General features: G+C 62.1%; 51 protein-coding genes, 1 tRNA gene, 1 pseudogene and 1 other annotated feature (1 of these 54 only partly in view). Of the genes and pseudogenes, 32 read left to right on the top strand and 21 right to left on the bottom strand.

All coding sequences use genetic code 11. The features are described from left to right. Nucleotides 1-87: pseudogene (locus H7U37_RS03935) on the top strand (IS5/IS1182 family transposase); the annotation flags it as partial. 119 nt (nt 88-206) lie between these two features. Here H7U37_RS03935 and rpmB read toward each other — a convergent pair. Continuing rightward, nucleotides 207-395: a 50S ribosomal protein L28 gene (gene rpmB / locus H7U37_RS03940; protein ID WP_033116638.1), complete on the bottom strand. Its 189-nt coding sequence runs from the start codon at nt 393-395 to the stop codon at nt 207-209. Between the two features lie 395 nt (nt 396-790). Between rpmB and rpmG the strand changes: the two genes are divergently transcribed. From rpmG to rplL, 7 genes are all read left to right on the top strand, one after another. After that, nucleotides 791-955 (top strand): 50S ribosomal protein L33, encoded by a 165-nt coding sequence (gene rpmG / locus H7U37_RS03945; protein ID WP_204873797.1) that lies wholly within the window; start codon nt 791-793, stop codon nt 953-955. A gap of 38 nt (nt 956-993) precedes the next feature. Further along, nucleotides 994-1,284, top strand: coding sequence for a preprotein translocase subunit SecE (secE, locus tag H7U37_RS03950; protein WP_204873799.1), 291 nt, complete (start codon nt 994-996; stop codon nt 1,282-1,284). A 12-nt stretch (nt 1,285-1,296) separates the two neighbouring features. Then, entirely contained in the window at nt 1,297-1,821 is a 525-nt protein-coding gene (nusG, locus tag H7U37_RS03955) for a transcription termination/antitermination protein NusG (RefSeq protein WP_204873801.1), read from the top strand. 140 nt (nt 1,822-1,961) lie between these two features. After that, complete coding sequence (gene rplK / locus H7U37_RS03960) at nt 1,962-2,387, top strand: 50S ribosomal protein L11 (RefSeq protein ID WP_204873803.1); 426 nt, start codon at nt 1,962-1,964, stop codon at nt 2,385-2,387. A gap of 20 nt (nt 2,388-2,407) precedes the next feature. Beyond that, on the top strand, nt 2,408-3,100 hold the full coding sequence (gene rplA / locus H7U37_RS03965) for a 50S ribosomal protein L1 (RefSeq protein ID WP_204873805.1): 693 nt from the start codon (nt 2,408-2,410) through the stop codon (nt 3,098-3,100). Between the two features lie 61 nt (nt 3,101-3,161). Next, nucleotides 3,162-3,293: a sequence feature (ribosomal protein L10 leader region), on the top strand. A 14-nt stretch (nt 3,294-3,307) separates the two neighbouring features. Continuing rightward, a complete protein-coding gene (gene rplJ / locus H7U37_RS03970) occupies nt 3,308-3,847 on the top strand; it encodes a 50S ribosomal protein L10 (RefSeq protein ID WP_204873806.1) in 540 nt (179 codons plus the stop codon). A gap of 71 nt (nt 3,848-3,918) precedes the next feature. Beyond that, complete coding sequence (rplL, locus tag H7U37_RS03975; protein WP_204873807.1) at nt 3,919-4,296, top strand: 50S ribosomal protein L7/L12; 378 nt, start codon at nt 3,919-3,921, stop codon at nt 4,294-4,296. Between the two features lie 148 nt (nt 4,297-4,444). Here rplL and H7U37_RS03980 read toward each other — a convergent pair whose 3' ends face one another. The 3 genes from H7U37_RS03980 to H7U37_RS03990 are packed head-to-tail and all read right to left on the bottom strand — an operon-like array spanning nt 4,445 to nt 8,319. Next, nucleotides 4,445-5,497, bottom strand: coding sequence for an aldose epimerase family protein (locus H7U37_RS03980; protein ID WP_204873808.1), 1,053 nt, complete (start codon nt 5,495-5,497; stop codon nt 4,445-4,447). After that, nucleotides 5,494-6,996, bottom strand: a complete 1,503-nt coding sequence (gene galT / locus H7U37_RS03985; RefSeq protein ID WP_204873809.1) for a UDP-glucose--hexose-1-phosphate uridylyltransferase — start codon at nt 6,994-6,996, stop codon at nt 5,494-5,496. The genes H7U37_RS03980 and galT overlap by 4 nt, the downstream gene beginning before the upstream one ends. A 30-nt stretch (nt 6,997-7,026) precedes the next feature. Continuing rightward, nucleotides 7,027-8,319, bottom strand: a complete 1,293-nt coding sequence (locus H7U37_RS03990) for a galactokinase (RefSeq protein ID WP_204873810.1) — start codon at nt 8,317-8,319, stop codon at nt 7,027-7,029. A gap of 422 nt (nt 8,320-8,741) precedes the next feature. Here H7U37_RS03990 and H7U37_RS03995 point away from each other — a divergent pair, with 422 nt between their 5' ends. The 9 genes from H7U37_RS03995 (at nt 8,742) to H7U37_RS04035 (ending at nt 20,816) form a co-directional block, all read left to right on the top strand. Continuing rightward, nucleotides 8,742-9,890: a galactose ABC transporter substrate-binding protein gene (locus tag H7U37_RS03995; protein WP_204873812.1), complete on the top strand. Its 1,149-nt coding sequence runs from the start codon at nt 8,742-8,744 to the stop codon at nt 9,888-9,890. 174 nt (nt 9,891-10,064) lie between these two features. Continuing rightward, nucleotides 10,065-11,564 carry a sugar ABC transporter ATP-binding protein gene (locus tag H7U37_RS04000; protein ID WP_204873813.1) on the top strand — a complete coding sequence of 500 codons (1,500 nt, stop codon included), beginning with the start codon at nt 10,065-10,067 and terminating at the stop codon, nt 11,562-11,564. A gap of 15 nt (nt 11,565-11,579) precedes the next feature. Beyond that, complete coding sequence (locus H7U37_RS04005; RefSeq protein WP_204873814.1) at nt 11,580-12,650, top strand: galactose/methyl galactoside ABC transporter permease MglC; 1,071 nt, start codon at nt 11,580-11,582, stop codon at nt 12,648-12,650. A 115-nt stretch (nt 12,651-12,765) separates the two neighbouring features. Beyond that, the gene (locus H7U37_RS04010; RefSeq protein ID WP_204873815.1) at nt 12,766-14,364 is read left to right on the top strand and encodes a response regulator; all 1,599 of its coding nucleotides are present in this window, start codon (nt 12,766-12,768) and stop codon (nt 14,362-14,364) included. 47 nt (nt 14,365-14,411) lie between these two features. After that, complete coding sequence (locus tag H7U37_RS04015; RefSeq protein ID WP_204873816.1) at nt 14,412-16,214, top strand: sensor histidine kinase; 1,803 nt, start codon at nt 14,412-14,414, stop codon at nt 16,212-16,214. Further along, nucleotides 16,211-17,176, top strand: a complete 966-nt coding sequence (locus H7U37_RS04020; RefSeq protein WP_204873817.1) for a sugar ABC transporter substrate-binding protein — start codon at nt 16,211-16,213, stop codon at nt 17,174-17,176. Before H7U37_RS04015 ends, H7U37_RS04020 begins: the two co-directional genes overlap by 4 nt. After that, complete coding sequence (locus tag H7U37_RS04025) at nt 17,133-18,179, top strand: galactose ABC transporter substrate-binding protein (protein ID WP_204873818.1); 1,047 nt, start codon at nt 17,133-17,135, stop codon at nt 18,177-18,179. The genes H7U37_RS04020 and H7U37_RS04025 overlap by 44 nt, the downstream gene beginning before the upstream one ends. A gap of 16 nt (nt 18,180-18,195) precedes the next feature. Beyond that, nucleotides 18,196-19,557: an MATE family efflux transporter gene (locus H7U37_RS04030; RefSeq protein ID WP_204873820.1), complete on the top strand. Its 1,362-nt coding sequence runs from the start codon at nt 18,196-18,198 to the stop codon at nt 19,555-19,557. Nucleotides 19,558-19,634: 77 nt separating this feature from the next. Then, a complete protein-coding gene (locus H7U37_RS04035; protein WP_204873822.1) occupies nt 19,635-20,816 on the top strand; it encodes an NAD(P)-dependent malic enzyme in 1,182 nt (393 codons plus the stop codon). A gap of 210 nt (nt 20,817-21,026) precedes the next feature. Here H7U37_RS04035 and H7U37_RS04040 read toward each other — a convergent pair whose 3' ends face one another. The 8 genes from H7U37_RS04040 to H7U37_RS04075 all read right to left on the bottom strand — a co-directional run bounded on the left by H7U37_RS04040 (nt 21,027) and on the right by H7U37_RS04075 (nt 29,690). After that, on the bottom strand, nt 21,027-22,616 hold the full coding sequence (locus tag H7U37_RS04040) for a CTP synthase (RefSeq protein WP_204873824.1): 1,590 nt from the start codon (nt 22,614-22,616) through the stop codon (nt 21,027-21,029). Between the two features lie 81 nt (nt 22,617-22,697). Further along, on the bottom strand, nt 22,698-23,264 hold the full coding sequence (locus tag H7U37_RS04045; RefSeq protein WP_204873826.1) for an ANTAR domain-containing response regulator: 567 nt from the start codon (nt 23,262-23,264) through the stop codon (nt 22,698-22,700). 25 nt (nt 23,265-23,289) lie between these two features. Next, the gene (locus tag H7U37_RS04050) at nt 23,290-24,606 is read right to left on the bottom strand and encodes a glutamine synthetase family protein (protein ID WP_204873828.1); all 1,317 of its coding nucleotides are present in this window, start codon (nt 24,604-24,606) and stop codon (nt 23,290-23,292) included. A 60-nt stretch (nt 24,607-24,666) separates the two neighbouring features. Beyond that, a complete protein-coding gene (locus H7U37_RS04055) occupies nt 24,667-25,389 on the bottom strand; it encodes a GltB/FmdC/FwdC-like GXGXG domain-containing protein (RefSeq protein ID WP_204873830.1) in 723 nt (240 codons plus the stop codon). Beyond that, nucleotides 25,386-26,630: an NAD(P)/FAD-dependent oxidoreductase gene (locus tag H7U37_RS04060; RefSeq protein ID WP_204873832.1), complete on the bottom strand. Its 1,245-nt coding sequence runs from the start codon at nt 26,628-26,630 to the stop codon at nt 25,386-25,388. The genes H7U37_RS04055 and H7U37_RS04060 overlap by 4 nt, the downstream gene beginning before the upstream one ends. Before the next feature lie 8 nt (nt 26,631-26,638). Then, nucleotides 26,639-27,067 carry a 4Fe-4S dicluster domain-containing protein gene (locus tag H7U37_RS04065; RefSeq protein ID WP_204873834.1) on the bottom strand — a complete coding sequence of 143 codons (429 nt, stop codon included), beginning with the start codon at nt 27,065-27,067 and terminating at the stop codon, nt 26,639-26,641. A 16-nt stretch (nt 27,068-27,083) separates the two neighbouring features. Beyond that, complete coding sequence (locus tag H7U37_RS04070; protein ID WP_204873836.1) at nt 27,084-28,589, bottom strand: glutamate synthase-related protein; 1,506 nt, start codon at nt 28,587-28,589, stop codon at nt 27,084-27,086. Beyond that, complete coding sequence (locus tag H7U37_RS04075; RefSeq protein WP_204873838.1) at nt 28,590-29,690, bottom strand: class II glutamine amidotransferase; 1,101 nt, start codon at nt 29,688-29,690, stop codon at nt 28,590-28,592. 396 nt (nt 29,691-30,086) lie between these two features. Here H7U37_RS04075 and H7U37_RS04080 point away from each other — a divergent pair, with 396 nt between their 5' ends. The 3 genes from H7U37_RS04080 to H7U37_RS04090 all read left to right on the top strand — a co-directional run bounded on the left by H7U37_RS04080 (nt 30,087) and on the right by H7U37_RS04090 (nt 35,863). Then, a complete protein-coding gene (locus tag H7U37_RS04080) occupies nt 30,087-32,165 on the top strand; it encodes a glutamine synthetase III family protein (protein ID WP_204873840.1) in 2,079 nt (692 codons plus the stop codon). A gap of 191 nt (nt 32,166-32,356) precedes the next feature. Next, nucleotides 32,357-33,847 (top strand): glutamate--tRNA ligase, encoded by a 1,491-nt coding sequence (gene gltX, locus H7U37_RS04085; RefSeq protein ID WP_204873842.1) that lies wholly within the window; start codon nt 32,357-32,359, stop codon nt 33,845-33,847. A 33-nt stretch (nt 33,848-33,880) separates the two neighbouring features. Beyond that, nucleotides 33,881-35,863, top strand: a complete 1,983-nt coding sequence (locus tag H7U37_RS04090; protein ID WP_204873843.1) for a YgiQ family radical SAM protein — start codon at nt 33,881-33,883, stop codon at nt 35,861-35,863. A 153-nt stretch (nt 35,864-36,016) separates the two neighbouring features. On the opposite strand, the gene H7U37_RS04095 is transcribed toward H7U37_RS04090, so the two are convergent. Together H7U37_RS04095 and H7U37_RS04100 are read right to left on the bottom strand one after the other, a co-directional pair. Further along, nucleotides 36,017-36,226, bottom strand: coding sequence for a DUF378 domain-containing protein (locus H7U37_RS04095; RefSeq protein ID WP_204873845.1), 210 nt, complete (start codon nt 36,224-36,226; stop codon nt 36,017-36,019). Nucleotides 36,227-36,313: 87 nt separating this feature from the next. Then, the gene (locus H7U37_RS04100) at nt 36,314-37,255 is read right to left on the bottom strand and encodes an alpha/beta hydrolase (protein WP_204873847.1); all 942 of its coding nucleotides are present in this window, start codon (nt 37,253-37,255) and stop codon (nt 36,314-36,316) included. A gap of 171 nt (nt 37,256-37,426) precedes the next feature. Between H7U37_RS04100 and pepT the strand changes: the two genes are divergently transcribed. From pepT to trxA, 4 genes are all read left to right on the top strand, one after another. Further along, nucleotides 37,427-38,650, top strand: coding sequence for a peptidase T (pepT, locus tag H7U37_RS04105; protein ID WP_204873849.1), 1,224 nt, complete (start codon nt 37,427-37,429; stop codon nt 38,648-38,650). Nucleotides 38,651-38,794: 144 nt separating this feature from the next. Continuing rightward, entirely contained in the window at nt 38,795-39,076 is a 282-nt protein-coding gene (locus H7U37_RS04110) for an ArsR/SmtB family transcription factor (protein ID WP_243413571.1), read from the top strand. Continuing rightward, nucleotides 39,076-39,936 (top strand): NAD(P)/FAD-dependent oxidoreductase, encoded by an 861-nt coding sequence (locus H7U37_RS04115; protein ID WP_204873851.1) that lies wholly within the window; start codon nt 39,076-39,078, stop codon nt 39,934-39,936. The genes H7U37_RS04110 and H7U37_RS04115 overlap by 1 nt, the downstream gene beginning before the upstream one ends. A 39-nt stretch (nt 39,937-39,975) precedes the next feature. Continuing rightward, nucleotides 39,976-40,293: a thioredoxin gene (gene trxA / locus H7U37_RS04120; protein WP_204873853.1), complete on the top strand. Its 318-nt coding sequence runs from the start codon at nt 39,976-39,978 to the stop codon at nt 40,291-40,293. 55 nt (nt 40,294-40,348) lie between these two features. Here the strand turns inward: trxA and H7U37_RS04125 are convergent, their stop codons facing one another. The 4 genes from H7U37_RS04125 to H7U37_RS04140 form a co-directional block, all read right to left on the bottom strand. Then, nucleotides 40,349-40,966: a hypothetical protein gene (locus H7U37_RS04125; RefSeq protein WP_204873855.1), complete on the bottom strand. Its 618-nt coding sequence runs from the start codon at nt 40,964-40,966 to the stop codon at nt 40,349-40,351. Between the two features lie 90 nt (nt 40,967-41,056). Next, on the bottom strand, nt 41,057-41,533 hold the full coding sequence (locus H7U37_RS04130; RefSeq protein WP_204873857.1) for a hypothetical protein: 477 nt from the start codon (nt 41,531-41,533) through the stop codon (nt 41,057-41,059). Beyond that, nucleotides 41,523-42,074, bottom strand: coding sequence for an RNA polymerase sigma factor (locus H7U37_RS04135; RefSeq protein ID WP_204873859.1), 552 nt, complete (start codon nt 42,072-42,074; stop codon nt 41,523-41,525). Before H7U37_RS04135 ends, H7U37_RS04130 begins: the two co-directional genes overlap by 11 nt. 125 nt (nt 42,075-42,199) lie before the next feature. Then, nucleotides 42,200-43,378, bottom strand: a complete 1,179-nt coding sequence (locus H7U37_RS04140) for a tRNA(Met) cytidine acetate ligase (protein WP_204873861.1) — start codon at nt 43,376-43,378, stop codon at nt 42,200-42,202. Nucleotides 43,379-43,552: 174 nt separating this feature from the next. Here H7U37_RS04140 and H7U37_RS04145 point away from each other — a divergent pair, with 174 nt between their 5' ends. From H7U37_RS04145 to H7U37_RS04175, 7 genes are all read left to right on the top strand, one after another. Next, nucleotides 43,553-44,749 (top strand): acetate/propionate family kinase, encoded by a 1,197-nt coding sequence (locus tag H7U37_RS04145; protein ID WP_204873863.1) that lies wholly within the window; start codon nt 43,553-43,555, stop codon nt 44,747-44,749. 327 nt (nt 44,750-45,076) lie between these two features. After that, a complete protein-coding gene (gene gdhA / locus H7U37_RS04150) occupies nt 45,077-46,423 on the top strand; it encodes an NADP-specific glutamate dehydrogenase (protein ID WP_204873864.1) in 1,347 nt (448 codons plus the stop codon). Nucleotides 46,424-46,523: 100 nt separating this feature from the next. After that, a complete protein-coding gene (locus H7U37_RS04155; protein WP_204873865.1) occupies nt 46,524-47,153 on the top strand; it encodes a formate/nitrite transporter family protein in 630 nt (209 codons plus the stop codon). A gap of 72 nt (nt 47,154-47,225) precedes the next feature. After that, nucleotides 47,226-47,313 (top strand) — tRNA-Leu (locus H7U37_RS04160). 85 nt (nt 47,314-47,398) lie between these two features. Next, entirely contained in the window at nt 47,399-49,105 is a 1,707-nt protein-coding gene (locus H7U37_RS04165) for an ABC-ATPase domain-containing protein (RefSeq protein WP_204873866.1), read from the top strand. Between the two features lie 16 nt (nt 49,106-49,121). Then, the gene (locus H7U37_RS04170) at nt 49,122-49,958 is read left to right on the top strand and encodes an alpha/beta fold hydrolase (protein WP_204873867.1); all 837 of its coding nucleotides are present in this window, start codon (nt 49,122-49,124) and stop codon (nt 49,956-49,958) included. A gap of 227 nt (nt 49,959-50,185) precedes the next feature. Beyond that, complete coding sequence (locus H7U37_RS04175; RefSeq protein WP_204873868.1) at nt 50,186-51,850, top strand: formate--tetrahydrofolate ligase; 1,665 nt, start codon at nt 50,186-50,188, stop codon at nt 51,848-51,850. Nucleotides 51,851-51,914: 64 nt separating this feature from the next. Here the strand turns inward: H7U37_RS04175 and H7U37_RS04180 are convergent, their stop codons facing one another. Further along, the gene (locus H7U37_RS04180; protein ID WP_204873869.1) at nt 51,915-52,442 is read right to left on the bottom strand and encodes a GNAT family N-acetyltransferase; all 528 of its coding nucleotides are present in this window, start codon (nt 52,440-52,442) and stop codon (nt 51,915-51,917) included. A 146-nt stretch (nt 52,443-52,588) separates the two neighbouring features. Here H7U37_RS04180 and H7U37_RS04185 point away from each other — a divergent pair, with 146 nt between their 5' ends. Next, on the top strand, nt 52,589-53,506 hold the full coding sequence (locus tag H7U37_RS04185) for a DMT family transporter (RefSeq protein WP_338049772.1): 918 nt from the start codon (nt 52,589-52,591) through the stop codon (nt 53,504-53,506). A 73-nt stretch (nt 53,507-53,579) separates the two neighbouring features. Here the strand turns inward: H7U37_RS04185 and H7U37_RS04190 are convergent, their stop codons facing one another. Both H7U37_RS04190 and H7U37_RS04195 read right to left on the bottom strand, forming a co-directional pair. Continuing rightward, nucleotides 53,580-56,606 carry an S-layer homology domain-containing protein gene (locus tag H7U37_RS04190; RefSeq protein ID WP_204873870.1) on the bottom strand — a complete coding sequence of 1,009 codons (3,027 nt, stop codon included), beginning with the start codon at nt 56,604-56,606 and terminating at the stop codon, nt 53,580-53,582. A gap of 162 nt (nt 56,607-56,768) precedes the next feature. Continuing rightward, a protein-coding gene (locus H7U37_RS04195; RefSeq protein WP_204873871.1) for a hypothetical protein crosses the window boundary here: on the bottom strand, nt 56,769-57,030 show its 3' portion. 128 nt of this gene lie beyond the right edge of the window; only the last 262 of its 390 coding nucleotides appear in the window; the start codon falls outside the window, past its right edge; the stop codon is at nt 56,769-56,771.

The raw sequence follows: 57,030 nt of genomic DNA on the forward strand, positions 1-57,030 counted from the left end.
GCCACGCGATATGCTAAAAATACAGCATCTTTTCTCGCCGCAGTGCAAATTCGTTGCATTGCTATTTGGTGCGCCGTTTTAGCCTGAACTTGTGTACACACTATTTAATTCCTCCATACAAGGCATTAAGCCCCATAGGTTCACATTGTGAACCTATGGGGCTTAACCTGTGTGGTGCGGACCTTTTTTCTGTGGCAATCTAAAAATTACACAGCGCGGGTGACCTTACCCGAACGGAGGCATCTGGTGCACACATAGACGTGCTTGGGCGTACCGTTGACAATCGCCTTGACGCGCTTCACGTTGGGCTTCCAGGGCCGATTGGAGCGGCGGTGAGAGTGGGACACCTGGATGCCGAACACAACGCCCTTGTCGCAGAATTCACATTTGGCCATTCGCTTGAACCTCCTCGCTCGTCAGTATCACGCTTATAAAAGCATCGTATGATATGATAGCAGAAGAAAGGAGAAAATGCAAGCCCTTTTTTTCAAAAAATAACCGTGCAAAACAGGGGCGATTTGTTGGAAAAATACCCTTGACAGGAGGGAAGCGGCGTGTTAGACTAAACACACCTATGCAAGAGGGCTTTTTTTCATGCGCGTTTTTACGGTGTAACGATGTGTGAAACCCTCCGCTCCGCCCCCGGAGACATAGGGAGGCAGATGTGCCGGGTCCGCACCGTGATGGGAAGGGGCGTATTGCGTCTCTCCCGCGCTGGATTCGGCCATGGACCGCATCCGGCTTTTTTTATGTCCGGATGACGGCCAAAATTGAAGGAGGTGCCGAACACATGGCAAAGGCTGGTTCCCGGGTGAAGATCACCCTCCGCTGCTCCGAGTGCAAGCAGAGGAACTACAACACCAACAAGAACAAGAAGAATACTCCCGACCGTCTGGAGCTGAAAAAGTACTGCCCCTTCTGCAGGAAGCACACGGTTCACAATGAGACCAAGTAATGAACGTGCAGAGCTGGCAAGAAAGAAGGGTGTAAGGAATGTCTGAAAACGAGAAGCTCGAGCAGACCGCCGCTGGTAAGAGCAAGGCGGAGAAGGCCGCCAAGAAGGACGGCAAGTCCAAGCCCGGTGTCTTCGCGCGCATGGGCAAGTGGTTCCGGGAGATGAAGTCGGAACTCAAAAAGGTCCAGTGGCCCACCTGGAAGCAGACGTTTAACAACACCATGATTGTCATTGTCTGCTGCGTCGTGGTGGGTATCTGCATCGGCGTGTTTGACACGCTGGCAGAGCGGATCATCACTGCTCTCGTCCATTTCTTCCAGAGCATTTAAGGAAGGGTCGATATGGCAGAGAGTGCGAAATGGTATGTCGCGCATACCTACTCCGGCTATGAAAACACCGTAGCGGCCTCCATTGAGAAAGCGGTGGAGAACCGCGGCATGCGCGATCTCATCCATGAGGTCAATATCCCCATGGAGACTGTGACTGAGATCACCGATAACGGCCCCAAGACCGTGGAGCGCAAGACCTTCCCCGGCTATGTGCTGGTGAAGATGATCATGACCGACGAGACCTGGCACCTGGTGCGCAACGTCCGCGGCGTGACGGGCTTCGTGGGCTCGGGCAATAAGGCCATCCCGTTGACCGACGATGAAGTCGCGTCCATGGGTGTGGAGAAGAAGGAAGTCGTGGTCAACTACGGGGTGGGCGACACCGTGCGCATCACCGACGGGGCCATGGAGTCCTTCATGGGCACGGTGGAGGAGATCGATCTGGATCACAAGAAAGTGCGTATGACGGTCTCCATGTGCGGCCGCGATACGCCGGTGGAGCTGGATCTGGACGCGGTCGAGCCCGTCGAGCAGTAAATGAAGAGGCCGCGCCCATTGGCCGGCCGAACCGTTCCCTCCACGGGACGGCAGCGGGACGCCGCCAGAAGAGGCGTCCCAGTGGGAGGGACCTGACGGTCCCGTCTCAACCACATTTTTCGTAGGAGGTGCTGTTTCAAATGGCACAGAAAGTTACAGGTTACGTCAAGCTTCAGATCCCCGCCGGCAAGGCGACTCCCGCCCCCCCTGTTGGTCCCGCTCTGGGCCAGCACGGCGTGAACATCGCCGCCTTTACCAAGGAGTTCAACGAGCGGACCAAGAACGAAGTGGGCATGATCATCCCCGTCATCATCACTGTCTACGCCGACCGCTCCTTTACCTTTGTGACCAAGACCCCTCCCGCCGCCGTGCTCATCAAGAAGGCGTGCAACATCGAGTCCGGCTCCGGTGTGCCCAACAAGACCAAGGTGGCCACCATCAGCAAGGAAGACGTGCGCAAGATCGCCGAGACCAAGATGCCCGACCTGAACGCGGCCAGCGTTGAGGCGGCCATGAGCATGATCGCCGGTACCGCCCGCTCCATGGGCGTCGTGGTGGGCGACTAAGGGCGAAGGAGGTAGAAGGAATGTTTAGAGGTAAGAAGTATACCGAGAGCGCCAAGCAGATCGACAAGGGCACTCTCTATGATGCCGCCGAGGCCATGGGCCTGGTGGTAAAGACCGCCACTGCCAAGTTTGACGAGACCGTCGAGCTGCACGTGAAGCTGGGCGTGGACTCCCGTCACGCTGACCAGCAGGTCCGCGGCGCCATCGTTCTGCCCCACGGCACCGGCAAGACCCAGCGGGTGCTGGTGTTCGCCAAGGGCGACAAGGCCGAGGCTGCCCGTGAGGCCGGCGCCGATTTCGTCGGCGAGATGGATCTGGTGCAGAAGATCCAGCAGGAGAACTGGTTCGACTACGACGTGGTGGTCGCCTCTCCCGACATGATGGGCGTTGTGGGCCGTCTGGGTAAGCTGCTGGGCCCCAAGGGCCTGATGCCCTCCCCCAAGGCCGGCACCGTCACCCCCGACGTGGCCAAGGCCGTCAAGGAGATCAAGGCCGGTAAGGTGGAGTACCGTCTGGACAAGACCAACATCATCCACTGCCCCATCGGCAAGGTGTCCTTCGGCGCGGAGAAGCTCACCGAGAACTTCACCGCTCTGATGACCGCCATCATCAAGGCCAAGCCCGCCGCCGCCAAGGGCCAGTACATTCGCTCCTGCGTGTGTGCTGCCACCATGGGCCCCGGCGTGAAGATCAACGCCGCCAAGCTGGTGTAATCTTCCCCCAAAAAGCTGTCATTCCCGGGCAGGTTTTGCTTGACAAAGCCTGTCCGGGGTGATATACTGTAATGCGTGTTCAAAGACAGCAGGTGGCCGAAAGGCGGAAATCCTGCCGAGAATGCAGGAACAGAAGTGTTTTATGTGCTGTTTTTGCGTCTTTGGATGCGAAAACAGCATTTTCATTTCATGGAGGTGAATCCCACAATGCCTAACGCGAAAGTTCTGAGTGAGAAGCAGGCCATCGTGGCCGAGCTGACCGAGAAGCTCAAGGGCGCCGCCAGCGGCGTTCTGGTGGACTACAAGGGCATCACTGTGGCCGAGGATACCGCGCTGCGCGCCGAGTGCCGCAAGAACGAGCTGGACTACGCTGTCGTGAAGAACACCCTGGTGCGCTTCGCTATCAACAACGTGGGTCTGGAAGAGATGGACTCCGTGCTCAACGGCACCACTTCTCTGGCCCTGAGCCATGGCGATCCCATCGCGCCCATGCGCGTCATCAACAAGTTCGCCAAGCAGTTCAACGGCGCCAAGTTCACCATCAAGGCCGGTTTTATGGACGGCAAGGTCCTCTCTCTGGAGGAGATCAACGCCCTGGCTGAGCTGCCCTCCAAGGAGGTCCTGCAGGCGCAGGTCCTGGGCACCATGCTGGCCCCTATCACCAGCCTGGCCATCGTCATCAAGGCCATCTGCGAGCAGAAGGGCGGCTCCGTCGAGAGCGCCGAAGAGGCTCCCGCCGCCGAATAAATTCGGCGTTTCATCCGTCCCGAAGGGACAACCAATTTTGAACCATTCATATATTTAGGAGGTATCTTATCATGGCTAGCGAGAAGATCACTGCTTTGATCGAAGAAGTTAAGGGCCTGACTGTTCTGGAGCTGTCCGAGCTGGTGCACGCTCTGGAGGACGAGTTCGGCGTGTCCGCCGCCGCTATGGCCGCTCCCGCCGCCGGCGGCGCTGCCGCTCCCGCCGTGGAGGAAAAGACCGAGTTCGACGTGGTTCTGACCGGTTTCGACGCTTCTTCCAAGATCAAGGTCATCAAGGCCGTCCGCGAGATCACCGGCCAGGGCCTGGGCGAGGCCAAGGCTACCGTCGAGGGCGCTCCCAGCACCCTGAAGGAGGCCGTGTCCAAGGACGAGGCCGAGGAGCTGAAGAAGAAGCTGGAAGAGGCCGGCGGCAAGGTGGAGCTGAAGTAAGCTTCCCCCTGCATTCTGCAAGCGTTCAGAGGGCCCGTGGTATGTCTGACATACCGCGGGCTCTTTTTTGTTTTCATAAAGGTAAAAAGGAACGTGCCGCAGGAGGCGATATCCTGCGGCACGCGCTGCTGTTTGCTGAAAAGGGGGGTTACTTCTCCGCCACGGGGGAGAAACGGAAGCGGGTGGTCTGCCGGTAGGTCTTGCCGGCGGGAAGGACCACCGAGGGGAAGTCGGGCTGATGGATGGCGTCGGGCCAGCATTGGGTCTCCAGGCAGAAGGCGCAGCGGGGCTCGTAGACCGCGCCGTCCTTGCCCACCTCGCCGGCCAGGTAGTTGGCGGTATAGAGCTGAAGGCCGGGCTGAGTGGTGTAGCACTCCAGACGCAAGTCGGCGCATTCCGCCGCCGCTGCCAGGCGGAAGGGCCCGGCGGGCTGGCTGTGGAGGACGAAATTGTGGTCGTACCCGTTGGCCATCCGGATCTGGGGGTGGTCGCTGGTAAGACCCGGGGCAAAGGGGGCTGGTTTGCGCAGATCGAAGGGAGTGCCGGACACGTCCAGCAGCCGGCCGGTGGGGACGCTGGTCTCATCGCTTTCGGTGATGGCGTCGGAGAAGATCTGGATGGTCTGTCCGTCCAGGGTGCCGGAGGCGTGGCCGTTGAGGTTGAAATAGGAGTGGTTGGTCAGGTTGACCAGGGTATTGGCGTCGCTGCGGGCCTGATAGGTGAGGGTCAGGGAGTCGTCCTCCCCCAGGGTATAGGTCACCTGGAGATGGAGGGTACCCGGGAAGCCCTCCTCACCGTCGGGGCTGATGCAGGTGAGGATGAGGTCACCCTCGGCGTTGGCGTAAGCGGTCCAGACCTTTTCGTGAAAGCCGTGGATGCCGCCGTGGTTGCAGTTGGGGCCGTTGTTGACCGCCAGGGTATAGGTTTTGCCGTCCAGCTGGAAGGAGGCGCCGCCGATGCGGTTGGCCACCCGTCCCACCAGAGCGCCGATGTACTTGTCCTGGGCCTCATAGTCGGCCATGGCGTCAAAGCCCAGCACCACATCCCGAACGCCGTTGCGGGTGGGGACCCGCAGAGCGCGGATCACGCCGCCGTAGGTCAGGATCTCGGCGGACATACCGTGATCGTTGGTAAGGGTCCAGCAGTCCACGGGACGCCCGGCGGCGGTGACGCCAAAGGGACGCTTGCGGATCTGGATCACGGACGCACCGCCTGTTCCAGGAAGCGCAGGAAGGCGGCCCGGCCTTCGGGGGTGCGCTTATAGACGCCGGCGTGCTCCAGCACCTGGGCAAAGACGATGCCCACTTCCTTCTGGAGGATGTCCAGGGCGTTGTCGGCGGTGAAGGTGTAGCGGGTCTTGAGCTCGTTGGCCCAGGGGGCGTGCTTGGCCAGAGCCTCGTCGGCCTCCAGGTCGGCGCCCTCCACCAGAGCCTTGGCCAGGTCGGCCAGCTCACCCTTCAGGCGGGCGGGCAGGACGGCCAGACCCATGACCTCGATGAGGCCGATGTTTTCCTTCTTGATGTGGTGGAGCTCGGCATGGGGATGGAACACGCCCAGAGGATGCTCCTCGGTGGTAATGTTGTTGCGCAGCACCAGGTCCAGCTCGTAGTCGTCGCCGCGGCGGCGGGCGATGGGGGTGATGGTGTTGTGGGGAGTGCCGTCGGTCTCGGCGAAGATGAAGGCGCTCTCGTCGGAGTAGCCCCGCCAGGAGACCAGGATGCGGTCGGCCAGCTCGATGAGGCGGGCGGGGTCGGCGCAGGTGAGGCGGACAACGGACATGGGCCACTTGACGATGCCGGCCTTCACGTCGTCAAAGCCGGGGAAGGAGACGGGGGTCTCCACCGGGGCCTTGGCCATGGCGAAGGTGTAGTGGCCGCCCTGGAAGTGGTCGTGGGCCAGGATGGAGCCGCCCACGATGGGCAGGTCGGCGTTGGAGCCCACGAAGTAGTGGGGGAACTGGCCCACGAAGTCCAGGAGCTTGGCGAAGCAGGCCCGGTCGATCTTCATGGGCACATGCTGGCTGTTGAAGCAGATGCAGTGCTCATTATAATAGACGTAGGGGGAGTACTGGAGGAACCAGGGGGCATTGGCGATGGTAATGGGGATGATGCGGTGATTCTGACGGGCGGGGTGGTTGACCCGGCCGGAGTAGCCCTCGTTTTCGCGGCACAGCTGGCAGAGGGGATAATTAGAGGTAGGCAGATCCCGGGCGGCGGCGATGGCGCGGGGGTCCTTCTCCGGCTTGGAGAGGTTGATGGTGATGTCCAGCTCACCATATTCGGTGTTGGACTTCCACTGCACGTCCTTGGCGATGCGGTCCCGGCGGATGTAATTGGTGTCCTGGCTGAAGGTGTAAAACCAATCGGTGGCCGCCTTGGGGTCCTGGGCGTAGAGGGAGCGGAAGTGCTCCACCACCTGGGTGGGACGGGGAGTGAGGGCGCCCATGAGGCGGGTGTCAAAGAGATCACGGTAGGTGATGCTGTCCTCGGGGAGGACGCCGCGGGCGTGGGCGTCGTCCATCAGGAAGGTGAGGACGGCGGGGAGGTCGATCTCCTGGGGGGCTTCCTCGGTGGGGGCGTAGTACTCCACCCGCAGGATGTCCATCAGGGTGTTTACCGCCCAGGTGTAGTCGGCCTCCTGAATGAGACCCTTGCGCAGGCCGTAGGTAGCCAGGGCCTGAATAGCATTATCAACAGTCATGTCCAAAAACTCCTCTCACAAATTTAAGACTTAACCGGCCACCACGCAGCCGCCCACGCTGCGGATGGAGAGCACATGGCAGCGGCCCTGACCCAGGACGCGCTCCGTCTCGGCCTTGAAGCCGTCCAGCAGATCCAGGGGCACGAAGGCCTGGATGGTGCCGGCGAAGCCGCCGCCGTGGACCCGGCAGCCGCCGCGGCCCTTGAGGGCGGCCTGCGCCACGGCCAGGGCCACTGAGACGGCCTGCTCTTTGGTAGCGCCGGCGGGGCAGACGTTCTGGAGCATGGTCCAGGAGGAGATGCCGGAGGCCTTGGCCAAGTTCAGGAAGGCGTCAAAGTCGCCGGCGGCCAGGGCGTCGGCCTCCTCCACGGCGCAGCGGTCGTCGCTGTAATAGTGGATGGCCCGGAGGATGGCCCGGTCGCCGGTGGCCACACGGGCGGAGGGCAGCATTTTCCAGAACGTCTCCTCGGGGACGTTGCGCAGCACGTCGCCGCCGCAGAAGGAGGCCACCGCCTTCATCTCGGCGGGGATGGCGGCATACTCGTCGGTGAGGTCGGCGTGGTCGGCGCCGGAGTCAATGATGCACAGGGCGTAGCCCTTGGACTCCAGGTCCACGGGGATCTGACGGACCACGGGCTTGGCGGGATCGGCGAAGTCGATGGCCACCGCGCCGCCCACGGAGGAGGCCATCTGGTCCATCAGGCCGCAGGGCTTGCCGAAAAAGACGTTTTCGGCATACTGTCCGATCTGGGCGATGGCCACGGCATCCAGGGCGTCGCCGCAGGAGAAATGGTTGAGGATCACGCCGATGAGGGTCTCATAGGCGGCGGAGGAGGAGAGGCCGGAGCCGGGGAGCACGTCGGAGACGATGTAGGCGTCAAAGCCAACGGGGGGATAGCCCAGCTGGCCGATGCGGGCGGCGATGCCCCGGACCAGCGCGCCGGTGGAGTTGATTTCCTCGGCCACAGGCTCCAGACGGTCCAGATCCACCTCCAGGACGGGCCAGCCCTCGGAGCAGATGCGGATCATGCGGGAGCCGTTGGGGGCGGCGCAGGAGAGCAGGTCCAGATTCACCGAAGCGGCCAGGACGTGGCCGTGCTGGTGGTCGGTATGGTTGCCGCCCAGTTCGGTACGGCCGGGCGCGGAGAAGAGAGCGGCCGGCGCGTCGTCCGCGGGATGGAAGGTGTCCTTGAATCCATCCAGCACGTGACGGACCCGGTCACGGTCAGGGGCAGCGCCGGCAGGGGTGCAGGCCAGCGTGGACAGCTTTTCGTCCAGGGCGCCGTCTTCCAGAAGCTTGAAGAGTTGAAGGAAAGGAAACATAATAAACCTCCTGGACCGCTGCAGCAGAGCGGCGCCGTGCTCACGGCGCACGGCGGGCCGAATTTGGAACAGGCGTGGAATGCTTTCTACCATCATGATAGCCCCCCCGGCCACCGGATTCAACTAAAATTTACTAAAAATCGAAAAACCAGCATCCTTCCCAAAAACGGAAAGCGATTTTGCACGAATCTGCCTAAATCTTATTTATAAGGTGTGATTGTGAAAAGAATACAAAAAAGCATCCATTAAAATACACATATTATACAAAGAGCAAAGGATTTTGCTAGAAGAGAGAAGATTTTTCTATCGTTTTTTCCAGAGGCACCCGTTAAAATAAAGCCATGCGGGAACAATGCGGCGCGGTCATACCGGGCAAAGCATTCCCAAAAGCCACGCAAAACAAAAAATTAGGAGGAACTATGATGAAGAAGAAACTGCTTGCGCTCCTTCTCGCCCTTGGTATGGTCGCCTCTCTGGCCGCCTGCTCCAATGGTGAGACCACCACTTCCACCGCCCCCTCTACCGCTCCCAGCACTGAGAGCACCGCTCCCGAGGGCGGCGACACCGAGGCCGGCGACCTGTCCTCCCTGGACATCGGCGTGTTCTACTATCAGTACTCCGATGCGTACATCACCAGCGTCCGCACCCAGATGGACAGCCTGCTGGACAGCCTGGGCGTGAAGTACACCGACTATGACGGCCAGAACAACCAGTCCGTCCAGACCGACTCCATCAACACCGCTATCGTCAACGGCTGCAACTTCCTGATCGTCAACATCGTGGAGACCTCTTCTCCCGAGGCTGCCCAGGCCGCCGTTGATGCCGCCAAGAACGCCGGCATCCCCATCCTGTTCTTCAACCGCGAGGTCTCCGACGACGTGGTCAACAGCTATGAGAAGTGCGCCTTCGTCGGCACCGACGCCGCCGAGGCCGGCCACCTGCAGGGCCAGATGATCGCTGAGTACCTCATCGAGAACTTCGACGCGGTCGATCTGAACGGCGACGGCGAGATCTCCTACGTCATGTTCAAGGGCCAGGAGGGCAACGCCGAGGCCGAGATGCGTACCCAGTACTCCGTCGAGGATGCCAACACCCTGCTGGCCGAGGCCGGCAAGGGCCAGCTGGTGTTCTACAACCCCTCCAACACCTCCGGTTACCTGGTTGACCAGACCGGCGCTTGGTCTGCTCAGGCCGCTACCGACTACATGAACACCATCCTGGGCGAGTACTCCGAGGCCAACGGCAACATGGTCGAGATGGTCATCGCCAACAACGACGGCATGGCCGAGGGCGCTATCTCCGCTCTGCAGACCGCCGGCTACAACACCGAGGGCGGCAAGGTCATCCCCGTGTTCGGCGTGGACGCCATGGACTCCGCTAAGGAGAAGATCAACGCTGGTATCATGACCGGCACCATCGCTCAGGACGCCGCCGGTATGGCCAACTCCCTGGTGACCCTGATGCAGAACTTCGCCAATGACGGCGACCTGATGAGCAACACCGGCGACATGATCGTGGACGAAGGCGTCGCCAAGGTCCGCGTGCCTTACGCCATCTACACCGGCGAATAATCCATTCGCTTCGGCTGCGGAAAAATCAATACTTAAAAGACCGGGTAAGCGGGGCTGTCAGCATCCTGGCAGCCCCGCTCCCAAATGTAAAGCCCCGGCGTCAGCCCGCTGCTCCCAGGCGGGGGCGGCCTGACGCAGCGGCTTTGCGCGGCAACAAAAGAGAGGAGGAAGCATATGGATCAGCCGGTACTGTTGGAAATGAAGAACATTACCAAAGAATTTCCTGGTGTCAAGGCTCTGGACGGCGTTTCTCTGAAGGTTCGCCCAGGTACGGTCCACGCCCTGATGGGTGAGAACGGCGCGGGTAAATCGACTCTGATGAAGTGTCTGTTCGGCATCTATCAGAAGGACGGCGGTCAGATTTTCCTGGAGGGCAAGGAGATCAACTTCAAGAGCTCCAAGGAGGCGCTGGAGAACGGCGTGGCCATGGTGCATCAGGAGCTGAACCAGGCCTTGACCCGGACCGTCAAGGACAACCTCTGGCTGGGACGCTACCCCAAAGTGGGCGGCATCATGGTCAGTGAGAGCATCATGGCCCGTGAGACCAAGAAGCTCTTCGAGCAGCTTAACGTGGAGGTAAACCCCAGCGCCGTTATGTCCACTCTGCCCGTCTCCAAGCGGCAGATGGTGGAGATCGCCAAGGCGGTTTCCTACAATTCCAAGATCATCGTGTTCGACGAGCCCACCTCGTCTCTGACCGAGGCCGAGGTGGAACACCTCTTCCGCATCATCGATATGCTCAAGAGCAAGGGCTGCGGCATCATTTACATCTCCCATAAGATGGATGAGATCCTGCGCATCAGCGACGATCTCACCGTCATGCGCGATGGTACCTGGGTGGCCACTCGGCCGGCCAAGGAAATGACCATGAACGAGATCATCAAGCTGATGGTCGGCCGTGAGCTGACAAACCGCTTCCCGCCCAAGACCAACAAGCCTGGTGAGGTCATTCTGGACGTGCAGCACATCACCGGTAAGTACACCCGCCTGAAGGACGGCACCTTCCAGCTCCGCAAGGGCGAGATTCTGGGCTTTGCCGGTCTGGACGGCTCCGGTCGTACCGAGGTGCTGGAGAACTTGTTCGGCGTCATGACCCGTGAGGGCGGCACCATTACGCTCCATGGCCGTGAAATCAAGAACCGCAATCCTCGGGAGTCCATCAAGAATGGATTTGCCCTGCTGACCGAGGAACGCCGCGCCACCGGTATCTTCGGCATCCGGAGCATCCGTGAGAACACCGTTATCTCCAACCTGAAGGACTATCTGATGGGCGGCATCTGCCTGAGTGAAAAGAAGATGAAGGCCGACACCGACTGGGCGATTCAGGCCATGCACATCAAGACTCCCACTCAGGAGACCGCCATCCGTTCCCTCTCCGGCGGCAACCAGCAAAAGGTCATCATCGGCCGCTGGCTTCTGACCAAGCCGGAGATCCTCCTGCTGGACGAGCCTACCCGCGGCATCGACGTGGGCGCCAAGTACGAGATCTACCAGCTCATCATTGATCTGGCCAACGAGGGCAAGGGAGTCATCGTCGTCTCCTCCGAAATGCCCGAGCTGCTGGGCATCTGTGACCGCATCGTGGTCATGTCCGGCGGACAGGTGGCCGGTGAGGTGGACGCCAAGAATACCAGCCAGGAGGAGATCCTCACCCTGGCCGCCAAGTATGTATAAGAGGAGGAACGCGAAATGAGTAAAGAATCCAAGGAGCTCCAGGCCAAGGCGCAGTCTCAGTGGGACGCCAAGAAAGTAGGCAACCTGCTGCTGGATAACGCTCTGTACATCCTGATGATCATTTTTGTGATCTATATCGCCGTTGTCAACGAGAACTTCCTGAAGGTACCTTCCCTGGTCAATATCCTGTCCAACACCGCCGCTTATCTGCCCGCCGCTCTGGGTATCGCCGGCTGTATCGTGCTGACCGGTACCGACCTGTCCGCCGGCCGTAACGTCGGTCTGACCGCCTGCGTCTCCGCCTCTCTGCTGCAGGCTGCCACCACCGCCAACAAGATGTGGCCCGACCTGGACACCCTGCCTGTCGCGCTGGTTATCATCATCGCTATGGTGCTGGGCGCCGTCATCGGCGCGTTCAACGGCTTCTGGGTTGCCAAGTTCAAGCTGCATCCCTTCATCGTGACCCTGGGCACTCAGCTCATCCTGTACACCTGCCTGCTGCTCTACGTCAAGATGGGCAACAACAACGGTATGGCCATCTCCGGTATGGCTGACAGCTACAACAACTTCGTCAAGGGCGCCATCGTCAGCGTGCCCAACGGCAGCGGCGGCGCTACTCCCATTCCCAACTATGTGTGGTATGCCATCCTGCTGACCGCCCTCATGTGGTTCATCTGGAACAAGACCACCTTCGGCAAGAACATGTTCGCCCTGGGCTCCAACGAGGAAGCCGCCCGCGTGTCCGGCGTCAACGTGTTCATGACCACCGTTATGGTCTTTGCTCTGGCCGGCGCGATGTACGGCTGGACCGGCTTTATCGAGGGCGCTCGTATCGGCTCCAACACCGCCAACACCGGTTATAACTACGAGCTGGACGCCATCGCGGCCTGCGTCATCGGCGGCGTCTCCTTCGTCGGCGGCATTGGTAAGATCCGCGGCATCGTGATCGGCGTGCTGCTGCTCCGCCTGATCTTCGTCGGTCTGACCATGCTGGGCGTCAACCAGGACCTGCAGTATCTCATCAAGGGCGCCATCATCCTCTTCGCCTGCGCGCTCGATATGCGTAAGTATCTGGTTAAGAAGTAAGAGTTCGTTTTGGGCCCGTATGGGGGGCGCGTTCCCGAAGGAGCGCGCCCCTTTTTTTTCGACCTGCGCTGTGCTATACTAATACACCGATATGAGAGAAGAGGGAGGGGAGAACGTGGGACTTTACCGAGTGCTGCTGGTGGACGACGAGGAGGACATCCGCGTGGGCATCAGCCGCAAGATTGACTGGGCCGGTCTGGGGTTCAGTCTGGTGGGGGAGGCGGAAAACGGTGCCGAGGCGTTGGAAATAGCCGAGCAGCTCCGGCCGGATGTGGTGCTGACCGACATCAAAATGCCTTTTATGGACGGCCTGGAGCTGTGCCGCCGTCTGACCCAGCAGCTGCCGGCGGCCAAGATGGTGGTGTTTTCCGGCTTTGATGAATTTGAATATGCCCGCCAGGCCGTGGGACTGAACGTATCGGAGTACATTCTAAAGCCCATCGGAGCGGCGGAGCTGACGGCGGTGTTGGAAAAGCTGCGCCGTGAGATTCAGGCGGAGCGGGCGGAGCGGAAGGACGTGGAGATCCTGCGCCGCCTCTACGAGGAGAGCCTGCCGGTGCTGCGGGAGCTCTTTTATACCCGGCTGCTGGACGGACAGATCCGGGGCCGGCAGGTGGTGGAGCGTGCCGCGCGATATGAGATCGACTTGAGCGGGAAGAGCTGGATCGCCGCCATCGTCCATGTGGACGGTCCGGTGGCGGAGCTGTCCGGCTCCCGGGACGAGCTAATTTTGCTGTCGGTGCAGAGCTTTTTCAACGATCACTTTTCACTAGAGAATTGCACAGTACGTCAGGTCCTCTACCGGGACAATCTGGCGCTGATTTTCAGCTTTCAGGGGGAGGCGCCGGTCTATGCCCTGCTGGAGGAGTTGGGCCGGGTGTGCGATCTGGCCAAGAGCTACCTGGGGCTGAATTTGACGGCCGGGGTAGGGAGCAGCTGCGAAAAGGCGGAGGATCTGTACCAGTCGGCGGAAGGAGCCCGGAGCGCGCTGGACTATCGGGTGCTGGTGGATAGCCGGGTAATTTACATTGGCGATCTGGAGCCGGGCCGGTCTGCCACGCTGACCTTTGACGAGGAGAGCGAGCGGGCGCTGAGCGCGGCGGTAAAGCTGGGCAGCGAGGAGGATGTGCTCCGGGTGGTGGACGGTCTCATGGCCCAGGTGCGGGCGGCGGGTCTGGATCTGCCCCAGTGCCACTACTTTTTCCTGGAGCTGGTCACCTGCTTTTTGAAGCTGGCCCGGGCGGGGGGCGTGGAGGCGGAGGAGGTCTTTGGGGCCAACTTTGCCGGCGGCGTCCAGGTGACGGATTTCGCGTCCCTGGAGGAACTGAGCGCCTGGTGCCGGGAGCGGAGCCTGCGGCTGCGGGAGCTTCTGGGCCGCCGCCGGACGGCGTCGGCCGGCCGGACGGTGGAAAAGGCCCGGGAATTCATTGCCGAACACTATGCGGACCCGGATCTGTCGGTGGAAATGCTCTGTGAGCATCTGCATCTCTCCCAGACGTACTTTTCCACCCTGTTCAAACGGGAGACGGGCATGGGTTTTACTGCCTATGTGACCCAGGTGCGGATGGACGCCGCGGCGGCGCTGCTGCGGGAGACCGACGAAAAGACCTACCTCATCGCGCAAAAAACGGGGTATTCCGACCCCAACTACTTCAGCTATGTATTCAAACGCCAGTTTGGCCGTTCGCCCTCCAAGTTCCGGTCGGAGCAGTAAGGGCACCGGGCAGCCGTCCGGGACCGGCGGGGAAAGGAGCGAGGCAAATGAGTCAATGGAGCCATCGGCTCCGGGGCGTCAACCGAAAGATGGGCATTCAGATGATTATTTCCCTGTCGTTTACGGCGGTGGCTGTGGCGGGGATGTTTTTCATAGGAATGTCCCTCTTTCTGCGTTTTTCGGCGGCGGCCGGGGAACTGACAGCGGACAGCGGGCAGCGGGTGCTGGCACAAGTAAATTTGAATCTGGACAGCTATCTGCGCCGTATGATGCGCCTTTCGGATACGGTATACTACGGTCTCATCAAAAACACCGATTTGGAGGGAGAGGAGCTGAATACCGGGCTGGATCTGCTGTATGAGGAGAATCTGGACCGGGTGGTCTCCATCGCGGTATTTGATACAAGCGGGGATCTGGTGGCCGGCGCGCCGCTGAATACCTTAAAAGAGGGGTGCACCCCCGCTGCCCAGAGCTGGTTTACCGCCGCCCAGGAGCGGATCGAGAACTTTCACTTCTCGGTGCCCCATGTGCAGAATCTCTTTGAGGCCCAGGAGGCGTCCTATCACTGGGTGGTGTCGCTGAGCCGGCAGGTGGAGCTGACAAAGGACGGCACCACCACCGACGGCGTACTGCTGGTGGACATGAGCTTTGACGGCATCGAGCAGATCTGCAAGGATGTGTCTCTGGCCAACGGGGGTTACGTCTATCTGATCGACAGCAGCGGTGAGATCATCTATCATCCCAGGCAGCAGCTCATCTATGCCGGACTCAGCCAGGAAAATAACCGGGTGGCGGCCACTTACAGCGACGGCGCCATCAGCGAGGTGTTTCAGGACGTCACCCGCCAGGTTACCGTCAAAACCGTGGGCTATACCGGCTGGAAGCTGGTGGCGGTTTCGCCCAACGGCTGGGAGACCAGCGGCAGTCAGCTCCTCTTTTTCGGCATTTCCCTGCTGCTCTTCTCGGCGTTTTTGCTGGCCTTTGTCAACAGCCGGCTCTCCGCCCACATTTCCGAGCCGGTGCGCGCCTTGGAACAGGCGGTGAAGCAGCTGGAGGCGGGCGCGGAGGAGGTCAGCTTTGACGTAGGCGGCAGCTATGAGGTCAAGCATCTGGGACACTCCATCGAGTCCATGGTGTCCACCATGCGCCATCTGATGGATGACATCATCCAGCAGGAGGACGCCAAGCGCCGCTCCGAGCTGGATGTCCTCCAATCCCAGATCAACCCTCATTTTCTCTACAACACGCTGGATTCGGTGATCTGGATGACGGAAAACGGCCGGACCGACGAGGCGGTGGTGATGGTATCGGCGCTGGCCCGGTTTTTCCGCATCTCGCTGAGCCGGGGGAGCAGCATCATCCCCCTCTCCGACGAGCTGGAGCACGCCCGCAACTATCTGACCATCCAGAATATGCGCTACAAGAACAAATTCACCAGTACCATCCGGCAGGAGCCGGGGACAGAGGGGCTTTACGTCCTCAAGCTGATCGTACAGCCTATTTTGGAAAACGCCATTTATTACGGCGTGGCCTCGGCGGACGGAGACGGTGAAATTGACGTCCACGCCTTCCGGAAGGGGAAGGATCTCTACATCGACGTACGGGACAACGGCCTCGGTATGCCTCAGGAGATGGTGGATCAGCTGCTGGACGAGCACCGGCCGGCGGTGACCACAAAGGGCTCCGGGATCGGACTGCGCAACGTCCACCGGCGCATCCAGCTGACCTTTGGGCTGGACTATGGCCTGGAGATCACCAGCGAGCTGGACGAGGGCACCACGGTGCGCATCCATCTGCCCGCACTGGACGAGGGAGCCGCGGCGCCCTATCGGGGAGAGGTGACGTCATGAAGAAGAGAGCGCAAAAGGGAGACACCGGCTTTCTGCGCACCGGCATTTTTTTACTGCTGCTGGGGGCTATGGTTTTTCTCAGTCTGACGCTGCCGGAGAACGTTTTCCCCAGCCGGGATCAGGAGCTGGTGGAGGTCTCCGTATTGCTGGGCGATTGGGACGGGGCCCTCTGGTCCAATACCCGCAGCGGCATGGACCAGGCGGCAGAGGATTTGGGAGCGGAGCTTCGTTATCTATCGCCGGCCCAGGGCGCGGAGGAGCAGGGCGACATGCTGCTGCGGGAGCTGGAGAGCGGCGTGGACGCGGTGGTGATCCGGCCCACGGACCCGGCGGAGGTGGCCGACGTATTGACCACGGAGGGGTCCATGCCGCCGGTGGTGACGCTGGAGTCCACGGTGGAGGGCTGGGAGCGGGCCTGCGTGGGCACCGACGCGGAGCTGGTGGGCCGTGCCTTGGCGGAGACGGTCTGTCAAAACCATGCAAAGGGCAGCACGGTGCTTCTCATCCGGACGGGTGTGGAGGGCAGCGCGGCTGCCCGGCGGCTGAAGGCGGCGGAGGAGCGTCTGGTTCAGGAGGGATTCACGGTCATGACCTGCTGGAAGCCGGGGGGTCTGGACGCCCGGACCGATGAGCTGAGTCTGGTCAGGAGCGCCGACGTGCTGATGGTGTTTGATCCCGGCGCACTGGAGCAGACCGCCCAGACCTTGCGGACCTGGGGGTGTGGACTGCCGCTCTATGGCGCCGGGTCCAGCACCGGCATTGCGTCTTTGATGGAGCAGGACCATATCACCGCCATTGCGGCGTGGAGCGACTACGCAGCCGGCTATCTGGCGGTGGAGCGTGCGGTCCATGCGGCCCGGAAGGAGGGGGTATCCGATTCGGAGCTCCAGTTTCAAATCGTACGGAAGGAAGATATGTATGAACCGGAGATCCAAAAGCTGCTTTTCCCGGTCTCTGGCTAAGAGGGGGGGAGCGGTCCTGTTGGGCGGCGCGCTGCTGCTGGGGCAGAGCGGCTGCGGCAGCCAGCGCACCACTGACGTACGGATAGGAGTGGCCCTTTATCAGCAGAATGATACCTTTATTTCCACCGTGGTGGAAAATCTGGAGCTTCAGGCCAGGGCCTGGGAGGAGGAGACCTCCCGCAAGCTGACGCTGAACATCACCGACGGCGGCAACAGCCAATCCACCCAAAACGATCAGGTGGACCGCTTTCTGGACCGGGACTACGACGCCATCTGTGTCAATATCGTGGACCGGACGGCGGCGGCGGTGCTCATCGATAAGGCGGAGGCGGCCAACGTGCCCATTATTTTCTTCAACCGCCAGCCGGTGCAGGAGGATCTGGACCGGTGGGAGGGGGCCTATTATGTCGGCGCCCGTGCGGAGCAGTCGGGAGAGATCCAGGGTCAGATCGTGGCCGACGCCTGGAAGGCGGACCCGGCGGCGGTGGATCGGAACGGGGACGGCGTACTCCAATACGTCATGCTGGAAGGGGAGCCGGGGCATCAGGATACCCTGCTGCGCACCGAGTACAGCGTCAATACGCTGACCGAGACGGTGCCGGCGGAAAAGCTGGCCAGCGATACGGCCAACTGGGACCGGACCCAGGCCAGCGCCCGGATGACCGAGTGGATCAAGCGCTATGGAGAAGAGATCGAGGTGGTCTTTGCCAATAACGACGACATGGCCCTGGGGGCCATCGACGCCTGTCGGGCGGCGGGGATGACGGAGCTGCCCTTTATCGTGGGGGTGGACGCCACGCCGCCGGCGCTGGAGGCCATTGAGGCCGGGACGCTGAAGGGGACGGTGCTCAACGATGCCGAGGGCATGGCAGAGGCTATGTTTGCCCTCATCCGGGCGCTGGCGGCGGGGGAGGACCCGGCGCAGTCGGTGGAGTTGGAGGAAGGGCATTATATCTGGATGCCCTACCGGCGGGTCACCGCCGAGACCATAGCGTCAGAGTGAGGGAGGCACAGCACCCATGGAAGGGAGCAGATCCAAGGAAAGCGCACCGATGACCCGGGGGCCCATCTGGCAGCGCATTGTGTTTTTTGCGGTACCGCTGTTTTTTGGGAACCTGTTTCAGCAGCTTTACAATACCGCTGACTCTCTCATCGTGGGCAAATTTTTGGGAGATACGGCGCTGGCGGCGGTGAGCTCGTCAGGCAGTCTCATTTTGCTGCTGGTCGGCTTTTTCAACGGCATTTCAGCCGGCGGCGGTGTGGTGGTGGCCCGTTACTACGGAGCGGGGGACCGCCTGCGGATGGGGCGTACCATCCACACCATGGTGGCCTTCGGTCTGGCGGCCGGGGCGGCGTTGACGGTCATTGGGGTGCTGCTGGCCCCTCAGATCCTCATTCTGATGGGGACGCCCGCCGATGTGCTGCCCCAATCCACCGCTTATTTCCGCATTTACTTTTTGGGCTCGGTGGCCTTCGTGCTCTACAACGTATTTGTGGGCATTTTGCAGGCGGTGGGGGACAGCCGCCATCCGCTGCTCTATCTGGTGGTCTCTTCTCTGGTCAATGTGGTGCTGGACCTGCTGTTTGTGGCGGGATTTCATTGGGGGGTGTGGTCGGCGGCGCTGGCCACGGTGATTTCCCAGTGCGTGAGCGCCCTGCTGTGTCTGATCCATCTGCTGCGGGCCAAGGGGCCGGAGCGGCTTTCTCTGCGTTCGGTGGGGTTTGACGCCACCGTATTCCGGCAGGTTTTGTCCAACGGCCTGCCGGCCGGGGTGCAGACCTCCATCATTTCCCTGGCCAACGTGGTGGTGCAGTCCAACATCAACGCCTTCGGCAGCGCGGCTATGGCGGGCTGCGGCGCCTATTCCAAGGTGGAGGGCTTTGGCTTTTTGCCCATTACCTGCTTTTCTCTGGCGCTGAGCACCTTTATCAGCCAGAACCTGGGAGCCGGTGAGACCGAACGGGCCAGAAAAGGGGCCAAGTTCGGGGTGATCTGTTCGGTGGTCATCGCCGAGAGCATCGGGGCGCTGATCTGGCTGCTGGCCCCGGTGCTCATCGGCGCGTTCAACGAAAGCGGGCATGTGATTTCCTACGGGGTGGCCCAGGCCAGAACGGTGACGCTTTTTTACTGTTTGCTGGCCTTCTCCCACTGCATGGCGGGCATTTTGCGGGGTGCGGGCCGGGCGTCGGTGCCCATGTTCGTCATGCTGGGCTGCTGGTGTGTGTTCCGTATCCTGTATATCACGGCGGCGGTGGCGGTGGTGCCGGAGATCCGGATGGTATTCTGGGCCTATCCCATCACCTGGAGCCTGAGCACGGTGATTTTTCTGCTCTACGCCCGGCGTACGCCGTGGCTGCGGGGGGCGGCCGGGACGGCGTGAAGATTTTCCCTTGCGCGACGGGAAAAATATGCTATACTTTTGTGTGAAACTGAACGATAACAGGGAGGAATTACCCCATGGATTACGCGCAGGAATCGCTGAAAAAGCACTATGAATGGAAGGGCAAGCTGGAGGTCACCCCCCGGGCCTCGGTGGACAGCAAGGAGGCGCTGTCGCTGGCCTATACGCCGGGGGTGGCCCAGCCCTGTCTGGAGATCCAAAAAGACCCCAGCCTGAGCTATGCCCTCACCCGCCGGTGGAACATGGCGGCGGTCATCACCGACGGCAGCGCGGTGCTGGGTCTGGGCGACATCGGCCCGGAGGCCGGTATGCCGGTGATGGAGGGCAAGTGTGTGCTGTTCAAGGCCTTTGGCGATGTGGACGCAGTGCCCCTGTGTGTCAACACCAAGGATGTGGACGCCTTTGTGGAGACGGTGTACCGCATTTCCGGCTCCTTCGGCGGCATCAATCTGGAGGACATCTCCGCGCCCCGGTGCTTTGAGATCGAGCGGAAGTTAAAGGAAAAGTGCGACATCCCCATTTTCCACGACGACCAGCACGGCACCGCCATCATCACCCTGGCGGGTCTGCTCAACGCCCTGCGCCTGGTGGGCAAGCAGCGGGAGGAGGTCAGGGTGGTCACCTCCGGCGCCGGCGCGGCGGCGGTGTCCATTGTCAAGCTGCTCCTCTCGGCGGGGTTCCGCCATGTGACCATGTGCGACCGTTCGGGGGCCATTTACGCCGGCCGGCCCGGCCTCAACTGGATCAAGGAAGAAATGGCCCAGGTGACCAATCTGGAGAAGAAGGCGGGCACCCTGGCCGACATGCTGGTGGGGGCCGACGTGTTCATCGGCGTTTCGGCGCCCGGCACCGTGACCACCGAGATGGTAAAGACCATGAACAAGGACGCCATTGTCTTTGCCTGTGCCAATCCCACCCCGGAGATCTTCCCCGACGAGGCCAAGGCGGGGGGCGCGGCGGTCATTGCCACCGGCCGGAGCGACTTCCCCAACCAGATCAACAACGTGCTGGCCTTCCCCGGCGTGTTCCGGGGAGCCTTCGATGTGCGGGCCAGCGACATCAACGAGGCCATGAAGATGGCCGCCGCTCAGGCGCTGGCCCATCTGGTCAGCGACGAGGAGCTGAATCCCGATTACATTCTCCCCGCCGCCTTCGATCCCCGCGTGAAGGACGCGGTGGCCGCCGCGGTGGCCCAGGCCGCCCGGAAGAGCGGCGTGGCGAGGGAAGATAAGAGATAAAAGATAAGAGATAGGGAAGCCTCCGTTCGCACCCCTCCCCTCTCGGATGAGGAATGGTACCCCTCCCACTCTGTAGGGGCGACCCTTGTGGTCGCCCGCGTCCATGCAGGCGCCTTATCTTTTCTTGCTCTGTGTTTCCCTTTGCAGACAGATTGAACTATCCCCCGTTTCCCTTTTATAAGAGAGGAAACGGGGGATAGTTTTGCTATTTTAATGCAGGGCGGCGGCGATAAAGCCGGAAAAGACGGGGTGGGGACGATTGGGGCGGCTTTTGAATTCGGGGTGATACTGGACGCCCACATAGAAGGGATGGTCCTTCAGCTCCACCGCCTCCACCAGCCGGCCGTCGGGGGAGAGGCCGGAGAGGACCATACCGGCCTCTTCCGCCTGGGCGCGGATGCGGTTATTGAACTCGTAGCGGTGGCGGTGGCGTTCCCGGACCAGAGACTGGCCGTACAGCGACGCCAGGCGGGAGCCGGGGGTCAGGCGGCAGGGATAAGCGCCCAGACGCATGGTCCCCCCTTTGGGCAGGCTGCCCTGCTGGTCGGGCATGAGGTGGATCACATCGTCCGGGTTTTCGCTGAACTCGGCGGAGTTGGCCCCCTCCATGCCCAGCGCATGGCGGCAGAATTCGATGACAGCAATCTGCATCCCCAGGCAGATGCCAAGATAGGGAATTTTGTGGGTGCGGGCGTAGCGGGCGGCGGCGATTTTTCCCTCAATGCCCCGGCTGCCGAAGCCGCCGGGCACCAGGATGCCGCCGCAGCCGGCGAAGAGGGCGGGGGCGGTCTCGTCGGTGACCTCTTCGGCCTCGATCCAGCGGATGTCCACTGCCGCGCCGTTGGCAAAGCCCGCGTGCCGCAGGGCCTCGGCCACCGAGAGATAGGCGTCGTGGAGTTTGACGTACTTGCCCACCAGGGCGATGGTGACGGTCCGGCCGGGGCGCTCCATCCGGCGGAGCATCTCCTTCCACTCGTCCAGAGCGGGGGGCGGGCAGGCCAGCCCCAGCTCCCGGCAGACGATGTCGGACAGATGGCTATGCTCCAGCATCAGAGGGGCCTGGTAGAGCAGGGGAACGTCCAGATTTTCGATGACGCAATCGGGCTTTACGCTGCAAAAGAGGGCCAGCTTTTCCCGGACGCTCTCCTCCAGGGGCTGAACGCAGCGGGTGACGATCAGGTCGGGGCGGATGCCCATGCCCTGGAGTTCCTTGACCGAGTGCTGGGTGGGCTTGGATTTTTGTTCTCCGCTGCTGGGCAGGTAGGGTACCAGGGTCACATGGAGAAAGAGGCAGTTTTCCCGCCCCACCTCCACGGCCACCTGACGGATGGCCTCCAGAAAGGGCTGGCTTTCGATGTCGCCGGTGGTGCCGCCCACCTCGGTGATGACCACGTCGGCGGCGGTTTTGCGTCCCACGGCATAGATAAATTCTTTGATCTCGTTGGTGATGTGGGGGATGACCTGGACGGTCTGGCCCAGATAGGCCCCCGCCCGCTCCTTGTTGAGGACGTTCCAATAGACCTTGCCGGTGGTCAGGTTGGAGAACTGGTTCAGGTCCTCGTCGATGAAGCGCTCATAGTGGCCCAGATCCAGATCGGTCTCGGCGCCGTCCTCGGTGACGTACACCTCTCCGTGCTGGTAGGGGCTCATGGTACCCGGGTCCACGTTGATATAGGGGTCCAGCTTCTGGGCGGCGACCTTCAGGCCCCGGCTTTTGAGGAGCCGGCCCAGGGAGGCGGCGGTGATGCCCTTACCTAGGCCGCTCACCACGCCGCCGGTCACAAAAATATACTTGGTCATAGAAAAACATCCTTTCCGATGGGTGAAAGATGGCACAAAAAAGGCTGTACGGCGGACCGGGGCGGACCGCCGTACAGGAGGTTAGTCTCTGGATTGCAGGAGCTCGCGGGCCACGTCTGCCTTGGTCATGCGCCGGTTCATGGCCTGCTTTTCCAAAAACGCGTGGGCCTCCGGCTCGGTCAGGCCGCCGGTCTCGATGAGGATGCACTTGGCGCGGCTGACCAGGCGCAGCTCCTCCAGCTGTTTTTGGAGCTTGCGAGCCTGGCTTTGGGCCTGCAAAAGGCGGCTGTGGGCGGCCCGCAGGAGATGGATGGAGGAGGAAAAGGTGGAACGGTTAATGGGCTTGGGCAGGACGGCCACGCCCAGGTCCTCCATAGCGGCAAAGAGGGCTTCGGTCAAAGGGGCCTTGAGGAGAAGGAGGACCGCCGCGCCGGTGGTACGCACGGCATGGCGGGCCAGGCCGTCTCCCGGCTCGTCGGAGAGGGGGGCGTTGATGAGAATGAGATCAAAGTCGATGTCCATCATCATACGCCGGGCGGCAGCGCCGGCCTGGGCGTGGTGAATCTGGCCGTGGCAGTGTTCGGACAGCAGCTGGGCCAGGGCCTGACGGCTTTGTTCACCGGAACAGACCAATAAGATACGCTCCATCGTCGGCATCTCCTTTCCGATTGATTCAACAGCGGGCAAACAGGGCGGCCTCTTCCTCCGCGCCGCCGTCGGGGGCGTTCAGGACGGCCTGAAACTGCGCTTCCTTGATTTTGAGATAGTATTCCAGGGTACGGGCGGGGATGACCGAGCGGACAAAGGAGCTCTCCCGGGCCAGAGAGACCGCCTGTCCCAGGGACTGGGGGAGGGCGGGGTAATCGGCGTCTCCGCCGGCCTGGAAGAGGTCCAGGTCGCAGGAGGGAGGAAGAGGCAGGTCATCGGCCACACCCTCCAGCCCGGCCTGGATGAGGAGGGCAAAGGCCAGATAGGGATTGACCGTCCCATCGGGGGAGCGGAGCTCCATCCGGCGCAGATCGCCCTGGGCCGCCGGGATGCGCACCAGCTGGGAGCGGTTTTGGTGGGACCAGGTAATATAGCGGGGGGCCTCAAAGGAGCCGAAGCGGCTGTAAGAGTTGACCAGGGGATTGAGGAAGGCGGTACACTCGGCCACCCGCCGCAGGATGCCGGCCAAAAAGGCCTCGCTGGTGCGGCTGTGGGTGTTGGTGTCGGGGTTGCGGAAGAGGTTCTGGCCCTGCCGGAAGAGGGAGAGGTTGACGTGCAGGCCGTTGCCCGGCCGGTCTGGGAAGGGCTTGGGCAGGAAGGAGGCAAAGAGCCCGTTCTGCTCGGCCAGGACCTTCACCGCCCACTTGAAGGTGATGAGATTGTCGGCGGCCTGGAGGGGGCTGGCGTATTTGAAGTCGATCTCATGCTGACCGGGTCCCTGCTCGTGGTGGCTGGCCTCGGGCTGTATGCCCATCTCTTCTAAGGTGAGGCAGATCTGACGGCGGATGTTTTCCCCCTTGTCCAGGGGGGCCACGTCAAAATAGCTGCCCTGATCGTGGGGAATGCGGGTGGGGTTGCCCTCCTGATCGGTGCGGAAGAGGTAAAACTCGCACTCGGTGCCCACGGTACAGCTCAGATCCAGCGCCCGGGCGTCGGCCATGGCCTTGCGGAGGAGGGACCGGCCGTCCCCCTCGAAGGGGGAGCCGCCGGGGTAGCGGATGTCGCAGAAGAAGCGGACCACCCGGCCGGTGGAGGGCCGCCAGGGCAGAAAGGCCAGGGTAGCCGGGTCCGGATGGAGGAAGAGATCGGAGGACTCCACATTCATAAAACCCGGCAGAGCGGAGCCGTCAAAGGAGATGCCCTGTTCCATGGCCAGGGGCAGCTCGCCGGGCATGATGGAGATGTTTTTCTGGACGCCGAACAGGTCGCAGAAGGCCAGACGGATGAATTTGACGTCGTTGTCCTGGAGGAACTCCAGAAGCTCAGAGAGGGAAGTATACATGGAAATCTCCTTATTCCAGCGGCGGACCGGGTCCGCTGATGGTGGTGACAGATGATGGGATCAGTTAAAGGTGTAGAGCTGATGGTATCCGGCTTCCGGGTTGGGGGTGAGGACATAGAAGGAGGGGCGGAGCAGGGCCTCCGGGTCGCCGCCGAAGGCGGCGCACCAGGCGGAGACGTGGGGGAGGAGCTCGGCCCGGTCGCCGTCGGTGGCGGGCCGGACCAGCACCTGGGGAGGAAGTCCGACGGGAGGCTGGTCGCAGCGCAACACGATCTTGCCGCCGTGCATCCCGGTGCCGCAGAAGTTGCTCACCGGATACGCGCCGTTGGCGCCCTGGCCCAGAATGACGATGAGGCCGCCGGCCTGGTACTCGCCCAAAAAGGAGCCGGCTCTGCCGCCCACCACCAGGACGGGGAATTTGTCCAGATAAGCTTTCATGTGGATACCGGCCCGGTAGCCCACATTGCCCTCGATGAGGATACGGCCGCCCCGCATCCCGTAGCCACAGGCGTCGCCGCAGCTGCCGTGGATGATGATTTCACCGTCGTTCATGGTGTCGCCCACGGCCTCCTGGGTGTTGCCAAAGACCTCGATGGTGGAGCCGTCCAGATATTGGCCCAATCCGTTGCCCGGCACGCCGTAGAGGGTGAAGTGACGGCCGGAGGAGCTGCACCCCAGGTAGCGCTGGCCGCAGACGTGGTCCACCACCACCTCGGCGTCGCTGTTGTCCCGGATGAGCTGGTTGAGCTGCTGATAGTACATGGTTCCCGCTTCTACTCTCATCGCTGCACACCTCCCAATTTTTTGGCCCGTTCCGAGCGGGAGAAGGCCATAAGCTGGGGCTTTTCCCGAATCAGGTCAAAGTCAATGGAGGAGAGGGGGGTCTGTTCCCGGATGAGGGAGGTATAGATGCCCGCCCGCTCCACATCGCCCAGCAGGATGAAGCCCACCAGGCGGTCGTCCCGGGTGACCAGGAGTTTATAGGAGCCCGTTTCCGGGTCCTCTTCCAGGTAGCGCTGGCCGTCGTAGCTGCCGGCGGAGACCACATGGAGCCCAAAGAAGCCGGAGGCGTTCATGGGGACGGCCTTGGTAAAGGCCCGGCTGCCGCCGGCCATGTTGAGCCCGGCGGTCTCGCCCTGGAGGTAGGCGTTGGGCAGGATGGCCAGGATGCGGTCGCTGCCATTGGAGATGTCGTGGGAGCGGGTGCAGTCACCGGCGGCCCACAGGTCGGGACCGGCGGCGCAGTGGTCGTCGATGAAGATGCCCCGGTCCACGGCGCAGCCGGCCTGAGCGGCAAGCTCGGTGTTGGGCCGGACCCCCACCGCCACCACCAGTACGTCGAAGTCCACCGCCTTTCCGCTTTTCAAAACCGCATGGTTGCCCTCAAAGCGGGCAATGGAGTCGCCCAGCAGGAAGGCGACGCCCCGGTCCTCCATGCGTTTTTGGATGAGGGCCGCCGGATGAGGAAGCATCACGTTGGGGAGGATGCGCTCGGCCATGTCCACCACCGTGAGGGAGGCGCACCGGTCCAGAATGCCCTCGGCGCACTTGAGGCCGATGAGACCGGCGCCGATGATGAGCACCCGCTTGTCTTTTTGGTCGCCCAGTATCCGGGAGAGCCGGCGGGCGTCGTCCAGCGTCATAAAGGAGGTCTGGTGCTCCACCGTCTCCAGGCCCTCCATGGGAGGGACAAAGGGCCGGGAACCGGTGGCAAAGCATAATTTATGATACGGCAATACCGCGCCGTTGTCCAGCGTCACCTGATGGGCGGCGCTGTCCACCGAGACGGCGGTACGGCCGGACAGGAGGGCGACGCCGTTTTTCTTGTACCAGTTTTCCGGGCGGTAGCGGAGCATCTTTTCCTCGGTGGTCTTTCCCTCCAACAGGTAGGAGATCAGGGGACGGCCGTAGACGGGGTAGGGCTCGGCGGAGACGACGGTGATGGAGCCGGTCTGGTCCAGGGCGCGGATGCCCTCCACGCAGCCCACCGCGGCGGCGCCGTTGCCGATGATGACATAATCCATAGAGTGGTTCACCTCTCTTCGTAGACGATGGCCTTGTTGGGACAGCCCTGGACGCACAGGGGGACGCCGAACTCATTTTTTTGGCACAGCTCGCATTTCTGCACCGCGCCCGCCTCGCTGTGGCTCAGCGCGCCGTAGGGGCAGAGCAAAATACAGGTGCAGCAGCCCACGCATTTGTCGGTGTCGATGTGGACCGCGCCGTCCACGATGGTCAGCGCGCCGGAGATACAGCCCTTGACGCACAGGGGGTCCTCACAGTGGCGGCAGGAGACGGCAAAGGAAATGTTGTTGCGCTCCTCGATGCGGATGCGGGGGGCGATTTTGTGGTCTTTCAGGGCTTTGACCATGCTGGACTTGCCGGAGTTGGCAAAGGCGCAGTAATATTCGCAGAGGTGGCAGCCCAGACACCATTTTTCATTGACATAAACGCGCTTCATGGCGCTCCCTCCTCTCTTATTCTCCGGCGTACTTGACGCCCAGGATCTCCAGTTCCTTCTGGTTGAGGCCGATGCCGCGGAGCATCAGGCGGTTGCCCCGGAGGGCCTCGATGGAGTTGATGCCCATACCGCCCATCATCTCTTTCAGCTCATGATCCCAGGCGGTGACCAGGTTGACCAGCCGCTGGACGCCGATGTCGGGGTTGAGGCGGCGGACCAGATCGGGGCGCTGGGTGGCAATGCCCCAATTGCACTTGCCGGCCTGACAGGAGCGGCACAGGTGGCAGCCCAGGGCCAGCAGGGCGGCGGTGCCGATGTAGACGGCGTCGGCCCCCAGGGCAATGGCCTTGAGGAGATCGGCGGAGGAGCGGATGGAGCCGGCCGCCACCACCGAGACCTGATCCCGGATGCCCTCATCCCGGAGGCGCTGATCCACGGCGGCCAGGGCCAGCTCGATGGGGATGCCCACGTTGTCCCGGATACGGGTGGGGGCGGCGCCGGTGCCGCCCCGGTAGCCGTCGATGGCGATGATATCCGCGCCGGAGCGGGCGATGCCCGAGGCGATGGCGGCCACATTGTGGACGGCGGCGATTTTGACGATCACCGGCTTTTGGTAGTTGGTGGCCTCCTTGAGGGAAAAGACCAGCTGGCGCAGATCCTCAATGGAGTAAATATCGTGGTGGGGGGCGGGGGAGATGGCGTCGGTGCCCTCGGGGATCATGCGGGTGCGGGAGATGTCGGGCCCCACCTTGAGGCCGGGGAGATGGCCGCCGATGCCGGGCTTTGCGCCCTGTCCCATTTTGATCTCAATGGCGGCGGCGGTGTTGAGGTAGTCCTTGTGGACGCCGAACCGGCCGGAGGCCACCTGCACGATGGTATTGGGACCGTACTGGTAGAAATCCTGATGGAGTCCGCCCTCGCCGGTGTTGTAGTAGATGCCCAGGGCCTGGGCGGCCCGGGCCAGGGAGGCGTGGGCGTTGTAGGAGATGGAGCCGTAGCTCATGGCGGAGAACATGACGGGGATGCTCAGCTCCAGCTGGGGGGCCAGATTGGGCACCAGCCGGCCGGTTTCGTCCCGGACGATTTTTCCCGGCTTCTTGCCCAAAAAGGTGCGGGTCTCCATGGGCTCCCGCAGAGGGTCAATGGAGGGGTTGGTGACCTGGGAGGCGTTGATGAGGAGCTTGTCCCAATAGATGGGGTAGGGCTCGGGGTTGCCCATGGAGGAGAGGAGGACGCCGCCGGTGCCGGCCTGCCGGTAGACCTCGGTGATGGCCTTCCCGGTCCAGTTGGCGTTTTCCTTAAACGTATGGTCGGTTTTCACGATTTTCAGCGCCCGTGTGGGACAGAGGGAGACGCAGCGGTGGCAGTTGACGCATTTGGACTCGTCGGAGACCATATGGCCGAAGTCCACGTCGTATTTGTGGACCTCGTTGGCGCACTGGCGCTCACAGGCCCGACAGGAGATGCACCGGTCCATGTTGCGGATGACTTCATAGGGGGGATAGAGGAAATCGACGGCCATTTATCGTCCGCCTCCTTTCTGATGGTCCAGGGTGACCAGGACGGCCTCGCCGCCCTTGGGGGCCCACAGCTTGTCCAACTCCGGCTGGATGACGCGGATGGCGCACTCTTCCGAGGCGATGTATACCATATCGTCCTTTTCGCCCACCACCATGGAGCGGAGTTTTAAGCGGTCATTGAGGGCCATGAGTCCGCCGGTAAAGCCCACCAGGATGGAGAAGGGGCCGGTGACCAGCAAGCTGGAGAAGGCGTTGCGCAGGTAGGTCATGCGGGCCTTTTCTTCCGGGGGAAGCTGATCGATGGTGGACCAGAAGGGGGCGGCGATGACGTTGGCGGCCTCCCCCATGGTGAGGCCCAGCCGGCGGACCAGGTAGTCCAGGATATAGGCGATGGCCTCGGTATCGGTCTGGAGGGTGCAGGCGTAGCCGAACATCTCGATAAAGCGGCGGTTGGCGTCATAGCTGGAGATCTCGCCGTTGTGGACCACCGAGCAGTCCAGCAGGGCGAAGGGGTGCGCGCCGCCCCACCAGCCGGGGGTATTGGTGGGATAGCGTCCGTGGGCGGTCCAGCAGTAGCCCTGGTACTCCTCCAGGCGGTAGAACTGGCCCACATCCTCGGGGAAGCCCACGGCCTTGAAAACGCCCATATTTTTGCCGCTGGAAAAGACATAAGCGCCGGAGATGGTGGTGTTGACCCGCAGGACAAAGCGGACCACATATTCCGCCTCGTCCAGCTCGCTTTCCTCCAGGGGCACCTTGCGGGGCAGGACGAAGTAGCGCCAGATCAGGGGGGCGTCGTGGATGTTATCCTGCTTGCGGGTGGGGATCTTGGACATGGAGGCGATCTCAAAGCGGCGTTCCAGGAGGGCCTCGCACTGGGCCTTGGCCTGTTCGTCGTCGTAAAAGAGGTGGAAGGCGTAGCAGTCGGCAAACTCGGGATAGATACCGTAGCCGGCGAAGCCGCCGCCCAGTCCGTTGGAGCGGTCATGCATGGCGGCAATGGAGCGGATGATCCGGTCGCCTCGGATGGGCTGTCCGGAACGGGAAAAGATCCCCGAAATGGCGCAGCCGGAGGGGATACGCACCTGACCTTCTCTCAGCATGTCATCACGGCCTTTCTTGATAAAATAGAAAAAAGGCGTTCACGAAAGAAGGGATGCGGTACTTGTGTCCGCGTCCCTCTTTCATGAACGCCTTTGTTCATATTGGCATTATTATACCGCGATTTATGAAAAATGCAAGAGAAAGATTTTGGACTGCACCAACAGCCTCAAAAAGCGGCGGAATATCCAAAAGCGGCCGGAATTGACCGGGTCAAAAAAGCGAAGTTGACCAAAACATGAAATGTGGGCAAAATAGGCTTGCAAAAAGGGGCAAAAGGGTGTATACTACGCCCCATCAGGCAGCAAGGGCGCTGTGGAGCGGAGGCTCCATGGCGCCTTTTCGTATACGAATTTCCGGGCGCTTGCCTGCGACGATGGAAAGAGGAGGAACTTGCGATGAAAAATGTCCCTGAACTGTTTGGCAGCATGGTGTTCAACGACAAGGTCATGCGCACTCACCTGCCCAAGAGCGTCTATGAGGCCCTGCAAAAGACCATGACGGAGGGCACCGCTCTGGCACCCCATGTGGCCAGCGTGGTGGCCAACGCCATGAAGGACTGGGCCATCGAAAAGGGCGCCACCCATTTCACCCACTGGTTCCAGCCCATGACCGGCGTGAACGCGGAAAAGCACGACAGCTTTCTCACCCCGGTGGACGGAGGCGGCGTCATCATGGAGTTTTCCGGCAAGGAGCTGGTGAAGGGAGAGCCGGACGCCTCCAGCTTCCCCTCCGGCGGCCTGCGGGCCACCTTTGAGGCCAGAGGCTATACCGCCTGGGACCCCACCAGCTACGCCTTTATCAAGGATGATACCCTCTATATCCCCACCGCCTTTTGCAGCTATACCGGCGAGGTGCTGGACAAAAAGACCCCGCTGCTCCGCTCCATGGACGCCATCAGCCACCAGGCCTGCCGGGTGCTCAAGCTCTTCGGCAAGGAGACCAAGCGTGTGGTGACCACTGTGGGCGCCGAGCAGGAGTATTTCCTCATTGACGCGAAGGATTATGCCAAGCGCCCCGACCTGATCCTCACCGGCCGTACCCTCTTCGGCGCCCACGCGCCCAAGGGGCAGGAGATGGAGGACCATTATTTCGGCTCCATCCGTCCCAGGGTGAAGGCGTTTATGGCCGAGCTGGACGAGGAGCTGTGGAAGCTGGGCATCTATGCCAAGACCGAGCACAACGAAGTGGCCCCCTGCCAGCATGAGAGCGCGCCGGTCTTTTGCAAAGCCAACATCGCCGTGGACCACAACCAGCTCACCATGGAGATCATGAAGAACGTGGCCCAGCGTCACGGCCTGGTGTGCCTCCTCCACGAAAAGCCCTTTGAGGGCATCAACGGCAGCGGCAAGCACAACAACTGGTCCATCGGCACCGACAGCGGCGAGAACCTGCTGGACCCGGGCAAGACGCCCGCGGAAAACGCCCAGTTCCTGCTGTTTTTGACGGCGGTCATCAAGGCGGTGGACGACTACCAGGACCTGCTGCGCATCAGCGTGGCCACCGCCGGCAACGACCACCGTTTGGGGGCCAACGAGGCGCCCCCCGCTATCGTCAGCATGTATGTGGGCGACGAGCTGGAGGCGGTGCTGAAATCCATCGTCACCGGCGAGACCTGCGCCGCCGCCGATCGCTCCCGCATGAACATCGGCGTCACCGCCCTGCCCACCATTCCCAAGGACACCTCCGACCGCAACCGGACTTCTCCCTTTGCCTTTACGGGCAACAAGTTTGAGTTCCGTATGCCCGGTTCCAGCCTGAACATGGCCTGCACCAACATCATGCTCAACACCGCCGTGGCCGAGGAGCTGCGCCAGTTTGCCGACGAGCTGGAGGCCGCCGCCGATTTTGACGCCGCTCTGGCCGAACTGGTCCGCCGGGAGATCACCGCCCACCAGCGCATCATCTTCAACGGCAACGGCTACGGCGAGGAGTGGCCGGTGGAGGCCGAGAAGCGGGGCCTGCTCAACCTGAAGTCCACCCCCGAGGCGCTGCCCTACTACACCAGCGAAAAGAACGTGGCGCTCTTTACCCGGCATAACGTCTACACCCCCAGCGAGATGGCCAGCCGCCAGGAGATCTGCCTGGAGGAGTACAGCAAGTCGCTGAACATCGAGGGCCTGACCATGGTGGATATGCTGCGCAAGCAGATCATCCCGGCCTGCATGTCCTATTCCGGCAAGGTGGCCGAGGGCGTGGCGGTGAAAAAGAGTATCGGCATCGACGCCCCCGCCGAGGCGACCCTGTGCGCCGAGGTTACCGCCGGCACCGCCAAGCTGATGGACTGCGCCCAGGCGCTGGAGACCGCCCTGTCCGGGGTGCCCGCCGGCGGCAGCGTGGAGGTAGCCACCTACTACTGTCAGGCGGTGCTGCCCCGCATGGAGGAGGCCCGCGCCGCTTCCGACGCCATGGAGGTCAAGGTGGGGAAGGCCGACTGGCCCATGCCCACGTACAGCGATATCCTCTATTATCTGTGAGTTTTTCCGATCCTCTCTTTCAACTCATGTCCCGGGGTGCCGTCGGCATCCCGGGACGCCCTTTTGTTGGGGAAAAGGCAGTGATTGCCCTTGTCAAGGAGGGGGAAAGCAAGTATAATAAAGCGTGATGAAACGAAAATCTGCCCGGACGCCGGCTGGCGCGCCGGGCGTACTTTTGGGAGGAACGCGTTATGGCTCTGGATTACAGCTGGTTTGAGGAAATGGAGGCCCGCATCCCCAAGGGCGAGGTGCGCACCCGGTTCGCGCCGTCCCCCACGGGCTATATGCACGTGGGCAACCTGCGCACCGCCCTCTATACCTGGCTCATCGCCCGCCACGCCGGCGGCAAGTTTATTTTGCGCATTGAGGACACCGATCAGGGCCGCCTGGTGGAGGGCGCCACCGATGTGATCTATGCCACCCTCCGCAAGTGCGGGCTCACCTGGGACGAGGGCCCCGATGTGGGCGGTCCCGTGGGTCCCTACATTCAGACCGAGCGCCGGGATTTTTATGGCAAGTACGCCCAGCTCCTGGTGGAGAAGGGCCACGCCTACTATTGCTTCTGCGCCAAGACCGAGTCGGAAGAGGACAGCGGGGACTTCAACCGGGGCCCCGATCCCTGCCGGGACCTGAACGCCGCAGAGGTGCAGGCACGCCTCGACCGGGGCGACCCCTATGTCATCCGCCAGAAAATTCCCGCCGAGGGGAGCACCACCTTCCATGACGCGGTCTTTGGGGACATCACCGTGGAGAACAGCACCCTGGACGACCAGGTCCTGCTGAAATCCGACGGCCTGCCCACCTACAACTTTGCCAACGTCATCGACGACCACATGATGGGCATTACCCATGTGGTCCGCGGCAGTGAGTATCTGAGCAGCGCCCCCAAGTATAACCTCCTCTATGAAGCCTTTGGCTGGGAGGTGCCCACCTATATCCACTGCTCGCCCGTCATGCGGGACGCCCACAACAAGATGTCCAAGCGCAAGGGCGACCCCTCTTACGAGGATCTCATCTCCATGGGCTACCTCTCCGAGGCGGTGGTGAACTATGTGACCCTGCTGGGCTGGTCCCCCAAGGGGGAGGACAGCGAGCGGGAGTTCTTCACCCTCTCGGAGCTGGCCGACGTGTTCGACGTGGCGGGCATCTCCAAGTCTCCCGCCATTTTCGACATTGAGAAGCTCAAGTACTTCAATGCCAAATACCTCCGCGCCCTCTCTCCCGAGGCCTTCTACGCCGGCGCCGAGCCCTATTTGAAGGAAGCGGTGAAAACCCCGGGCATTGACCATACCCTCATCGCCCCTCTGGTCCAGCCCCGGTGTGATACCTGGCTGGACATCGCACCACAGGTGGACTTTTTCGACGTTTTGCCGGAGTACTCCAACGAGCTTTACTGCCACAAGAAGATGAAAACCAATGTGGAAAATTCTCTGGAGGCGCTCCGGCTGGTGCTGCCCGCCCTGGAGGCGCTGCAGGACTGGACCTATGACGCCATCCACGACTGCCTCATCGGTCTGGCCCAGGGCCACGAGCTGAAAAACGGCCGCATCATGTGGCCGGTGCGCACGGCGGTGTCCGGCAAGGCGGTAACCCCCGGCGGCGCGGTGGAGCTGTGCCACATTCTGGGCAAGGAGGAGACCCTCCGCCGTATCCGGCAGGGCATGGCCCAGCTGGAGGGTTAAATTGCCCGTATCCTATCAGAAAGAGGTTGCCCTATGAACGCATTTTTACCCGTAAGCAAGGAGGACATGCTGGACCGGGACTGGTACTGGTATGACTTTCTCGTCATCACCGGCGACGCCTATGTGGATCACCCCACCTTTGGCCCGGCCATCATCTCCCGCCTACTGGAGAAGGAGGGCTACCGTGTGGCGGTGCTGGCCCAGCCCGACTGGCGGGACCCGTCCTCTTTTACGGCCCTGGGCCGTCCCCGCCTGGGGGTGATGCTCTCGGCGGGCAACCTGGACTCCATGGTGGCCCACTATACCGTGGCCAAGCGCCGCCGCCAGGATGACGCCTATTCCCCGGGCAATCGCCCCGGGCTCCGTCCCGACCGGGCCACCATCGTCTACGCCAACCGGGTGCGGGAGGTGTTTGGCGATATCCCTCTCATCATCGGCGGGCTGGAGGCCTCCCTGCGCCGCTACGCCCACTATGACTACTGGGAGGACAAGGTGCGCCGCTCGGTGCTGGTGGACAGCCAGGCGGATCTGCTGGTCTACGGCATGGGGGAGCGGGCCACCAAGGAGATCGCCGCCAAGCTGGCCGCCAAGGTGCCGGTGGGGGAGATCACCGACGTGAAGGGTACCTGCTTTTTGGCCGACCGGCCCGACGCCTGCCGCTATCCGTCGGTGGAGGTCCCCTCTTATGAGGAGGTTTCCAGCGACAAAAAAGCCTATGCCCTGGCCAACAAGGTGGAGTATGAGGAACACGACCCTATCCGGGGCCGGGCCATCGTGCAGCGCCATGAGCGGCGGTGGGTCATCGCCAACCCGCCGGCCATGCCCCTCGACACGGCCGAGCTGGACGAGGTGGCGGAGCTGCCCTATGTGCGGGAACCCCACCCCATGTACGACGAGATGGGAGGCGTGCCCGCCATTGAAGAGGTGCGCTTCTCGGTGGCCCACAACCGGGGCTGCTTCGGCGCGTGCAATTTCTGCTCCCTAGCCTTCCATCAGGGCCGGATGCTCACCTCCCGCAGCCATGAGAGCGTCATCCGGGAGGTAAAGCTGCTGACGCAGCACCCCGGCTTCAAGGGATATATCCACGACGTGGGCGGCCCCACCGCCAATTTCCGCCATCTCTCCTGCGCCCAGCAGAAGGAGCACGGCCTTTGTAAAAACCGGGCTTGCCTTGCCCCCAAGTCCTGCCCCAATCTGGACGCCGACCATACCGATTACCTGAAACTCCTCCGGGAGCTGCGTGCCATTCCGGGTATCAAGAAGATCTTCATCCGTTCCGGCATCCGCTTTGACTACATGATGCAGGACAAGAGCGGCGAATTTTTTGCCGAACTGGTGAAATACCATATTTCCGGACAGCTGAAGGTGGCCCCGGAGCACTGTGTGAATTCGGTGCTGGACTACATGGGCAAGCCCCATATCGAAGTGTACGAAAAATTCCGCGATAAGTACCAGCGGCTCAACCAGAAGTACGGCAAGGAGCAGTATCTGGTGCCGTACCTCATGAGCAGCCACCCGGGCTGTACCCTGGAGGATGCGGTTCAGTTGGCCGAGTGGCTCAACAAGGGCGGACGGCAGCCCGAGCAGGTGCAGGATTTCTACCCCACTCCCGGCACCCTGTCCACCTGTATGTACTATACCGGCATCGATCCCCGCACCATGAAGGAAGTGTATGTGCCCACCGACCCCCACGAGAAGGCCATGCAGCGGGCGCTGATGCAGTGGAAGCGCCCGGAAAAGCGGCCGTTGGTGCTGGAGGCCCTCCGCCGCACCGGGCGGGAGGATCTGATCGGCTACGGCAAGGAGTGCCTGCTCCGGCCGGGCCCCGGCCAGCGCCCGCCGGAGGGGAAGGACTATCATAAGCCCCAGGAGAAGAACAAAGGCAAATCGGGCAAGCCCAAGCTCAAGCAGGCGGGCCTGCGGGTGGAGCATAACGCCTCCAATCCCAAGCGGAAGGCGGGCTGGGCCAAGCCGAAGCCCAAGAAAAACGCAAAACCCAAGAGAGATAAGAGATAGGGAAGGCGCTCTGTGGTGGGAGACGATGGTGCATTTTCCCGGCTCGTAGGGGCGACTCTTGTGGTCGCCCGCGTCGATGCAAATACGACCCTTGCTTGACAAAGGAAGGCTCCGGACCGATGGCCCGGAGCCTTTTTGCGATTTGGGATGGACTCAGGTTTTCTCTCCGGCGGTGGTATCCCGGAAGAGCAGGGAAATGCACCAGACGGCGGCGATGCCCACCAGGGTATAGATGATCCGGCTCAGGGCGCTGGTGGAGCCGCCGAAGAGAAAGGCCACCAGATCGAAGCCGAAGATACCGATGCTGCCCCAGTTGAGCCCGCCGATGATGGCAAGGATCAGGGCGATCTTGTCCAAAAACATTGCGTCAGGACCTCCTCAGATTGGAATTCCGCCTTTAGCATATGCGGGCAGGCGGAAAGTATACAAAAAGAAGAGGAGGAAAATTTTTCATCGGTGATGCAGATGACGTTCCAGCCAGGAAAGGACGTCCCGGTAGACCTGCTCCCGGTTGATTTCGTTGAGCATCTCGTGGCGTCCGTCGGGGTAGAGGGTGAGGGTCACGTCGGAGACGCCGGCCTTGCGGAAGGCGTCGGCCACTTTTTTTACCCCGGCGCCGCAGCTTCCCACCGGGTCCTGCTCTCCCGAGAAGAGGAGAACGGGCGTGTGGGGGTCCATATTGGCGATGTTTTTGGGGTTGCCGATGAACTGGAGGCCCCCCATCATATCGCGGAACATCCCCACGGTGGGCACGAAGCGGCACAGCGGGTCCGCCACATAGGCGTCCACCACGGCGGTGTCCCGGCTGATCCAGTCGGCGTTGGTGCGGTTGGGCTTGAACTGCCGGTTGTAGGCCCCCAGAGAGAGGGAGGTGATAAACGCGCTGCGGGCGTTGGGGCCCTTCAGGGCGCAGAGAAGGGCGGCGGCCCACTTGCCGAAGGCGATGAGGGGGGCGCTCTCCTGGCCGGTGCCCGAGAGGATGGCCAGGTCCACGGTGCCCGGCCAGCGGATGAGATAGGTGCGCACCACAAAGGAGCCCATGGAATGGCCCATCAGGCAGTAGGGCAGACCGGGATACTGGGCGTCCATCCGGGAGCGCAGGGCCAGCACGTCCCAGGCCAGGTGGTCCCATCCCTCCGTATCCCCCAAAAAGCCGTATTCCTCCGGCCCCTTGGCGGTTTTGCCGTGGCCCAGATGGTCGTGGCCGCAGACCACAAAGCCGGCCTCAGCCAAAAACCGGGCAAAGGCGTCATACCGGCCGATATATTCGGAGATTCCATGGACCAGCTGCACCACGCCTCTGGGCGAGCGCTCCGCCGGTGTCCAAAGAGCGGCGTGGACCTGGTGGCAGCCGTCGCTGGAGGGATAGGAAAATTCACGGAAGTTGACCATGGAAAAATCATGCTCCTTATGGTAAAATAATCTATATCATCAATGTTATCCGGGCCGGTGATGGACCGCCCGGCGTGGTTTGGTACCCACGGTAGTATAGTGTATCTGTCAGGCTCCCGTCAAGAGGGGCGTGAAAAGACCTGGAGACCAGATCCGGAAAGGAAGTATCCCATGAATGCAGTGGAACGATTTTTGAAGTATGTGACCTATGATACCCAGTCGGATGAACACAGCACCACCTTCCCCAGCAGCGCCAAGCAGAAGATACTGGGCGAGGCGCTGGCCGCCGAGCTGTCCCAGATGGGCTTGCAGGGGGCGCATATGGATCAGTATGGATATGTATACGGCTGGCTGCCCGCCACGCCCGGCTGTGAAGGGGTACCCTGCATGGGCCTCATCGCCCATATGGACACCTCCCCCAGCGCGCCCGGCGCCAACGTCAAGCCCCGTCTGGTCCGCTATGAGGGGGGCGACATCGTGCTCAATGCCGAGCGGGGGATCGTCATGAAGGCGGCGGATTTTGAGAGCCTGGCCAAATATCGGGGACAGGACCTGATCGTCACCGACGGCACCACCCTGCTGGGAGCGGATGACAAGGCCGGCGTGGCCGAGATTTTTACCGCCGTAGAGTATCTGGCTTCCCACCCGGAGATCCCCCACGGCCGCATCGCCGTGGGCATCACCCCCGATGAGGAGGTGGGCCAGGGCGCAGACCACTTCGATGTGGAGGGCTTCGGCGCGGCGGTGGCCTACACCGTGGACGGCGGCGAGCTGGGCGAGATCGAATACGAGAACTTCAACGCCGCCGCCGCCGCGGTCACCATCCACGGGGTCAACATCCATCCCGGCTCGGCCAAAAACAAGATGAAAAACGCCCTTCTCATTGCCCACGACTATGTGGGCCTGATGCCTCCGGCAGAGACCCCCGCCCATACCGAGGGGTATGAGGGGTTCTACCACCTCAGCGAGCTGGCGGGCGACGAGACCAAGACGGTGCTGCAATATATCATCCGCGACCACGACCGGGCCAAGTTTGAAGCCCGCAAGACCTTCCTCCTCCGCGCCGCCGACTATCTCAACCAGCGGTACGGCGCGGGCACCGTGGAGGTGGCGCTGAAGGACCAGTATTACAACATGCGGGAGCAGATCGAGCCCCATATGTATCTGATCCTGAAGGCCAGGGCCGCCATGGAGGCGGTGGGCATCACGCCCATGGAGGTGCCCATCCGGGGCGGTACCGACGGCGCGCGGCTCTCTTATATGGGTCTGCCCTGTCCCAACCTGTGTACCGGCGGCGTCAACTTCCACAGCGTCCACGAGTACATCCCCACCGCGGCCCTGGAGCAGATGACCCAGGTGCTCATCCGCCTGGTCACGGCGGAGCCCAAACGGTAATCCCACGTTCAGACCCGGCGTCCCGCTTTGGGACGTCGGGTCTGCTGTTTTATTTTTTCAAAATGGGGCTTGACAAAATAGAATATTAGAATATAATAATATTAGAAAATGAAGATGAACGAAAGGAGAACACCCGTGGAGGAAATGCTATATGAGCAGCGGGCGGAGCTGCTGAAGGCCCTGGCCCATCCGCTGCGGCTCCAGATCGTCCGTGGGCTGCTGCGCTGCGGCTGCCGCAACGTGGGGTGCATGGAGGCGGGGACGGGACGTTCTCAGTCCTGTATCTCCCAGCACCTGGCGAAGCTGAAGGCCGCCGGCATTGTAAAGGCGGAACGGGCGGGCAACGAGGTCTATTATGAAATCGCGGACCGCCGGGTGGCGGTACTCATGGACGCGCTCTTTGGGGACGGAGAGGAGGAGAGCTGATGGCGTACGACATCATTGTGGTAGGCAACGGCCCGGCTGGGCTGTCGGCGGCGGTCCAGGCCAAAGCCAGAGGGAAAAAGGTGCTGGTGGTAGGCGGCGCGCCGTCGGACATCCAGCTTGCCAAGGCGGGGCTGGTGCGCAACTATCTGGGTATGCCCGATCTTTCGGGCGCGGAGATGATGGAGCGCTTTCGCAGCCACGCCCGGGAGATGGGCGCGGAGCTGCGGACCGGCCGGGTGCTGGGCGTGATGCCGCTGGGAGAATTCTTCTTGGTGAGCATCGGCAGTGAAGTGGAGGAGGCCGGGGCGGTGGTATTGGCCACCGGCGTCTCCTACGGAGCCAAGCTCCCCGGCGAGGAGCAGTTCCTGGGACGAGGGGTGAGCTACTGCGCCACCTGCGACGGGATGCTCTACCGGAACAAGGACATCGTGGTGGTGGGCAGGTCGGCCCAGGCGCCGGAGGAGGCCAATTATCTCCAGAAAATTGGCTGCCGGGTGACCTATGTGTCCAACGGCCCCCGCCCGGCGGAATTGAGCGGGGAGATTCCATACCGGACGGCCGCCAGGCTGGAAGTGGTGGGAGGGCAGACGGTGACGGCCCTGAAGGCTGACGGGGAAGAGATTCCCTGCGCGGGACTCTTTCTCCTGCGGGCGGCGGCGTCGCCGGTGGATCTGGTTCCCGGACTGGCCGCCGACGGGCCCTATGTACAGGTGGACCGCAATATGGCCACCTCCATACCCGGTCTCTTTGCCGCCGGCGACTGTGTGGGCCAGCCCCTCCAGATTTCCAAGGCGGTGGGAGAGGGCATGATAGCCGGCCACCGGGCCTCGGAATATGTAGATCAACACAAAAAAGGATAAAATCAAACCAACAGGACAAACAGAAAGGAAGTTATCATTATGGCAGTGCAGCATTTCAATCAGGCGAGCTTCAACAACGCGATTTCCGGCAATCATCTGGTGCTGGTGGACTTCTGGGCCACCTGGTGCGGTCCCTGCCGGATGCTGGCCCCGGTCATCGAGCAGCTGGGCGCCCAGTATGAGGGCAAGGTGGTCGTGGGCAAGGTGGATACCGATGAGCAGCCCGCTCTGGCCATGCAGTTCGGCATCATGAGCATCCCCACCGTCATTCTCTTCAAGGACGGGAAGGAAGTGGAGCGCAAGGTGGGCGTCATGCCCGCCCAGGTGTACAGCCAGATGCTGGATGCCGCCCTGTAAGCAGCAAAACGGAACAGGACCTGCCGCCTTTGGGGACGGCAGGTCCTGTTTTTGCTCAGGGCTGGAAATCCTTGTCAGGGAACAGGGGGTAGTCGGTACCGCCGATGGTGATGGAGGAGATACGGCTCAAATCAAGGGCCTGCTGGGGGACAAAACGGTAAATTTGCGTTCCGGCGTAGATGGCGTCGTTGTCGTTGCTGGCCTCGATCCATGTACCGGCATACGCCCGGGGCAGCTGGTCCAGCGCCGTCTGGGTCCCGTCCGTGTCGTGGAGCGCCGCGCCGAAGAGGGTCTGGTTCACCGCCAGATACCAGCTGTTGTAAAAAAGCATCTCCGCAAACCATTCCATATCGTCATCCGTGGGCCCGTTCCATTCTGGGGTCAGCCGGTCCACATGGGAGAGGGCCGTCCATTGGTCCAGGGAGGGGGTTTCCAGCTGGACTTCGATATATCCGGCATAGAGGGAGACCCGGGTGATCCGGCCCTTTGATGCGTAGTCGGGAAGCTTCGCAAGGTCAGCGGACTCCAACTCAGATTCCAACTGCTTTTTGGTGTTTGTTACGGCAATATCCGTGGAGAGGGAGACGCACTGACTGTCTGTGACGGGGACGGTCACGGGCGCATAGCGCCGTTCCACCTCGAAATGGTGGTAGAGCGTCAAGGTCAGGTCCACCGCTTCCAACCCTTCCAGATCGGATCCGGACAGGGATACCTTGACCAGGGCGGTCTGGGTTTCGGGGTCGTAGCCGGTCTGCTGGACCAGCTAGGTGCATCCCCGTGGGTCAATGCTGCAATCCCACTCATACTGGTAAGAGCCGTTTTTCGCCAGGACGGCCGCCATATCCGCCGGAATGGGGGATACCTCCAGATAGGCGCAGAGCTGGTCGCCGGAGCAGAGGGTGGAGGCAAGACGCACGGGGGAGGACTGGGCCGTCTGCGTGGTGTCATATTCGGTCCACTCTGGGATGGGGGCGGTGGGGGAGATGCCCATGTCGGCTCTGGCCGCGTCCCGCAGGGTAACGCCAATGGCCACGGCGGCCACGCAGAAGAGAGAAAGGATCGCCGCCGCGATGAGCAGACCCCGCGCGAAACGGCCCGACGGTTTGCCCGGCGCGTTTTTTACGGTGCGCTTTGCCCTGACCAGGGCCTGGATGCGGGACGCGGAAAGGGGTGTGACGCCGTCCAGCGGGACGGATGCGTCACGATAGGCGTCCAGCAGATCCGAAATATCACGTTTCATTCAACGACCCCTCCTTTGAAAGCAGTTCTTTCAATTTGATTCGGCCTCTTCTCAATTTGGTTTTTACGGTGGACTCCTTGAGTCCCATACAGGCGGAGATCTCCCTGACGGTCTGGGCGTAGTAGTAGTGCCGCAAAAAGACCTCCCGGTCCTCCGGGGGCAGGGCGTCCACCGCCTGACGGACGAGGGCCTGCTCCTCGGCTCGCTCCACATCGTCCGCGGGGTCGCCGGTTCCGGGCAGTTCCAGGACGCTTTCCTCCAGAGGAATGGTCTTTCCCAGCTCCCGCAGCTTGTTTTTGGCCTTGTTGCGGGCCACCGCCCCCAACCAGCCCTTTACATGGCCGGCTTTTAGATCGGAAGCCTGATTCCAGGCGGCCAAAAAGACGTCGGCCACCACCTCCTCTCCGTCCTGGGGAGTCATGGCGCTGCGCAGGATATTCCACACGATGACGGAGATATAGGGGAGATAGCAGGCCATGAGCGCTTCCAGCCCGGAAGGATCGCCGGCCTTCATCCGCTGCAATATGATGGTTTCTCTCATAAACGGCTCCTAATTTTTTTTTGAAAGCTGCTTTCAACTCTAATATCACAGGAGAGCGGCGGATGGTTTCAAAAAAGCGCCCTGTTTTACCCGACAGACCGCCGGGCAAACAGGGCGTCCAAAATTCAGCGGGGAGACTTCAGCACCACCGGTCCCGTGGTCCACTCCCGCCCGCAGGGAAGGACCTCTGGAAAGCACAGGCCGTAGAGGTCGGTGGAGCGGCTTTCCAACATAAAAAGCTGCCGGGCCGCATCCGGAAGGGACCGGGCGTGGGCGGGCTTGGTGAGGACGGGGAGGGCGGCGGAGGTACGCATCCGGGCCAATAAGCCCTGTCCTCTGGAGGAGCAGCCCAAAACCCGCAGATAGAGCGGATGGGGGGGCCGGTCCGCGGCGGTCAGGCCCAGAAAGGCCCAGATCAAAAGCCGCCGCAGCCGGGCCAGGGTGTAGCGTTTGGTTTTTGCCCGCGCCAGGAATTCCGATGGAGCCACGGCTTCGGCGGCGGCTTTTACCAGGCGGTCGGGCAGACCTTCGGCGTCGCCGCTGTCGGGGAGGGCGGCCCAATCCGCCCGGGTCAGGGTGCGGACTTTGGTCAAAATCGCCCGTTCGATGGAGGAAAGGTCCGCAAAGGGGCCGTGCCAGGGCTGGGTCAGATAGGGGGCGGCTTCCGCGGGCTGACCGGCGCGCAGCAGCGCCCGGAGGTGGGACGCCGAGGCGAAGCCGCCGGAGGCCCCGCCGTCGTGGTCCACGCCCGCCCGGGGGATGAGGACGGCGTCCATGCCGGGCGGCAGGGCGCGGAGGTATTCAATACCCAGGTTGGCGTTGGGACGGGAGAGGCAGGCGGCGGTCTCCGGACCGGCCAGGCGCTCCACCGCCTGCTGCCGGGCTACGGGAAAGGGAAGACCGCGGGTCACCCTCTCCCGGAGGAGTTTGGTATAACCTGCCCCGTCCAGGCAGGAAGCGGCGCGGCGCAGGACGGAGAGGTCGGCGCACTCGCTGCCGAAGGAGAGGGTATCCACCACGCCGGTGGCGCGGAGCAGTTCCACCGCCCCCCGGGCGAAGGATTCCGCCGACGCGCAGGCCCACACGGTGGGCAGTTCCAGCACCAGGTCCACGCCGCCCGCCAGGGCCGCCGCGGCCCGGGTCCACTTGTCGGCCAGGGCGCAGTCTCCCCGCTGGACCCAGTGCCCGCTCATGACGCACACCACGGGGCAGGTTTCGCCGAGAAGCTCTTTTGTGCGTTTCACATGGTGGGCGTGACCGCTGTGAAAGGGGTTGTATTCCGCCACGATTCCGGCTGCTGTCATGAAGTTGACCACCTTTTTACAGAAAAAATCAAGAAATTTCCCTAAAATACGGGTTGTTCTTTGACGTAAAATGGGATACAATAAGAAACAACGCCTGTTTTTCCCATTATACGATACGGCGGCCCGGCCGGCAAGCCGGGAATATCCAAAATCATAAAAGGAGCGTAATGTATCATGAAGGTTCTCGTCATCAACGCTGGCAGTTCTTCCCTGAAGTATCAGCTCATGGACCCCGATACCGAGGAGGTCTTTGCCAAGGGCCTGTGTGAGCGCATCGGCATCGACGGCCGCCTCACCCATAAGGTGCCCGCCACCGACGGCAAGTATGAGTTCGACATCCCCATGCCCACCCACGCCGAGGCCATCCAGGCGGTGCTGGACGCGCTGACCAGCGCCGAGCACGGCGTCATCAAGAGCATGGACGAGATCGACGCGGTGGGCCACCGTGTGGTCCACGGCGGCGAGAAGTTTGCCGGCTCCGTCAAGATCGACCAGGCGGTCATGGACGCTCTGGAGGAGTGCATCCCCCTGGCGCCTCTCCACAACCCCGCCAACATCACCGGCATCCGGGCCTGCCAGAAGGTCATGCCCAACGTGCCCATGGTGGGCGTGTTTGACACCGCCTTCCATCAGACCATGCCCGCCAAGAGCTACATTTACGCCCTGCCCTATGAGTACTATGAAAACGACAAGGTCCGCCGCTACGGCTTCCACGGCACCTCCCACAAGTATGTGGCCGGCCGTGCCGCCGCCATGCTGGGCCGTCCCATCGAGGAGCTGAAGATCATCACCTGCCACCTGGGCAACGGCTCCTCCGTCTCCGCCGTGGACGGCGGCAAGAGCATGGATACCTCCATGGGCTTCACCCCCCTGGCCGGCGTGCCCATGGGCACCCGCTCCGGCGATTTGGACGCCGGCATCCTGGAGTATCTGATGAACAAGTACGGCTATGACATCAAGGAGATGCTCAACATCCTGAACAAGAAGTCCGGCGTGCAGGGCATTTCCGGCGTCTCCTCCGACTTCCGTGATCTGGAGACCGCGGCCAAGGAGGGCAACGAGCGCGCCGCCCTGGCGCTGGAGGCCTTCCAGTACAGCGTGAAGAAGCTGGTGGGCGCGTACGCCGCCGCCATGGGCGGTGTGGACGCCATCGTCTTTACCGCCGGTGTGGGCGAGAACGACGGCCCCACCCGTATGGCCATCGCTTCCGGCCTGGAGTTCATGGGCGTGAAGATGGACGCCGAGGCCAACAACGTCCGGGGCAAGGAGGCGGTCATTTCCGCCGCCGACTCCAAGGTGAAGGTGCTCCTCATCCCCACCAACGAGGAGCTGATGATCGCCCGGGATACCGCCGAGATCGTGGGCAAGTAAGGAAAAAACAGGGATTTGGTCCCTGCCGCCGGAAGGCGGCAGGGACCGTTCTTTTTGGATGGGATAGATAAAAAACCGACGTATGCGAGATATCATTTTATCGCTATCGACAAAAATACGAAGGCATATTTGCATTATATTGGCGAAAAACAGCGGAAAAATGCAAGAAAAAAATCAGAAGCGGTCCAGAAAAAATTTATACTTGCGCATTTTACTGTGATAAAGTATAATAGACGGCAGATTGAATACCCGGCTTTGGGTAGGAGAGAATCTTGGAGGCGCAGACTGGAAGACAGACCGCGTCCTCTCAGCAAAGGAGTTTTTATTATGGCTTTCAAAAATGCGTATCTTCAGGGACTCTACGAGCGCGTGGCCCAGAAGGACCCCGACCAGGCCGAGTTCCTGCAGGCGGTCCGGGAAGTGCTGGAATCTCTGGAGCCTGTGGCTGAGCAGCGCCCCGACCTGGTGGAGGCCGGTGTGTTTGAGCGCATCGTGGAGCCCGAGCGGGTGCTCATGTTCCGGGTGCCCTGGGTGGACGATAACGGCAAGGTGCAGGTCAACCGCGGCTTCCGTGTACAGTTCAACTCCGCCATCGGCCCCTACAAGGGCGGTCTGCGCTTCCATCCCAGCGTGAATCTCTCCATCATCAAGTTCCTGGGCTTTGAGCAGATCTTTAAGAACAGCCTCACCGGCCTGCCCATGGGCGGCGGCAAGGGCGGCTCCGACTTTGACCCCAAGGGCAAGTCTGACGCCGAGGTCATGCGGTTCTGCCAGTCCTTCATGACCGAGCTGCAGCGCCACATCGGCGCCGACACCGACGTGCCCGCCGGCGACATCGGCGTGGGCGGTCGTGAGATCGGCTTCATGTTCGGTCAGTATAAGCGCCTGCGCAACGAGTTTACCGGCGTGCTCACCGGCAAGAAGGTGGGCGCCGGCGGCTCCCTGGCCCGTACCGAGGCCACCGGCTACGGCCTTTGCTACTTTGCCGACGAGATGCTCCGGGCCAACGGCAAGTCCTTTGAGGGCCAGAAGGTGGTCATCTCCGGCAGCGGCAATGTGGCCATCTACGCCAATCAGAAGGCCACCCAGTTGGGGGCCACTGTCATCGCCATGAGCGATTCCAACGGCTATATCGTGGACGAGAACGGCATTGACTACAAGATCATGCAGGAGATCAAGGAAGTCAAGCGGGCCCGCATCAAGACCTATCTGGACTATGTGCCCACCGCCAAGTACGTGGAGGGCTGCCGCGGCATCTGGACGGTGCCCTGTGACATCGCGCTGCCCTGCGCCACCCAGAACGAGCTGGATCTGGAGGGCGCCAAGGCCCTGAAGGCCAATGGCTGCTACGCCGTGGCCGAGGGCGCCAACATGCCGTCTACCCTGGAGGCCGTAAACTTCTTCCTGGAGAACGGTATGCTGTTTGGTCCCGCCAAGGCCGCCAACGCGGGCGGCGTGGCCACCTCCGGTCTGGAGATGTGCCAGAACTCCGCCCGTCTCTTCTGGACCTTTGAAGAGGTGGACGAGAAGCTGCACAACATCATGAAGGACATCTATGCCAACGCCGCCGCCGCCGCCAAGGCGTACGGCATGGAGGGCAACCTGGTGGCCGGCGCCAACATTGCCGGCTTCCTGAAGGTAGCCGAGGCCATGGCCTGGCAGGGCGTCTGCTGATTGCGTCAATTGATTTTCAGGTCCGCTGGGAGGGTTCCTCCCGGCGGACCTCTCCTTGTATATATAGAAGGATCGTATTTGAGAGAGGGGAAGGGATTGGATGTCCAAGGTACGGGACTTTGTTTACGCGGTATTGGCAGGGGTGAGCATCTCCATCGGAGGGGCGGTCTATCTGTCCGTGGACAATAAGGCAGTGGGTGCGCTGCTCTTTTCGGTGGGGCTTTTTACGGTCTGCGCCTTTGGCCTGAACCTGTTTACCGGCAAGGTGTGCTACTGGCCGGGCAAGGGCGCGGCTTACGGCGGCTGGCTGGCGTTGGTGTGGCTGGGCAACCTGGCGGGGGCGGAGGTCACCGGCCTGCTGCTCCGGGCGACCCGGACGGGGGCCGCGCTGGCGGAGAAGGCGGCCGGGCTGTGTGAGACCAAATTGGGGGACAGTCTGCCGTCCATTTTTCTTCTGGCGGTTTTCTGCAATATGCTGATTTACATTGCGGTGGAAAACTACCGCAGTAATCCCCATGAGTTGGGGAAGTATCTGGGCATCGTCTTTGGAGTGGTGGTGTTTATCCTATGTGGGTTTGAGCACTGCGTGGCCAATATGTTTTACTTTGCCGTAGCCAACGTGTGGAGCGGCAAGACGGCGCTCTATCTGCTGGTGATGACGGCGGGCAACACGGCGGGCGGATTGGTCTTTCCGCTGTGCGCCAGACTTGGGATAAAAAATAAAAATTAAGGGTTGACAATTGGGGAAACCCATGGTAATATATATTTCGTTCCGAGCCAAGCGAAAGCGGTCGGACGAAATGCGCGAGTGGTGGAATTGGCAGACTCGCTAGATTCAGGTTCTAGTGTGCATTACGCACGTGCGGGTTCAAGTCCCGCCTCGCGCACCAGTCAAGGTAATCCGAACTTGTTTCCCAAAAGGAGACGAGTTCGGATTCTTTGTTTTATTCCAAAAACGCGGACAGGGAGGAGCATATGCAGACATCGGCACAGTTGAAAGAGCTGCTGGCCCGGATCGACCGAAAAGGGTATCCGGCCTATAAGGACACCAAGGGGAGCTATCGCTTCCCGGAGTATGTGCTGTCCATTGACCACGTCCAGGGGGACCCCTTTGCGGCGCCTTCCAAGGTGAGCGTCCGGGTAGAGGGAAAGAGGGCGGGCTTTCCGGCGGCGCTGTACCAAAGCCCCTGCCGGCGGACGGCCCTTGCCGACGCGCTGCTCCGGGGCTTTGGGCGGCAGACGGAGCGGTATTCCTTTCAGGCCAAGGGCTCGGGCCGCAGCGGTCTAATTTCGGTCAGCCGCTGCGGGCAGGAGGTGCTGGAACGGACCGCCTGCCGGATCGACCCGGAGAGCGGCGGGGTGCTGCTCCGGCTGGAGGTGGGCTTTCCCGCCAACGGGCGGACCATCAACGCGAGGGAGTTGGAGAAGATCCTCTTTGAACTGCTGCCCCGCTGTGTGTCGGCCTCTCTGCTCTACCGGAACCTGGACGCAAAGTTCTTACAGGCCGTGGCCGCGCTGGCGGAGGACCAGGCGTATATCCGCCAAAAACTGCCGGAGCTGGGGCTGTGCGCCTTTGTGGCGGACGGCAGCATTTTGCCCCGGTTGTCCGGCGTGTCCGCGCTGCCTATGAAGGACGCGGTGCCCTTCCGGTCGCCCGCCTCTCTGGCGGTGACGCTGGAGCTGCCGCATCGGGGCAAGATCACCGGTATGGGCGTTCCCAAGGGCGTGACCCTCGTTGTGGGCGGGGGATATCACGGCAAGTCCACGCTGCTCAAGGCGCTGGAGCTGGGGGTGTACGACCACATCGCCGGGGACGGACGGGAGTACGTGGTCACCGACGGCACGGCGGTTAAGATTCGCGCCGAGGATGGGCGGAGTATCCGCAAGACGGACATCTCCCTTTTCATCAACGGCCTGCCCAACGGGAAGGACACCCGCCGTTTTGACACCGAGGACGCCAGCGGCAGTACCTCCCAGGCGGCCAATGTGGTGGAGGCCATAGAGGCGGGGGCGTCCCTGCTCCTGATGGACGAGGACACCAGCGCCACCAATTTCATGGTGCGGGACGCCCTGATGCAGCAGGTCATCCACCGGGATAGGGAGCCCATCACGCCCTTCTTGGAGCGCATCCGCGGACTGTATGAGGACCAGGGGGTTTCCACCATCCTGGTGGCGGGCAGCTCTGGGGCCTATTTCCACGTTGCCGATACCATTGTACAAATGGACCGGTATGAGCCGCGGGACATTACGGCCCAGGCCAAAGAGGCGGCCAGCGCTTTCCCGCTGGAAGTGCCGCCCCGGACAGCGGCCGGCGCGCCGCGCTTTGACCGGCGGCCCCAGGCGTCCCGGGAGTTTCAGGGCGGCGAGCGGGTCAAGCTCAAGGCTTTGGGCCGGGATGGGGTGTCGGTCAACCGGGAGACGGTGGACCTGCGGTATGTGGAGCAGCTGGCCGACGGAGAGCAGTGCGCGGCGCTGGGATATGCGTTGGTTTATGCCCAGCGGCATTGGATGGACGGACGGCGGACGCTCCGGCAGATCGTAGAGGAGCTGGAGGGGCTGATGGCGGAGCAGGGGCTGGAGGGCCTGTGGGAGGGGAGTTCCAATGGGATGCCGCTGGCCCGGCCGAGAAGGCAGGAGCTGTTTGCCATGTTCAACCGGTACAGAGGGCTGAAGCTGTCGTAAGGAGAGATGGAGAGATATGGAGCGGAAATGTTATCCAACGCCCAAGGGGACCATCTGTTACTGGGTGAATGAGGAAGCGGGGGAGGGGCCCACCCTGGTTTTTCTGCCCGGCCTGACCGCGGACCGCCGGCTGTTTGCCCCGCAGCTGGCCTATTTTGCCAAGAAATACCGCTGTTTGGTGTGGGACGCCCCGGGACATGGGGCTTCCCGTCCCTTTGCGCTGGATTTCACCCTGATGGACGCGGCAAACTGGCTGTACGCCATTTTGGAGCGGGAGCAGGCGGCGCCCTTTTATCTGGTGGGGCAGTCCATGGGGGGCTACGTGGCCCAGTGCCTGATGGAAGCCCACCCCGGTACGGCGGGCGGCTTTATGGCCATCGACTCGGCCCCTCTCCAACGGCGCTATGTCACAGCGCTGGAGCTCTGGCTGCTGCGCCATTGTGAACCGGTATACCGGCTTTATCCGTGGGCGCGCCTGTGCCGGGACGGGGCGCGGGGCTGCGCCGTCACGGAAGAGGGACGGCGCAACATGGCGGAGATGATGGCGGAATATACCAAGGAGGAGTATTGCAGGCTGGCGGGGCATGGATTCCGGATGCTGGCCCAGGCCATGGCGGCGGATCGGCCCTATCGGATCGATTGTCCGGCTCTACTGCTGTGCGGCATGGAGGACCGGGCGGGATCTGCCCGGCGGTATAACCAGGCGTGGGCGAGGGAAACGGGGTTGACGCTGGTGTGGATCGAGGGCGCGGGACACAACGCCACGGTGGACCGTCCGGAGACGGTGAACCGGGCGCTGGAGGCCTTTGTGGCCTCGGCGGAGGCCGAACGGATGCGGCGCGGCGTTCGTTGAGCAGCGGACAAATGTACATATATGCCGGGAATAAGGCAAAAAGCTTGACGGAAACGGGGATACATGGTAAGATGTTCCCGCAAGAAAGGCGCCGGAAGAGGAGAAGGTTCGGATGGTTTTGACGGAATTTTCCGTGCCATATGGAATAGAGGAGGACATGCTTACGCTGTAAGTATGTCCTTTTTTCTGCCTCGAACGGCAGGAGAGAAACAAGGAGGCTGTGTCACATGAAGACAGATATCGAGATCGCCCAGGCCGCGGAAATGCTGCCCATCACCCAGATTGCCCGGGAGCTGGGGGTGTCGGAGGAGACGCTGGAGCCCTACGGCCGGACCAAGGCCAAGCTGGACCTGAACGCCCTGCGGGACCTGCCCCGAAAGGCCAAGCTGATCCTGGTCACAGCCATCAATCCTACTCCCGCCGGCGAGGGCAAGACTACCACCAGCGTGGGTCTGGCCGACGCGCTGCGCCGGCTGGACAAGAAGGTGGTGCTCTGCCTGCGGGAGCCCTCTCTGGGTCCCGTGTTCGGCGTGAAGGGCGGCGCTGCCGGCGGCGGCTACGCCCAGGTAGTGCCCATGGAGGAGATCAACCTGCATTTTACCGGCGACTTCCACGCCATCGGCGCGGCGAACAATTTGCTGGCCGCGATGCTGGATAACCACATCCAGCAGGGCAACGCCCTGGACATCGACGTGCGCAAGATCACCTGGAAGCGCTGTGTGGATATGAACGACCGTCAGCTGCGCAACATCGTCTGCGGTCTGGGCGGCAAGGTCAACGGCGTGCCCCGGGAGGACGGCTTTGACATCACCGTGGCCAGCGAGATCATGGCGGTGCTCTGTCTGGCCACCAGCCTCACCGACCTGAAGGCGCGGCTGGGCCGCATGGTGGTGGCCTACACCCGGGACGACCGCCCCGTCACCGCCCACGACCTGAAGGCTGACGGCGCCATGGCGGCCCTTCTGAAGGACGCCATCAAGCCCAACCTGGTCCAGACCCTGGAGCACACCCCTGCCATCGTCCACGGCGGTCCCTTTGCCAACATTGCCCACGGCTGCAACTCCATCATGGCCACCGAGACCGGCCTGAAGCTGGGGGACTATGTGGTCACCGAGGCGGGCTTCGGCGCCGACCTGGGTGCGGAAAAGTTTTTGGACATCAAGTGCCGGGCCGCCGGCTTTGCCCCCAGCGCCGTGGTGGTGGTGGCCACCGTCCGGGCCCTCAAGCACCACGGGGGCGTTGCCAAGGCCCAGCTGAATGAGGAGAACCTGACCGCGCTGGAGACCGGCCTGCCCAACCTGCTCCAGCACGTGGAGAACATCACCCAGGTCTACGGCCTGCCCTGTGTGGTGGCCATCAACGCCTTCCCCACCGACACCGCCGCCGAGCTCAAGCTGGTGGAGGACAAGTGCCGGGAACTGGGGGTCAACGTGGCGCTCAGCGAAGTGTGGGCCAAGGGCGGAGAGGGCGGCATTGCCCTGGCCGAAGAGGTGGTGCGGCTGTGCGGCCAGCCCAGCCAGTTCCGCTACTGCTACGAGACCGACGCCTCCATCGAGGAAAAGCTCAACGCCATTGCCAAGCGCATCTACCATGCCGACGGGGTGGACCTGACCCCCAACGCCAAAAAGCAGCTCAAGCAGCTCACCGACCTGGGCTATGATAAGCTGCCCATCTGCATGGCCAAGACCCAGTATTCCTTCTCCGACGACCAGACCCTGCTGGGTGCGCCCAAGGGCTTCCGGGTGACGGTGCGCAATCTGAAGGTTTCGGCGGGCGCGGGCTTTATTGTGGCCCTCACCGGCGACATTATGACCATGCCCGGCCTGCCCAAGGTCCCCGCGGCGGAGAAGATCGACATCGACGAAAACGGCGTCATCTCCGGCCTGTTCTGATCCCATCCATTGACCCAAAAAAAGGCGGTCAGGAAGCGAAAGGTGCTCCTGACCGCCTTTTTCTTTATTTTTTCTGTTTCCAGGCCAGCTTTTCCAGACACACATAGGTGTCATCTCCGCCGTGCATGGGAGCTTCCCCGGCTTCCCGGTAGCCCAGCTTTTGATAAAAGGCCCGGGCGGGCTGATTGCCCGCATAGGTGTCCAGCCGCAGGACCCGGCAGCCCATCCCGGCGGCCATGCCCTCGGCAAAGGCGATCATTTTCCGCCCAAATCCCCGGCGGGCGATGACCGGGTGGACGGCCAGGGTGCGGGGGACCAGCACCTCTTTGGGGGGCGCGGTCACGGCCCAGGGAATGACGCCGTACTCCGGGGGCTGCTGCTGGTCCAGGATGATGGCGGCGGCCACCTCTCCCCCCTGAATGTCCACATAGAGGGTCCCCGCCTCCATAGCCTCCTGAGCGATGGCCTGGGTGGGGTAGACGTCCCGCTTCCAGGTGGTGCAGGGGGAATCGGACCCCTCCTCCCGGCGGAAAATGGCGTCATAAACATCCCAAACACCGTCCAAATCGGCGGGGGCAGCTTTGCGGATCATAGGCAACGCTCCTTTCTTTGCTTTGAGTATAGCGGCTTTACCGGGGAAAGTCAAAGAGAAACGCTCTTTACAGCCAAAGAAAAAGGTGGTGCTCTAACAAAGCGTTAGGCATAAAAACGAATTGTTAGAGCGAGGGGGAATCCGCCGTGGAACGCGGCCGTACCAAAGAGATTTTAGGACTGGGCATTTTATCGTCCATGTTTTTTGCCGTTACCTTCATTCTGAACCGGAGCATGAATTTGTCCGGCGGCTTCTGGGTGTGGAGCGCGGTGCTGCGCTATGTGTTTTCTCTGCCCATTTTGCTGGCGCTGGTGGGGCTGCGGGGCAAATTAAGGCCGGTGTGGGCGTCCATCCGCCGGTCACCGGGGGCGTGGCTGCTGTGGAGCACGGTGGGCTTCGGACTTTTCTACGCGCCTCTCACCTGGGCCTCTGATTTTGGGCCGTCGTGGATGACGGTCTCCCTGTGGCAGTTGACCATTGTGGCGGGTGTCTTTCTCAATCCGCTGTTTGGGAAGCCCGTTCCGCTGAAAAGTCTGGGCGCGGTGGCGGTGATTTTACTGGGGGTGGTACTGCTCCAGAGCCAGGAGATCGTCTCCAACGGCGGCGGCGGAAGAGACGCCCTCATCTGTGTGGGGCTCATCGCCATTGCGGCGGTGACCTATCCGCTGGGCAACCGGAAGATGATGGCCCTGTGCGGCGGGGAGCTGGACACCACCCAGCGGGTGCTGTGGATGACGGTGTGCAGTGTGCCCTTCTGGTTGGTTTTAGGGGGGATTGGCGGCGCGGTGCGGGGCCTGCCCAGCCCGGAGCAGGCGGTCCAGGCGCTGATGGTGGCGGTTTTCTCGGCGGTGGTGGCCACGCTGCTTTTTTTCCAGGCCACCCATCTGGCCCGGAACGACCCCCGGCAGCTCTCGCTGGCGGAGGGTACCATTGCCGGTGAAATTATTTTCACCCTGCTGGGCGGGGTGCTGCTCCTCCACGACCCGCTGCCCGGCGGGATACAATGGGTGGGCATTGGGGTGATCCTGCTGGGGATGCTCCTCAACTGCCGGGCAGCCCGGTAAAAGCGAACACCCGCCGTCCCATTCGGACGGCGGGTGTTCTGTATAAAGAGGAAATAGAGAATAGCGTAGGGAGTTAGGCCAGGTCGGCCTCCTGCTGGGTGAGGAGGGAGACGAAGCGCATGAGCATGGCGGCCACCTCGGCCCGGGAGGTGTCGGCCTCGGGGCGGAGCTTACCGTCGCTGCCCTGGAGGATGCCGTTATCGGCGGCCCAGGTCATGGCGTCGGCGGCCCAATCGGAGACGCTGCCGGCGTCCTGGAAACGGCCGTCCAGGGCGTCGCCGGCGGCGGTGTCCACACCCAGGGACTGGGCGTAGCGGTAGAGCATGACAGCCAGGCTCTCCCGGGTGATGGCGCCGTCGGGCTGGAAGCTGCCGGAACCGGTGCCGCCGGCGATGCCGGCGGAGACGGCCCAGTCCACGGCGTCGGTGTACCAGGCGCTGCCGGAGACATCGGAAAAGGCGGTATTGCTGGTGTGGGCGGGGGTCCCTTCCAGACGGTAGAGCACCGTCACCAGCATGGAGCGGGTCATGGTCTGGGTGGGGGCGAAGTTGTCATTGCCGACGCCGTTGAAGAGGTTACGGCTGGCGGCGAACTGAACGGGAGCGGCGAACCAGGCGTCGCTGTCCACATCGCCGAAGGTCTTGGTGTTGTCCACGATCTCCACGGTGGCGGAGCTTTCCAGGCGGACGGCCAGGCCGTTTTCGGTGAGGGCGGTCTTGGTCAGAATCTCGCGGGAGCCGTCGTCGTGGACCAGGACGGCCACGGTGCCGTCGTTGGCCAGGCAGGGGATGGTAACGGTCACGCCGCGCACGCCCTGGGGCACGGTGACGGTGGCGGTGACCTTGCCGTCGGAGGTGGTATTCACCTGGGTGACGGTGCCGGTCTTTTCGTCGGTCACGGTAGTGGTTTCGGCGGGGGACGCGTCGGGCGTCTCCACGGGCAGGGAGTCGCCGTCAGCGCCGGAACCGCCGCCGGAGTTACCGCCGCCGGAACCGGAACCGGAGCCGGAGCTGCCGCCGGAGCCGGAACCGGAACCACCGCCGCTGGGCTCATCGGGGATGGGATTGGAGACCTCCTCCTCGGCATTGGGGACGGCGTTCATCTTGGCAGAAGCCGCTTCCTTTGCGGCGGCGACCGCCTGAGTGCTGGAAGCGGACTCCACAGCGGCTGCGCCGTCGGTGTGGGCCTTCTCCAGAGCGGCCTTGCCCTTTTCGGAGTAAAGGGAGAGGTCAAAGCCGGTGTAAGCGGTGCTCAGCTCGGAGACAGCGCTGCGCTTGGCCTCGGCCAGGGCCTGACGGTCGGTCAGATCGGTGGACAGAGAAGCGTCAATGTGTTTGGACTGCTCGGCGGGCAGGGAAGTATAACCCTCCGCGGCGCTGCGGTAGGCTTCCACATCGGTGGAACGGACCTCGCTCATGGATTTTTGGGAGATGCCGTCCAGATTCACCACCCACTGGGCGGCGGCGCGGAGGTTTTCCAGCTGGGCGGCTTCGGCGGTCAGGGAGGAGAGCACGCTGGCGGTGACCGCCTCCAGATCCTCCTCATTGGAGAGCTCGGAGAATTCCTTCAGCCCCTCACCGGTGAGGGCATCGTAGGCATCACCGGCCTTCTGGAGGAGGTCGGCGGCGTTGGCGGCGTTGACCGCGTTGCCGCTGAGCTTGCCCAGCACCTCCTGATGGGCGTGCTTGAAGCCGTTGGATACCTCGGCCTCACGCTGGGCCCTGGTAGCCACGTTGGCCATATCTCCCTCGCAGGTGGTGACAATGGCGTCCATGTCACCGGTATCGTCGGTCTGACCGATCTGCTCCACCGCCTGGTTGTAGATGAAGTTTAGATAACCCCAGTCCTCGGTGGTGTAATTGCTGGAGGAATAAGCGGCAAAGCTCTGGGCCAGAGACGCCAGACGGGTGGCCTGTTCGCCCTCGGCGCTGAGGGTCCACACGGCGTAGAGAGTGACCGTGCCGTCCGCGTCGCCGCTGAGACCCTGGACCTGGCTGCCGGCGGCGTAGAGTACGGGGCCTTCGGCGGAAGAAGCCCAGCCGGCCAGCGTCAGATTTTCCTCGGTATCATTGGTAAAGCCTTCGCTGGGCAGGGTAACCTTCTGGTCAAAGGAGACGGAATCCTCACTGGCGGAGCCAGAGCCGCCGTTGGCGTCAAAGGTGATGGAGTAGGTGATGGGCTTCCACTGGGCGTAGAGGGTCACCCGCTGGCCGTCGTACTTTTTGCCCAGACCAACGATCTGCGCCTTATCTTCGTAGGAAGTGCCGAATCCGTTGGCCTGAGTGTTCCAGCCGTTGAAGGTGTAGCCGTAGCGGGTAAAGGAGTTGGCGGGGACAGAGACTTCCTGACCATAGGCGCCGCTGATGGCCGCCATGCTTCCGCTGCCGCCGTTGGCGTTGAAGGAGACAGTGAAGCGGTTGGCGACGCCCTGACTGGTCAGGGTCTGTCCGTTGAGCTGGATGGTGTCGCCGACAGGGGAGCCGTTCTGGAGCCACTGGACCCGTTCAAAACCGTCGGTGGGATTCTGGGCGGCAAAATTGGAGCTATCCACAGAGAAGCCGGAGATATTTGGGAGAATAATGGTTTTCAGATTATTGTTGGTGGCGGTAAAGCCCAGACCGGTGAGCTTGGTATTGGCGCTCAGGTTCAGCTCGGTGAGGAGGTTGAAATCCACATAGAGATAACCCAGCTCGGTGAGCTTGCTCACGTCCAGAGTGCGCAGCAGGTTACCCGACAAATCCACGCCCTGGAGCTTGGTGTTGGCGCTCAGGTCCAGCGTCTCCAGTTGGTTATTGCTGCAATTGAGGGCGCGGAGGTTGGGAAAGCGGTCAATGCCAGCCAGACTTTTGATCCCCTGTGCGGAGACATTGATGGAGCGCACGGAGGCCAGTTCCTCGTCGGTCAGGATACCGTCGGCGCCGATGCCGTTGAGGTTGGAGGAATCTTGGAGCCACTTCTGGAAGTTGACGTCGGTAAAGACCTCCCCGATCTTGACGCCGCTGGCGTCGCGGACCTCCACCGCCAGCGCGGGGACAATCAGCTGACCGGTCATCAGAGCGGCGGCCAGAGCGGCAGTAACGCGATTAGATATAGGTTTCATATTTCCTCCTAATTAAATCACCATAAAAAATAATGTAACCATTTGATGAGGCAATTATAGCCGCCTTCGCCGCCGCTGTCAATAGCAAACTGATAAAAAAACATCAGAAAAAGGCCGCTCCCTTTTGTGAAGGAAGCGGCCTTTTGACGAAACGGAAGCGGCTCAGTTCTGAGGGTCGTCGTCGCTGTGGATGTGAGTGATGTTGTCGGCGGAGGTGTCGGCCTCAGCGTCGGTCTCAGCCTCAGCCTCGGCGGCCTGACGGACGGCCTCCTCTTCGGCGTCCAGCTGGGCCAGACGGCGGCGAAGCGCCTCCCGCTCCTCGGCGGTCATGGCGTCCACGGTGGCCTGGAAGCGCTCGTCCTGCCGCTTCTGGGCGGCCTCCTGATATTTTTGGTGCAGCTCCTCGCTGTACTGGCGGCCCTGC

Origin of the sequence: Pseudoflavonifractor phocaeensis (assembly GCF_016901735.1) — a bacterium.
Classification (GTDB): domain Bacteria; phylum Bacillota; class Clostridia; order Oscillospirales; family Oscillospiraceae; genus Pseudoflavonifractor_A.

Coding starts and splice junctions, on each gene's coding strand:
- rpmB (WP_033116638.1), bottom strand. CDS start 395: ATGGCCAAATGTGAATTCTGCGACAAGGGCGTTGTGTTCGGCATCCAG.
- rpmG (WP_204873797.1), top strand. CDS start 791: ATGGCAAAGGCTGGTTCCCGGGTGAAGATCACCCTCCGCTGCTCCGAG.
- secE (WP_204873799.1), top strand. CDS start 994: ATGTCTGAAAACGAGAAGCTCGAGCAGACCGCCGCTGGTAAGAGCAAG.
- nusG (WP_204873801.1), top strand. CDS start 1,297: ATGGCAGAGAGTGCGAAATGGTATGTCGCGCATACCTACTCCGGCTAT.
- rplK (WP_204873803.1), top strand. CDS start 1,962: ATGGCACAGAAAGTTACAGGTTACGTCAAGCTTCAGATCCCCGCCGGC.
- rplA (WP_204873805.1), top strand. CDS start 2,408: ATGTTTAGAGGTAAGAAGTATACCGAGAGCGCCAAGCAGATCGACAAG.
- rplJ (WP_204873806.1), top strand. CDS start 3,308: ATGCCTAACGCGAAAGTTCTGAGTGAGAAGCAGGCCATCGTGGCCGAG.
- rplL (WP_204873807.1), top strand. CDS start 3,919: ATGGCTAGCGAGAAGATCACTGCTTTGATCGAAGAAGTTAAGGGCCTG.
- galT (WP_204873809.1), bottom strand. CDS start 6,996: ATGACTGTTGATAATGCTATTCAGGCCCTGGCTACCTACGGCCTGCGC.
- H7U37_RS03990 (WP_204873810.1), bottom strand. CDS start 8,319: ATGTTTCCTTTCCTTCAACTCTTCAAGCTTCTGGAAGACGGCGCCCTG.
- H7U37_RS03995 (WP_204873812.1), top strand. CDS start 8,742: ATGAAGAAGAAACTGCTTGCGCTCCTTCTCGCCCTTGGTATGGTCGCC.
- H7U37_RS04000 (WP_204873813.1), top strand. CDS start 10,065: ATGGATCAGCCGGTACTGTTGGAAATGAAGAACATTACCAAAGAATTT.
- H7U37_RS04005 (WP_204873814.1), top strand. CDS start 11,580: ATGAGTAAAGAATCCAAGGAGCTCCAGGCCAAGGCGCAGTCTCAGTGG.
- H7U37_RS04015 (WP_204873816.1), top strand. CDS start 14,412: ATGAGTCAATGGAGCCATCGGCTCCGGGGCGTCAACCGAAAGATGGGC.
- H7U37_RS04020 (WP_204873817.1), top strand. CDS start 16,211: ATGAAGAAGAGAGCGCAAAAGGGAGACACCGGCTTTCTGCGCACCGGC.
- H7U37_RS04025 (WP_204873818.1), top strand. CDS start 17,133: ATGAACCGGAGATCCAAAAGCTGCTTTTCCCGGTCTCTGGCTAAGAGG.
- H7U37_RS04030 (WP_204873820.1), top strand. CDS start 18,196: ATGGAAGGGAGCAGATCCAAGGAAAGCGCACCGATGACCCGGGGGCCC.
- H7U37_RS04035 (WP_204873822.1), top strand. CDS start 19,635: ATGGATTACGCGCAGGAATCGCTGAAAAAGCACTATGAATGGAAGGGC.
- H7U37_RS04040 (WP_204873824.1), bottom strand. CDS start 22,616: ATGACCAAGTATATTTTTGTGACCGGCGGCGTGGTGAGCGGCCTAGGT.
- H7U37_RS04045 (WP_204873826.1), bottom strand. CDS start 23,264: ATGGAGCGTATCTTATTGGTCTGTTCCGGTGAACAAAGCCGTCAGGCC.
- H7U37_RS04050 (WP_204873828.1), bottom strand. CDS start 24,606: ATGTATACTTCCCTCTCTGAGCTTCTGGAGTTCCTCCAGGACAACGAC.
- H7U37_RS04055 (WP_204873830.1), bottom strand. CDS start 25,389: ATGAGAGTAGAAGCGGGAACCATGTACTATCAGCAGCTCAACCAGCTC.
- H7U37_RS04060 (WP_204873832.1), bottom strand. CDS start 26,630: ATGGATTATGTCATCATCGGCAACGGCGCCGCCGCGGTGGGCTGCGTG.
- H7U37_RS04065 (WP_204873834.1), bottom strand. CDS start 27,067: ATGAAGCGCGTTTATGTCAATGAAAAATGGTGTCTGGGCTGCCACCTC.
- H7U37_RS04070 (WP_204873836.1), bottom strand. CDS start 28,589: ATGGCCGTCGATTTCCTCTATCCCCCCTATGAAGTCATCCGCAACATG.
- H7U37_RS04075 (WP_204873838.1), bottom strand. CDS start 29,690: ATGCTGAGAGAAGGTCAGGTGCGTATCCCCTCCGGCTGCGCCATTTCG.
- H7U37_RS04080 (WP_204873840.1), top strand. CDS start 30,087: ATGAAAAATGTCCCTGAACTGTTTGGCAGCATGGTGTTCAACGACAAG.
- gltX (WP_204873842.1), top strand. CDS start 32,357: ATGGCTCTGGATTACAGCTGGTTTGAGGAAATGGAGGCCCGCATCCCC.
- H7U37_RS04090 (WP_204873843.1), top strand. CDS start 33,881: ATGAACGCATTTTTACCCGTAAGCAAGGAGGACATGCTGGACCGGGAC.
- H7U37_RS04095 (WP_204873845.1), bottom strand. CDS start 36,226: ATGTTTTTGGACAAGATCGCCCTGATCCTTGCCATCATCGGCGGGCTC.
- H7U37_RS04100 (WP_204873847.1), bottom strand. CDS start 37,255: ATGGTCAACTTCCGTGAATTTTCCTATCCCTCCAGCGACGGCTGCCAC.
- pepT (WP_204873849.1), top strand. CDS start 37,427: ATGAATGCAGTGGAACGATTTTTGAAGTATGTGACCTATGATACCCAG.
- H7U37_RS04110 (WP_243413571.1), top strand. CDS start 38,795: ATGCTATATGAGCAGCGGGCGGAGCTGCTGAAGGCCCTGGCCCATCCG.
- H7U37_RS04115 (WP_204873851.1), top strand. CDS start 39,076: ATGGCGTACGACATCATTGTGGTAGGCAACGGCCCGGCTGGGCTGTCG.
- trxA (WP_204873853.1), top strand. CDS start 39,976: ATGGCAGTGCAGCATTTCAATCAGGCGAGCTTCAACAACGCGATTTCC.
- H7U37_RS04130 (WP_204873857.1), bottom strand. CDS start 41,533: ATGAAACGTGATATTTCGGATCTGCTGGACGCCTATCGTGACGCATCC.
- H7U37_RS04135 (WP_204873859.1), bottom strand. CDS start 42,074: ATGAGAGAAACCATCATATTGCAGCGGATGAAGGCCGGCGATCCTTCC.
- H7U37_RS04140 (WP_204873861.1), bottom strand. CDS start 43,378: ATGACAGCAGCCGGAATCGTGGCGGAATACAACCCCTTTCACAGCGGT.
- H7U37_RS04145 (WP_204873863.1), top strand. CDS start 43,553: ATGAAGGTTCTCGTCATCAACGCTGGCAGTTCTTCCCTGAAGTATCAG.
- gdhA (WP_204873864.1), top strand. CDS start 45,077: ATGGCTTTCAAAAATGCGTATCTTCAGGGACTCTACGAGCGCGTGGCC.
- H7U37_RS04155 (WP_204873865.1), top strand. CDS start 46,524: ATGTCCAAGGTACGGGACTTTGTTTACGCGGTATTGGCAGGGGTGAGC.
- H7U37_RS04165 (WP_204873866.1), top strand. CDS start 47,399: ATGCAGACATCGGCACAGTTGAAAGAGCTGCTGGCCCGGATCGACCGA.
- H7U37_RS04170 (WP_204873867.1), top strand. CDS start 49,122: ATGGAGCGGAAATGTTATCCAACGCCCAAGGGGACCATCTGTTACTGG.
- H7U37_RS04175 (WP_204873868.1), top strand. CDS start 50,186: ATGAAGACAGATATCGAGATCGCCCAGGCCGCGGAAATGCTGCCCATC.
- H7U37_RS04180 (WP_204873869.1), bottom strand. CDS start 52,442: ATGATCCGCAAAGCTGCCCCCGCCGATTTGGACGGTGTTTGGGATGTT.
- H7U37_RS04190 (WP_204873870.1), bottom strand. CDS start 56,606: ATGAAACCTATATCTAATCGCGTTACTGCCGCTCTGGCCGCCGCTCTG.